Source organism: Roseateles sp. SL47 (genome assembly GCF_026625885.1).
GTDB lineage: Bacteria > Pseudomonadota > Gammaproteobacteria > Burkholderiales > Burkholderiaceae_C > Roseateles.
Genome location: NZ_CP113068.1, coordinates 1481554 through 1539224 on the forward strand (window position 1 = coordinate 1481554; position 57671 = coordinate 1539224).

The 57671-nt window shown below is 64.9% G+C and carries 44 protein-coding genes and 1 riboswitch (2 of these 45 only partly in view); of the genes, 29 read left to right on the forward strand and 15 right to left on the reverse strand.

Annotated features, from left to right (window positions below; genetic code table 11):
• From OU995_RS06505 to OU995_RS06545, 9 genes are all read left to right on the forward strand, one after another.
• Nucleotides 1-164, forward strand: the final stretch of a protein-coding gene (locus OU995_RS06505) for a TonB-dependent receptor (RefSeq protein WP_267834726.1). 2626 nt of this gene lie to the left of the window's left edge; only the last 164 of its 2790 coding nucleotides appear in the window; the start codon falls outside the window, past its left edge; it ends in the stop codon at nt 162-164.
• Between the two features lie 501 nt (nt 165-665).
• Nucleotides 666-3425 carry a TonB-dependent receptor gene (locus tag OU995_RS06510; RefSeq protein WP_267834727.1) on the forward strand — a complete coding sequence of 920 codons (2760 nt, stop codon included), beginning with the start codon at nt 666-668 and terminating at the stop codon, nt 3423-3425.
• A 682-nt stretch (nt 3426-4107) separates the two neighbouring features.
• Complete coding sequence (locus OU995_RS06515; protein WP_267834728.1) at nt 4108-6723, forward strand: TonB-dependent receptor; 2616 nt, start codon at nt 4108-4110, stop codon at nt 6721-6723.
• A 501-nt stretch (nt 6724-7224) separates the two neighbouring features.
• Nucleotides 7225-9840, forward strand: coding sequence for a TonB-dependent receptor (locus OU995_RS06520; RefSeq protein ID WP_267834729.1), 2616 nt, complete (start codon nt 7225-7227; stop codon nt 9838-9840).
• Between the two features lie 78 nt (nt 9841-9918).
• Nucleotides 9919-11145: an NAD(P)/FAD-dependent oxidoreductase gene (locus tag OU995_RS06525; protein WP_267834730.1), complete on the forward strand. Its 1227-nt coding sequence runs from the start codon at nt 9919-9921 to the stop codon at nt 11143-11145.
• A 52-nt stretch (nt 11146-11197) separates the two neighbouring features.
• The gene (locus OU995_RS06530) at nt 11198-11953 is read left to right on the forward strand and encodes a class II glutamine amidotransferase (RefSeq protein WP_267834731.1); all 756 of its coding nucleotides are present in this window, start codon (nt 11198-11200) and stop codon (nt 11951-11953) included.
• Nucleotides 11954-12039: 86 nt separating this feature from the next.
• Complete coding sequence (locus tag OU995_RS06535) at nt 12040-13185, forward strand: sensor histidine kinase (RefSeq protein ID WP_267834732.1); 1146 nt, start codon at nt 12040-12042, stop codon at nt 13183-13185.
• Entirely contained in the window at nt 13182-13973 is a 792-nt protein-coding gene (locus OU995_RS06540) for a LytR/AlgR family response regulator transcription factor (protein ID WP_267834733.1), read from the forward strand. Before OU995_RS06535 ends, OU995_RS06540 begins: the two co-directional genes overlap by 4 nt.
• Nucleotides 13974-14110: 137 nt before the next feature.
• Nucleotides 14111-15817 (forward strand): M14 family metallopeptidase, encoded by a 1707-nt coding sequence (locus OU995_RS06545; protein ID WP_267834734.1) that lies wholly within the window; start codon nt 14111-14113, stop codon nt 15815-15817.
• Nucleotides 15818-15832: 15 nt separating this feature from the next.
• Here the strand turns inward: OU995_RS06545 and ypfH are convergent, their stop codons facing one another.
• The 4 genes from ypfH to OU995_RS06565 form a co-directional block, all read right to left on the reverse strand.
• On the reverse strand, nt 15833-16537 hold the full coding sequence (ypfH, locus tag OU995_RS06550) for an esterase (RefSeq protein ID WP_267834735.1): 705 nt from the start codon (nt 16535-16537) through the stop codon (nt 15833-15835).
• A 79-nt stretch (nt 16538-16616) separates the two neighbouring features.
• Nucleotides 16617-16991 carry a thioredoxin family protein gene (locus OU995_RS06555; protein ID WP_267834736.1) on the reverse strand — a complete coding sequence of 125 codons (375 nt, stop codon included), beginning with the start codon at nt 16989-16991 and terminating at the stop codon, nt 16617-16619.
• A 22-nt stretch (nt 16992-17013) separates the two neighbouring features.
• The gene (locus OU995_RS06560; protein WP_267834737.1) at nt 17014-19233 is read right to left on the reverse strand and encodes a sensor histidine kinase; all 2220 of its coding nucleotides are present in this window, start codon (nt 19231-19233) and stop codon (nt 17014-17016) included.
• 118 nt (nt 19234-19351) lie between these two features.
• Nucleotides 19352-20062: a response regulator transcription factor gene (locus OU995_RS06565; protein ID WP_267834738.1), complete on the reverse strand. Its 711-nt coding sequence runs from the start codon at nt 20060-20062 to the stop codon at nt 19352-19354.
• A gap of 161 nt (nt 20063-20223) precedes the next feature.
• Between OU995_RS06565 and OU995_RS06570 the strand changes: the two genes are divergently transcribed.
• The 4 genes from OU995_RS06570 (at nt 20224) to OU995_RS06585 (ending at nt 25129) form a co-directional block, all read left to right on the forward strand.
• Entirely contained in the window at nt 20224-21606 is a 1383-nt protein-coding gene (locus OU995_RS06570) for an SPFH domain-containing protein (RefSeq protein ID WP_267834739.1), read from the forward strand.
• Nucleotides 21607-21609: 3 nt separating this feature from the next.
• The gene (locus OU995_RS06575) at nt 21610-23148 is read left to right on the forward strand and encodes a hypothetical protein (RefSeq protein ID WP_267834740.1); all 1539 of its coding nucleotides are present in this window, start codon (nt 21610-21612) and stop codon (nt 23146-23148) included.
• A 761-nt stretch (nt 23149-23909) separates the two neighbouring features.
• Nucleotides 23910-24278, forward strand: coding sequence for a hypothetical protein (locus tag OU995_RS06580; protein WP_267834741.1), 369 nt, complete (start codon nt 23910-23912; stop codon nt 24276-24278).
• Between the two features lie 224 nt (nt 24279-24502).
• A complete protein-coding gene (locus OU995_RS06585; protein WP_267834742.1) occupies nt 24503-25129 on the forward strand; it encodes a hypothetical protein in 627 nt (208 codons plus the stop codon).
• Nucleotides 25130-25425: 296 nt separating this feature from the next.
• On the opposite strand, the gene OU995_RS06590 is transcribed toward OU995_RS06585, so the two are convergent.
• Nucleotides 25426-26601, reverse strand: coding sequence for an acetylornithine transaminase (locus OU995_RS06590; protein WP_267834743.1), 1176 nt, complete (start codon nt 26599-26601; stop codon nt 25426-25428).
• Nucleotides 26598-27200 carry a DJ-1/PfpI family protein gene (locus OU995_RS06595; RefSeq protein WP_267834744.1) on the reverse strand — a complete coding sequence of 201 codons (603 nt, stop codon included), beginning with the start codon at nt 27198-27200 and terminating at the stop codon, nt 26598-26600. Before OU995_RS06595 ends, OU995_RS06590 begins: the two co-directional genes overlap by 4 nt.
• Before the next feature lie 129 nt (nt 27201-27329).
• Here OU995_RS06595 and OU995_RS06600 point away from each other — a divergent pair, with 129 nt between their 5' ends.
• On the forward strand, nt 27330-28358 hold the full coding sequence (locus tag OU995_RS06600) for a GlxA family transcriptional regulator (RefSeq protein ID WP_267834745.1): 1029 nt from the start codon (nt 27330-27332) through the stop codon (nt 28356-28358).
• Nucleotides 28359-28450: 92 nt separating this feature from the next.
• On the opposite strand, the gene OU995_RS06605 is transcribed toward OU995_RS06600, so the two are convergent.
• The 4 genes from OU995_RS06605 to OU995_RS06620 form a co-directional block, all read right to left on the reverse strand.
• Nucleotides 28451-28750 (reverse strand): hypothetical protein, encoded by a 300-nt coding sequence (locus OU995_RS06605; protein ID WP_267834746.1) that lies wholly within the window; start codon nt 28748-28750, stop codon nt 28451-28453.
• Nucleotides 28751-28942: 192 nt separating this feature from the next.
• Entirely contained in the window at nt 28943-30352 is a 1410-nt protein-coding gene (locus OU995_RS06610; RefSeq protein ID WP_267834747.1) for an IS1182 family transposase, read from the reverse strand.
• 255 nt (nt 30353-30607) lie between these two features.
• Nucleotides 30608-31636 carry a methionine synthase gene (locus OU995_RS06615; protein ID WP_267834748.1) on the reverse strand — a complete coding sequence of 343 codons (1029 nt, stop codon included), beginning with the start codon at nt 31634-31636 and terminating at the stop codon, nt 30608-30610.
• A gap of 42 nt (nt 31637-31678) precedes the next feature.
• Nucleotides 31679-32671 (reverse strand): DUF1852 domain-containing protein, encoded by a 993-nt coding sequence (locus OU995_RS06620; protein WP_267834749.1) that lies wholly within the window; start codon nt 32669-32671, stop codon nt 31679-31681.
• 98 nt (nt 32672-32769) lie between these two features.
• Here OU995_RS06620 and OU995_RS06625 point away from each other — a divergent pair, with 98 nt between their 5' ends.
• Both OU995_RS06625 and OU995_RS06630 read left to right on the forward strand, forming a co-directional pair.
• Entirely contained in the window at nt 32770-33756 is a 987-nt protein-coding gene (locus tag OU995_RS06625) for a LysR family transcriptional regulator (RefSeq protein ID WP_267834750.1), read from the forward strand.
• A gap of 196 nt (nt 33757-33952) precedes the next feature.
• Nucleotides 33953-34477 (forward strand): Rossmann fold nucleotide-binding protein, encoded by a 525-nt coding sequence (locus OU995_RS06630; protein WP_267834751.1) that lies wholly within the window; start codon nt 33953-33955, stop codon nt 34475-34477.
• A gap of 67 nt (nt 34478-34544) precedes the next feature.
• Here the strand turns inward: OU995_RS06630 and OU995_RS06635 are convergent, their stop codons facing one another.
• Nucleotides 34545-37802: a PAS domain S-box protein gene (locus tag OU995_RS06635; protein WP_267834752.1), complete on the reverse strand. Its 3258-nt coding sequence runs from the start codon at nt 37800-37802 to the stop codon at nt 34545-34547.
• Between the two features lie 132 nt (nt 37803-37934).
• Nucleotides 37935-38786 carry an orotidine-5'-phosphate decarboxylase gene (pyrF, locus tag OU995_RS06640; RefSeq protein WP_267834753.1) on the reverse strand — a complete coding sequence of 284 codons (852 nt, stop codon included), beginning with the start codon at nt 38784-38786 and terminating at the stop codon, nt 37935-37937.
• Nucleotides 38787-38897: 111 nt separating this feature from the next.
• Here pyrF and OU995_RS06645 point away from each other — a divergent pair, with 111 nt between their 5' ends.
• The 4 genes from OU995_RS06645 to OU995_RS06660 all read left to right on the forward strand — a co-directional run bounded on the left by OU995_RS06645 (nt 38898) and on the right by OU995_RS06660 (nt 42570).
• Nucleotides 38898-39665 (forward strand): GNAT family N-acetyltransferase, encoded by a 768-nt coding sequence (locus OU995_RS06645; protein WP_267834754.1) that lies wholly within the window; start codon nt 38898-38900, stop codon nt 39663-39665.
• Nucleotides 39666-39725: 60 nt separating this feature from the next.
• A complete protein-coding gene (locus OU995_RS06650; RefSeq protein ID WP_267834755.1) occupies nt 39726-40421 on the forward strand; it encodes a response regulator transcription factor in 696 nt (231 codons plus the stop codon).
• Entirely contained in the window at nt 40421-41740 is a 1320-nt protein-coding gene (locus OU995_RS06655; RefSeq protein ID WP_267834756.1) for an ATP-binding protein, read from the forward strand. Before OU995_RS06650 ends, OU995_RS06655 begins: the two co-directional genes overlap by 1 nt.
• A gap of 263 nt (nt 41741-42003) precedes the next feature.
• On the forward strand, nt 42004-42570 hold the full coding sequence (locus tag OU995_RS06660; protein WP_267834757.1) for an outer membrane beta-barrel protein: 567 nt from the start codon (nt 42004-42006) through the stop codon (nt 42568-42570).
• Nucleotides 42571-42760: 190 nt separating this feature from the next.
• Here the strand turns inward: OU995_RS06660 and purB are convergent, their stop codons facing one another.
• Nucleotides 42761-44128: an adenylosuccinate lyase gene (purB, locus tag OU995_RS06665; RefSeq protein WP_267834758.1), complete on the reverse strand. Its 1368-nt coding sequence runs from the start codon at nt 44126-44128 to the stop codon at nt 42761-42763.
• Nucleotides 44129-44339: 211 nt separating this feature from the next.
• Here purB and OU995_RS06670 point away from each other — a divergent pair, with 211 nt between their 5' ends.
• Both OU995_RS06670 and OU995_RS06675 read left to right on the forward strand, forming a co-directional pair.
• Complete coding sequence (locus OU995_RS06670) at nt 44340-47276, forward strand: polysaccharide deacetylase family protein (RefSeq protein ID WP_267834759.1); 2937 nt, start codon at nt 44340-44342, stop codon at nt 47274-47276.
• A 152-nt stretch (nt 47277-47428) separates the two neighbouring features.
• The gene (locus OU995_RS06675; RefSeq protein ID WP_267834760.1) at nt 47429-47944 is read left to right on the forward strand and encodes a GNAT family N-acetyltransferase; all 516 of its coding nucleotides are present in this window, start codon (nt 47429-47431) and stop codon (nt 47942-47944) included.
• Between the two features lie 105 nt (nt 47945-48049).
• Here OU995_RS06675 and OU995_RS06680 read toward each other — a convergent pair whose 3' ends face one another.
• Nucleotides 48050-48670, reverse strand: a complete 621-nt coding sequence (locus OU995_RS06680; RefSeq protein WP_267836195.1) for a glutathione S-transferase family protein — start codon at nt 48668-48670, stop codon at nt 48050-48052.
• A gap of 242 nt (nt 48671-48912) precedes the next feature.
• Here OU995_RS06680 and OU995_RS06685 point away from each other — a divergent pair, with 242 nt between their 5' ends.
• From OU995_RS06685 to metW, 4 genes are all read left to right on the forward strand, one after another.
• On the forward strand, nt 48913-49545 hold the full coding sequence (locus OU995_RS06685; protein ID WP_267834761.1) for a glutathione S-transferase family protein: 633 nt from the start codon (nt 48913-48915) through the stop codon (nt 49543-49545).
• Between the two features lie 394 nt (nt 49546-49939).
• Nucleotides 49940-51817, forward strand: a complete 1878-nt coding sequence (sppA, locus tag OU995_RS06690; RefSeq protein WP_267834762.1) for a signal peptide peptidase SppA — start codon at nt 49940-49942, stop codon at nt 51815-51817.
• A gap of 304 nt (nt 51818-52121) precedes the next feature.
• A riboswitch (SAM riboswitch) is annotated at nt 52122-52191 on the forward strand.
• 65 nt (nt 52192-52256) lie between these two features.
• Nucleotides 52257-53399 (forward strand): homoserine O-succinyltransferase MetX, encoded by a 1143-nt coding sequence (gene metX / locus OU995_RS06695; RefSeq protein ID WP_267834763.1) that lies wholly within the window; start codon nt 52257-52259, stop codon nt 53397-53399.
• Nucleotides 53396-53980, forward strand: coding sequence for a methionine biosynthesis protein MetW (gene metW, locus OU995_RS06700; protein WP_267834764.1), 585 nt, complete (start codon nt 53396-53398; stop codon nt 53978-53980). Before metX ends, metW begins: the two co-directional genes overlap by 4 nt.
• Nucleotides 53981-54049: 69 nt before the next feature.
• On the opposite strand, the gene OU995_RS06705 is transcribed toward metW, so the two are convergent.
• Entirely contained in the window at nt 54050-55030 is a 981-nt protein-coding gene (locus OU995_RS06705) for a succinylglutamate desuccinylase/aspartoacylase domain-containing protein (protein WP_267834765.1), read from the reverse strand.
• A gap of 91 nt (nt 55031-55121) precedes the next feature.
• Here OU995_RS06705 and OU995_RS06710 point away from each other — a divergent pair, with 91 nt between their 5' ends.
• From OU995_RS06710 to OU995_RS06720, 3 genes are all read left to right on the forward strand, one after another.
• Nucleotides 55122-55979 carry an alpha/beta hydrolase gene (locus OU995_RS06710; RefSeq protein WP_267834766.1) on the forward strand — a complete coding sequence of 286 codons (858 nt, stop codon included), beginning with the start codon at nt 55122-55124 and terminating at the stop codon, nt 55977-55979.
• Between the two features lie 49 nt (nt 55980-56028).
• Complete coding sequence (locus tag OU995_RS06715; protein WP_267834767.1) at nt 56029-57504, forward strand: M20 family metallopeptidase; 1476 nt, start codon at nt 56029-56031, stop codon at nt 57502-57504.
• Between the two features lie 71 nt (nt 57505-57575).
• A protein-coding gene (locus tag OU995_RS06720; RefSeq protein WP_267834768.1) for a LysR family transcriptional regulator crosses the window boundary here: on the forward strand, nt 57576-57671 show its 5' end (the start). 906 nt of this gene lie beyond the right edge of the window; only the first 96 of its 1002 coding nucleotides appear in the window; the start codon lies at nt 57576-57578; its stop codon lies off the right edge, out of view.

The window sequence follows — 57671 nt, forward strand, 5'->3', positions numbered from 1 at the left end:
GCTGGAGCAAGGCCCTGGAACTGCGCCTGGGCATCACCAACCTGACCAACGAAGCGCCCCCGCTGACCCTGCGCAACTCGTCCGGTCACCAGGTCGGTTACGACCCGCGTTACGCCAGCCCGCTGGGCCGTACCGTCTACGTGAACGGCAGCTACAACTTCTGATGAGCTGAGACGGTGGGCTGCCGCCGGGCCTCGCCCGGTTGGCATTCAACCCCCCTCAACGCGGCACCGGTGTCCCCGGTGCCGCGTTTTTTTTCGCCCTGTGTTCGCTGAGGCCTGACACAGCGCCCCCCGTTGCAGGGGTGAACCCTGATCGCGAATCGACCAGTTGTTACCGCCCTGCAACACAACGCTCATGAACGTGTCGCATTCGTCGCCAAAAGGCAACGCGCTGAAAAGACCCGTCCCGCTCGCTGGGGCTGTTTGGAGAGTGAGCCAGGGCGTCGTGCTCAGCGGCGCCCCAGACGGGTGCGCATCTCTGTAATTCGCCCATTTGAACGCGAGGTGAAGGCCAGTGAATTGTTGAGCGCACACAAACGCTGGCCAGCGCACATCAACATTTGTGGAGGTGAAGCCTTGTCAAGTGGTGTTGCTGCGAGTCCGTCCTTGCTGTCGAGGTTGACACACTCGTGCGGTCTACGGCCCAACTCTCTCAGGAAGCATATGAAAACTTCATCCAAGCTCGGGTTGACGCTGACCGCGTTGGCAGCGAGCCTTTACGGTTCGCAAGTGCTCGCCCAGACCCAGGGCGACACGCAAACCGCGGCACCGGGCACCACTCAGCTCCAGCGTGTCGAGGTCACCGGTTCCAACATCAAGCGCATCGATGCCGAAACCGTTTCGCCGGTCCAGGTGATCACGCGTGACCAGATCGAGCGCAGCGGGCAGGCCACGGTGGCCGAAGTGCTGCGCAACCTGCCGTCCAACTCCGGCAGCTTTGGTGAAAGCTTCAGCAACAGCTTCGCGCCCGGTGCCGCTGGCATTTCCCTGCGTGGCCTGGGCCAAAAGACCACCCTGGTGCTGCTGAACGGCCGCCGGGTGGCCGGCTATGGTTTTGCCCAGAACCTGCAGGACACCTTCGTGGACCTGAACTCCATCCCCAGCAGCGCCGTCGAGCGGGTGGACGTGCTGCTGGACGGCGCCTCGGCCATTTATGGTTCCGACGCCATTGCCGGGGTGGTCAACATCATCCTGCGCAAGGACTTCAAGGGCTTCGACCTGACCGCTTCCAGCGGCTACTTTGAAGGCAAGAACGACTATCGCCTGACCGGTGCCGGCGGCTTCGGGGATCTGGCCGCCGACGGCTACAACGTCTTCGTGGCGCTGGATTACTACAAGCGCGACCTGCTGCTGCAAAAGGACACTGAATATCTGAAGTCGCGCGACTTCCGCAAGTATGCGGGCGGCCGCAACTTCCAGGCGCTGACCACCGGCGGCACCTGGCGCCAGCTGACGGCCACCAACGGCCTGACCCAGAACTACCGCGCGATCACCGACTGCACCGGCACCGTCATGACGGGGCCGCAAGCCCGTCAGGCCGGTCTGATCAACGTCACCCTGGCCACCGCCGCCGCGCAGTCCGTCGCCACCAACTCGTTCTGCACACGCGATTACAACGACCAGTTCACCGCCATGCCGGGCACGGAGCGTTATGGCCTGATCTCGCGGGGCACCAAGCAGCTGTCGCCGGATGCCACCGCCTATTTCGAGGTGGGCCTGAGCCGGGTGGACACCTTCCAGACCTTCCAGGCGCCGTTCTTCTCCGGCACCACCGGTCTGACCCCTGGCGCCAACAATTCGCTGACGCCCTACACCTACAACATCAACTTCGCCCCGGGCGTGGCGGGCAACCCGTTCGCGACCAATGCCCGCTACACCGGCGTGATGAACGACCTGGGCACCCGGGACGCCGACATCCGTTCCGACTCCACTCGCCTGCTGGGCGGTGCCAGCTACACCGTGGGCAAGTGGGACTTCGACAGCGCTGTGGGCTTTTCGCGGACCAAGACGGATCAGACCAACTACAACCTGATGCCGCTGGAAGGAACCGCCGCCGCCTTCAACATCAGCACCGCACCGCAGCCACCGATTCCGCTGTCTACCTCCAGCCAATACAACCTGGACCGCTGGACGACCAACAGCCAGGCCGTGCGCGACTCCATGCGCCTGACCAACAAGCGTCGTTCCACCTCGGACATGACCTTCGTCGACACCAAGGCCAACACCACCTTCGGCCAGCTGCCGGGGGGCGAAATCGGCCTGGCCGTGGGTGCCGAATATCGTCGTGAGAAGTTGAAGGACCAGCCCACCGACCTGGCCTCGTCCGGTGGCATTCTGGGTCAGGGCATTACCTCGACCAACGGCAGCCGCAACAATATGTCGGTGTTCTCCGAACTGTCGTTGCCGGTCCTGAAGTCGGTGGAGGCTCAGGCCGCCCTGCGGTATGACCACTACAGCGACTACGGCAGCTCCACCACGCCGAAGCTGGGCTTGAAGTTCAAGCCGATGGATGGCGTGCTGTTGCGCGGCAACTGGGGCAAGGGCTTCCGCGCCCCGACCCTGCCGGAAATTTCGCCGTCGGTGGCCACCTTCTTCCAGGGCGTGACCGACCCGGAGGACGGACAGGCACGCACGGTGTCGGGCCTGTTTGCCGGCAACCCGAACCTGAAGGCCGAGAAATCGACCAGCCGGACCTTTGGTGTGGTGTTCGAGCCCAACAAGAATTTCAACTTGGGCATCGACATGTACTACATCAACTGGCGCAATGTGGTGTCGTCCAAGTCCTTCCAGGACATTCTGGATGAGTCCTGCCCGGATGGCGGCCCGGGCTGCCCGGCCTCTTCGACCATCATTCGTGACCCGGACACCAACGTCGTCACGACGATTCTGTCCAACTACGAGAACCTGGCTCAGCGCACCACCAACGGCTGGGACATCGACGGCACCTGGCGAATTCCGACCAGCATCGGCAAGTTCACGCTGCGTGGCAACGTGAACTACATCGATTCCTTCAAGGAAGACGGTGAAGAGTATGTGGGGACTAACGGTGGCAGCAACACCATCCCGCGTATCCGCGGCAATGCGTCGGTGGACTACGACTCGGGCCCCTGGGCGCTGACGGCCACGGTGAACTACACCCACCACATCCGCCAACTGGCCGCACCCGACACCTACTTCCAGTCGTGGGAGTCGAACTACCAGAACGGTGTGCTGCCGCAGCGTGTGCGGTCGCAAACCACCCTGGATCTGTTCGGTCGCTACAACGTGAGCAAGCAGTTGCAGGCCAGCCTGGGTGTGTTGAACGTATTCGATCGTATGCCTCCGTACGATCCTGGCTTCAGCACCACCTCGCTGTATGACTTCAGCCTCTATGACGTGCGTGGCCGCCAATGGCGCCTGACCTTGCGCTACACGATGCAGTGATGCACCGGCGCTGAAGGGGCGATACGCCGCCGCCACTGCGGGGGTGTGAAGGCTCCGCAGCAACAAAAAAGCCTGTGAGGTGACTCGCAGGCTTTTTTATTGGATCGAGCGGATGTGCAAACCGGACCTATGTCTGACCCTACGCGGGGGTGAGTCATTTGTTTCCGCCACCAGTGCAGTTATTTCAGCGGTGTATATGAGGTGGCAATCATCGCGGTCCAGTCTGTTGAATATCAAATGTTCAGAGCGCTCACCGACGGTCTCCGCGCTCCTGGATGGATCGGTGAAATCACGGGTGTCAGACCGCATCTGGTTTGCGTTGTAATGTAAAAACGATGCGATAAATCATTGAATATCAACAGATTTCTGGCGTGTAGATATTTATTTATTAATTTGTTCAATCTGGACAAATAAAAACCTGCGAAGAAACTCAAGTAATGAGTTGGTAAAGGTTGAAACTGTCGCGACTTCACGACCAAATGAGTCAGAGAAAACCCTGGTTTGTGACGCTATAAAGTCAATTTGAATACCTTTCGGGCGACCGGCGCACAGGTGCCGCCCGAATATCCGAAAACTCTGCAAACTCCTCCTACGCCCCGCCTGCCCGCGGGGCCTTTTTATTTCGGTGGTCCGCCCGAACCCGCACGGCAACGGAGGACCCCACCCCTGTAGGAGTGTGTACATGCACAAACTGACTTCGGTGAGCCTGGCAGTGGCCACCATCTTGGCGGCAGCGTCTTACCCGGCGCTTGCCCAGGAAGCGGACCAAACCCTGGAACGCGTGGTTGTGACCGGCTCGGCCATCAAGCGCCTGGATGCGGAAACCTCGGTTCCCGTGACCACCTTCAAAATGAACGAGCTGCGTCAGCAGGGCCTCACCACGGTGGAGCAGATCCTCAGCACGCTCACTGCCAGCCAGTCCAGCATGGGCACCAGCCAGTCGGTGGGCTCGTCCACGGGCGGCGCTTCGTTTGCGGATATGCGCGGCATCGGTGCCAACAAGACGCTGGTGCTGCTGAACGGGCGTCGGATTGCCAACAACGCCTTCGACGGTTCCGCGCCGGACCTGAACATGATCCCGATCGCGGCCATTGAGCGGATCGAAGTGCTGCGTGACGGCGCCTCGTCGCTGTACGGCACCGACGCCATCGGCGGCGTGATCAACTTCATCACGAAGAAGGACTACACCGGCGGCACCATCAACGTCGGTTTCGACTCACCGCAGAAGTCGGGCGGCAAGTCCGGCAACGTGAACCTCGGTTATGGCTACGGCGACCTGGACAGGGACGGCTTCAACGTCTTCGGTTTCGTGGACTACCAGAAACAGGACAGCATCAGCGGCAGCCAGCGCGACTACAACACGCGCTATGCCGGTGGTCTGTCCACCAACACCGACCCGGCCAACTACTATCAGGGCTCGGGCGACAAGGTGTACAACCCGGCCGCCCCGGACTGCACCAATGGCACCAACCTGATCAAGGCGGGCACCTATTGCCGCATGACCACGTCGTCCTACGTGGACTACGTGCCCAAGAGCGAGCGTGCCTCAGGCATGCTCAAGGGCACGGTGAAGCTGAACAACGACCATCAGTTGGGCCTGGAATATTTCGTCACCCGCAGCGTGGTGCAGACCCAGATTGCCCCGGTGCCGTATGCCGGTCTGAGCATGACGTCGGACAGCCAGTACTGGCCGGACAACGCCGAGCTGGACAAGAGCCAGCCGATCACCGTGAAGTGGCGTGACACCGTCAGCGGCCCGCGCCAGGACAAGAACATCAACCAGCAGCAACGCTTCCTGGCCACCCTGGACGGTGCCATTGCGGGCTGGGACTACTCCACCGGCCTGAGCTACAACCAGAACCGGGTGACCGAAAAGCTCACCCACGGTTATGCCGACGGTGACAAGATTGCCTCCGGCGTGGCCGACGGCATCATCAACCCGTTCGGCGACCAGAGCGCCGAATCGATTGCCTACATCCAGAGCGCCGGCGTGGCCGGCACCCTGATGTATGGCAAGGGTGAGACCTACAACTTCGACGCACGCGCCAGCCGTGAACTGGGCGACTGGCTGGGCGCTGGCCGTCCGGCCGCCCTGGCCGTCGGCACCGAATTGCGCCATGAGAAGTTCTCTCAGAAGGCCAACACCGCCTTCGCCACCCTGGTGCAGGACTCCACCGGCGTGGACCCCAACACCAACAGCGTGGGCAGCCGCAGCGTGTATGCGGTGTACTCGGAGCTGAACCTGCCGATCACCAAGCAGCTCGACATCACCGGCGCCATTCGCTACGACAAATACAGCGACTTCGGCAGCACCACCAACCCCAAGCTGAGCTTCCGCTTCCAGCCGATCAAGGAAATCCTGTTCCGTGGGTCGGTCTCGACCGGTTTCCGTGCGCCTTCGCTGTATGAGCTGTACGCGACCAACACCTACACCAACTCCAGCACCGTGAGCGACCCGCTGCTGTGCCCGGGCGGTACGGGCGGCACCATCAACTGCAAGACGCAGTTCATCGTGCGCAACGGTGGCAACACCGAGCTGCAGCCCGAGAAGAGCAAGAGCCTGACGTTCGGGATGCAGTTCTCGCCCACGACGGACCTGGCCTTCGGCATCGACCTCTGGTGGATCGGCATCAAGAACCAGATCGGCACGGTGGGTGACGCCTCGCTGTTTGACAGCGACAACTACGCACTGTTCAGCCAGTACTACCACCGCAATTCGTCGGGCCAGCTCTCCCAGAGCGGCAATGACTGCCCCGGCAGCGATTGCGGTTATGTGGACGTGCGTCAGCAGAACCTGGGGGGCACCAACACCGCCGGCTTCGACCTGAACGGCAACTACCGCTTGCGTACGGCGGTGGGCAACTTCACCTTCGGCCTGAACAGCACCTACGTCAGCAAGTACAACTACCAGGAATACAAGGACGGTCCCTGGGTGCATGGGGTGGGTGTGTATGCCGGCAGCGGCCCGATCTTCCGCTGGCAGCACACGCTGACGGCGGTGTGGGCCTACAACACGACCTACTCGCTGGGTCTGACCGGCCACTACAAGTCGTCGTACAAGGATGACCCGTCCACCGAAGAAGGCGCCGCCAACACCGTGGCCTCCTACACAACCTTCGATCTCTTCGGCAACTACAAGGCCTCCAAGCAGTTGTCGCTGACGGCGGGTGTGCGCAATCTGTTCGACCGGGATCCGCCCCTGTCCTACCAGCAGGCGGTCTTCCAGGCCGGCTACGACCCGCGTTACACCGATCCGACCGGCCGCACCTTCTACGTGCGCGGCTCGTACGACTTCTGATCGTTAACGTTACCGTTTCATCGGTTCTCACCCCCCAGGGGCCTCTTCGGAGGCCCCTTTTTTACGCCTGAACGGAAGAGCAAGCGGCGTCGACGGCCATGACGTCAACGTCGGCATCAATGCAGCTTCTGCATCCGGGACCGACTCGCCACTAGGAAAACTCGGGGTGTACGGCGTATTGCTATCGAAAATTCAAACCGTTTGGGCGTAAGGCGCATGAATAGCCGACTTGCATGAGGCGGTAAAGCCAAGGTAAAGCGTCAGAGATGTTGCGCTGTTGCGACCGCATGCACACATTTGGATCAGTGTTTACCCGGAATTTCATGTCCGTTTGACGTCAGAACGCACCCAATCGCGCGACATCCGCACTCAAACCCGAAACCTTTCTGAAAAGCCTGCAAACTTCAGACACACCCCGGCTGCCCCCGGGGTTCGCTTTTTGGTACGTGGTACTGGCAGATGCACAGGAACCATGCGGGGTTGTAATTTTTGGAGTTGTAGATGCACAAGCTGAGTGCGGTGAGCCTGGCAGTAGCCACCATTGTTGCGGCTGCGTCCTTCCCGGCGCTGGCCCAGGAAACCGAACAGACCACGCTTGAACGCGTGGTCGTGACAGGTTCCGCCATCAAGCGCCTGGACGCTGAGAGCTCGGTCCCGGTGACCACTTTCAAGATGAACGAGATCCGTGAGGCCGGCCTCACGACCGTTGAACAGATCCTGAGCACCCTGACGGCCAGCCAGTCCTCGCTGGGCACCAGTCAGTCCGTGGGCTCGTCCACCGGTGGCGCCTCCTTTGCCGACATGCGCGGCGTGGGTGCCAACAAGACCCTGGTGCTGCTGAACGGCCGTCGCATCGCCAACAACGCCTTCGACGGCTCGGCACCGGATCTGAACATGATCCCGCTGGCTGCCATCGAACGCATCGAAGTGCTGCGTGACGGCGCTTCGTCGCTGTACGGCACCGACGCCATCGGCGGCGTGATCAACTTCATCACGAAGAAGGACTACGCTGGCGGCACCCTGAACATCGGCTACGACTCTCCCCAGCATTCGGGTGGCAAGTCGGCCAACTTCAACGTCGGCTACGGCTACGGCGACCTGGACAAGCAAGGCTTCAACGTCTTCGGCTTCGTGGACTTCCAGAAGCAGGACAACATCGCCGGCAGCCAGCGTCCGTTCAACACGCGCTACGCGGGCGGCATCTCCACCAACACCGACCCCGCCAACTACTACCAGGGCGACGGCGATGTGGTGTACAACCCCGCCGCTCCTGACTGCACCAACGGCACCAACCTGGTCAAGGCCGGCACCTTCTGCCGCATGACCACGTCGTCGTACGTGGATTACGTGCCCAAGAGCGAGCGCGCCTCCGGCATGCTCAAGGGCACGCTGAAGCTGAACAGCGACCACCAGCTGGGCGCTGAATACTTCATCACCCGCAGCGTCGTGCAGACGACCATTGCGCCGGTGCCGTACGGCTCCCTGAGCATGCAGCCGGGCAACGTGTTCTACCCGACCAATCCTGACCTCGACCCGACGCAGCCGCTGGTCGTGAAGTGGCGTGACACCGTCAGCGGCCCGCGTCAGGACAAGAACATCAACCAGCAGCAGCGCTACCTGCTGACGCTGGACGGCACCGTGTCCGGCTGGGATTACTCCACCGGCGTGAGCTACAACCAGAACCGCGTCACCGAGAAGCTGACCCATGGTTATGCCGACGGTTCCAAGATCGCTGCTGGCGTGGACGATGGCATCATCAACCCGTTTGGCGACCAGTCCGATGCTGCCATCCAGTACGTCCGCGATGCGGCCGCCCTGGGCACGCTGATGTACGGCAAGGGTGAGACCTACAACTTCGATGCGCACGCCAGCCGTGAGCTGGGCGACTGGCTGAATGCCGGCCGCGCGGCCGCCATCGCCATCGGCACCGAGTACCGTCAGGAGAAGTTCTCCCAGAAGGCCAACACGGACTACGCCACCCTGGTGTTTGACTCGACCGGCGTGGACCCCAACACCAGCTCGGTCGGCAAGCGCAAGGTCTATGCCGTGTATTCCGAGCTGAATGTGCCCCTGCACAAGATGCTGGATGTCACCGCCGCCGTCCGCTACGACAAGTACAACGACTTCGGCAACACGACCAACCCCAAGGTCAGCTTCCGCTTCCAGCCGAACAAGGAAATCCTGATCCGCGGCTCGCTGTCGACCGGTTTCCGCGCGCCGTCGCTGTATGAGCTGCACGCCGCCAACACCTTCACCAACACCAGTACGGTGAGTGACCCTGTGTTGTGCCCGGCCGGCGCCACCAACATCAACTGCGAGACCCAGTTCACCGCCATGAACGGTGGCAATGCCGAACTCAAGCCTGAAAAGAGCAAGAGCGGCACCCTGGGCTTCCAGTTCGCACCGACCTCGGACCTGTCCTTCGGTGTGGATCTGTGGTGGATCCGTATCAAGAACCTGATCGGCGTGATCGGCGATGCCTCCCTGTACGCGCCGGAAAACTACGCCCAATTCAGCCAGTACTTCCACCGCAATGCGGCGGGTCAGCTGTCGCAGGCCACCAACCAGTGCCCGGGCGTGAGCTGCGGCTATGTCGACACCCGTCAGCAAAACCTGGGTGGCAACAACACCAATGGTTTCGACCTGAACGGCAACTATCGCCTCCGGACTGCCTACGGCAATGTCACCTTCGGTGTGAACAGCACCTACGTGACCAAGTACGAGTACCAGGAGTTCCAGGACGGCCCCTGGGTGCAGAACGTTGGCAAGTACAGCGGTGCAGGCCCGGTCTTCCGTTGGCAGCACAACGTCAACGCCATCTGGAGCTATGCCAACAAGTACACCGTGGGCCTGACCGGTCACTACAAGTCGTCCTACAAGGATGACCCGAGCATCGCCGCTGGCAAGACCAACACCGTCGCTTCGTACACGACTTGGGACCTGTTCGGTAGCTACAAGCCGATCAAGACCGTGTCGCTCACCGCAGGCGTGCGCAACCTGTTCGACCGCGATCCTCCGCTGTCGTACCAACAGGCCGTGTTCCAGGCGGGCTACGACCCGCGCTTCTCCGACCCGACCGGTCGCACGTTCTATCTGCGCGGTTCGTACGACTTCTGATCCCTCAGACGTTGAACGACCACAAGGGGCCCCTTCGGGGGCCCTTTTTTTTCGGCCCGCTCGGCGAGAATCACCCCCATGATCGACGCCCGTTCCGAACTCCCCACCCGCACCCAGGTGCTCATCATCGGCGCCGGCCCGGCAGGCGCCGCTGCCGCCCGCTGGCTGGCCCGCGCCGGCCTGGACGTGGTGATGGCCGACCAGCATCCGCTGGGTCGCGACAAGATCTGTGGCGACGGCCTGATTCCCGATGCCCACCAGGCCCTGGACCGACTGGGCCTGCTGGACCGCGTCATGGCCAAGGCCCAGCGCTCCAGCCATGTGCGCTGTGTCGGCCCGCGTGGCGGCAGCATCGACGTTCCGGGCCATCTGGCCGTGCTGCCCCGCAAGCAGCTGGATGAAATCCTCAACCTGGCCGCGCAGGAGTCGGGGGCCCGTTTCCTGTCACCCGCGCGCTTCGAAGCGCCGCTGGAAGATGCCCAGGGCCGGGTGCGCGGCGCCCGGCTGCTCATCAACGGCGCCCCGCATGACATCGAAGCGGACTGGGTGCTGCTGGCCACCGGGGCAGTGCCCAAGGCCCTGACGGCCGCCGGCATGTGCGAGCGCCACACTCCCAGTGGCGTGGCCCTGCGCGGGTATGTGCATGCGCCGTCGCTGGTCAACGAGATCAAGGCACTGGAGGTGGTCTGGTGCAAGCCGGTGCAGCCCGGGTATGGGTGGATCTTCCCGGCGCCGGACGGCCACTTCAACATCGGCGTCGGCGTCACCGACAGCCACCGCGACATGGCCGGCAAGGGCCAGAAGAAGGACGTCAACCTGCGGGCCATCTTTGATGCCTTCATTGCCTACCACCCCATCGCCAAGCGGCTGATGGCCGAGGGCCAGCTGGTGGGTGATCTCAAGGGCGCGCCGCTGCGTTGCACGCTCAGGGGGGCCCGCTGGACCCGTCCGGGCCTGCTGGTGGTGGGCGAGGCGGCCGGTTCCACCTACTCCTTCACTGGCGAAGGCATCGGCAAGGCCATGGAAACCGGCCTGCTGGCGGCCGAGGCCATCCTGGCCCATCGCTTGGAAGATGCCGCCGTCCGCGCCACGTATGAAGAGGGCCTGCGGGCCCTGCAGCCCAAATACGACCTCTATGAGCGCGGCAACCGGGTCAATGCCTTCCCCTGGCTGGCCGACCTGCTCATCTGGCGTGCCCAGAAGAGCCCGCGCCTGCGGCACCGCATGAGCGGTGTGCTGAACGAAACCAGCAATCCAGGCAATCTGGTGAGCCTGAAGGGCCTCACCCGGCTGTTCTTTGAATAAGCAATGTGTCTCGTCCCGGCCCGGGCCGGGCGTCTGATTCCGGAGTTCCGCGATGTGCCAGCTGATGGGCATGAATGCCCGCCGACCCACCGATGTGATGTTCAGCTTTGCCGGCCTGGCCACGCGGGCCGACGAGCACAAGGACGGCTTCGGCATTGCCTTCTTCGAGGGCTGCGGCCTGCGTCATTTTGTGGACCATCACAGCGCCCGCGTCTCGCCGCTGGCGGAGCTGGTGAAGCACTATCCCATCCAGAGCGATGTGGTCATTGCCCACATCCGCAAAGCCACGCAGGGCGTGGTGTCGCTGGAGAACACCCACCCGTTCATGCGCGAGCTGTGGGGTCGTTATTGGGTGTTTGCCCACAACGGCGATCTCAAGTCCTTTCAGCCCCGGCTGCATGCCGCCTTCCGGCCGGTCGGGCAGACCGACAGCGAACGCGCCTTCTGCTGGCTGATGCAGGAGCTGGCCAAGGCCCATGCGGACATGCCGGCCATCGACGAGCTCAACCACACGCTGCGTGAGCTGCTGCCCCAGCTCAACCGGCACGGCACCTTCAACATGCTGCTGTCCAATGGTCAGGCCCTGTGGGCCCATGGCTCCACCCGGCTGCATTACCTGCTGCGTCGCCCGCCCTTCGGGTCGGTGACGCTGCAGGATGAGGATCTGAGCATCGATCTGGCGGCCAAGACCACCGACAACGACCGCATTGCCATCGTCGCCACGGAACCCTTGACCCGTGATGAGCCCTGGTGTGCGATTGCCCCGGGGGAGCTGAAGGTCTTCCAGGGCGGCGAAGCCATCTGCTGAACATCGGTATCCGCCGCTCGTCCCGTCCAGCCGCCATTCGCCGCTGGCCGGGTGCACGCGGGACCGGCCTGCATAGACTGCGGGCCATGCACAACAGCCTGCCCACCATGCCTGACGTTCCGCGCATTGATTGGTCACAGTGGATCTTCCCCGGTCCCCGGCGGGTGTTTTCCGCTGCCGAGCTGGCCCGGGCCGCAGGCGGTGGATGGTCCGCCTGCATTGATCTTTATGTCTACAGCAACGTCCTGGTGCTGGTGCTGCTGTTCTACAAGTTCCTGCCACCAGCGCTGATCACCGTGGTGGGCATCGCTGGTGTGGTGGCGGCCTTCTTCGGGCTGTGGGTGGCCCGCTGGTTATGGCGCAATCCCAGCCGCACCCGCTTTAACGTCGCCTCGCTCGGGGCGGGTGTGGTGACCGCGCTGGTGCCGCTGGCGGTCGTCCGGGCCGGGCATCGGGATCTCATGCATGACACGATGCCGCTGCTGGCCGGCGGCCTGGCGTTGATGCTGTCGTCCTGGTGGTTTCTGACGCTGTATCGCTCCCAGCAACTGGAGAGCCGCCTGCGCGAAATCGAAGAGCAGCGGGAACGCGTGGCCCTGGCCCAGCGGCTGGCGGCGGCTCAGATCCAACCGCATTTCCTGTTCAACACCCTGGCGTCGCTGCAGCATTGGGTCGACACGCAGGATGCGCGGGGCGGCCCGCTGCTGCGTTCGCTCACCCGCTACCTGCGGGCCACGCTGCCCATGTTTGAACACGAGCGGCTGCCGGTGGCGCAAGAGCTGCAGATCGTGCGCAGCTATCTGGACATCATGCAGGCGCGGCTCGGCACACGGCTCACCTGGTCGGTCGAGGACGACGGCGTGCCGGAATCGGTCCTGAGCCAGACCCTTCTGCCGCCCGGCACTTTGCTGACGCTGGCGGAAAACGCCATCACCCACGGCATCGAACCGAGCCTGCGGGGCGGCCATGTGGCCGTGCGGATTCATCTGGCGCAGGAGGGGCACTGGCTGCGGCTGGAGGTGCAGGACAACGGCCCGGGCCCCTCGGAGGGCGCCTGTGATGGCGTCGGCCTGAGCAACACCCGGGAGCGGCTGGCCGTGCAGTCCGAGGGGGCCGCGCAAATGGGCTTGGAAGCGGCCCGGCCGGGGTGCCTGGCCTGGATCGAATGGCCGCTGGGGAGCTCCTCCTTGTCCACCGCGCCCTCGACCGACCCGGAGGCGTCCCAGCCATGAGCATCACCACCTTGATTGCGGATGACGAGGAGGGCCCACGCGAACAGTTGCGTGCCGCGCTCTCGCGTCTGGCCCCGGAGCTGAAGGTCGTCGCGCAAAGCCCCAATGGTGTGGATGCCTGGGATGACTGCCTGGTGCTGGAGCCGCAGCTGTGTTTCCTGGACATCCGCATGCCGGGCCTGTCCGGTCTGGAAGTGGCGCAGCGCCTGGCTCAACTGGCCGAGCCGCCGCAGGTGGTGTTTGTCACCGCTTACGGGGACCACGCCTTGTCCGCCTTCGATGCGGGCGCCGTGGACTACCTGCTCAAGCCGGTGGAGGACCATCGCCTGGAGCAATGCCTGCAGCGCTTGCAGGCTCGGTGGATGGCCGCGCGGGACCCGGCCACCAGCCTGCCCGGCGTTGCTGCCGGCCTGGCCCCAGGCACGCTGGAGCTGCTGCGCCAGTTGCTGCCCGTGCAGCGTCCGGTGATGCGGCCCATCCAGGCCAGCCAGGGCCGCGAGGTGCACTTGATCGCACCGGAGGATGTGCTGTTCTTTCAGAGTGACAGCCGCTACACCCGGGTCGTGCACCGCGAGGGAGAGGCCTGGATCCGCACGGCGCTCAAGGAGCTGCTGGCGGATCTGGACCCGCATCTGTTCTGGCAAGTGCACCGGTCGGTGGTGGTCAACAGCCGCTTCATTGCCAGCGCCACCCGCCTGGACGAAAACACCATGCAGCTCAGTCTCAAGGGCAGTGCGGAGAAGCTGCCGGTATCGCGCCAGTTCCAGGGGCTGTTCAAGGGGCAATAGCGCAGTGGGGCGCGAATCAGCCAACCCGGGCGCAAGCCGCACGCCATGCAGGTCAAGCCGCCGAGTCCTAGCGTTTAGACCGACTGCAGCTCGTGCCCACCGTCGGCACAATCATCCGGTCACTTTGATTGACAGGGATGTCCATGACCGCACTGCCCACGCCCCGCTTCGATGAGTTTCCCCGTTACGAGGCGCTGACGGAGCTGCTGATGGCCTATGTGGAGGCCTGTCCCAATCTGGTGTCGGTGCGCTCCATCGGCAAGAGCCACGAGGGGCGCGACATCTGGGCCGTCATCGTGACCAACACCGCCACAGGTGCGGACGTGGACAAGCCCGCCTTCTGGATGGATGGCAACATCCACGCGTCCGAGCTGGCTGCCTGCACCACCTGTCTCTATTACCTGCACCACGTGGTGAGCCGGTACGGTGAGGATGCACAGGTGACGCGGCTGCTGGACACCCGCACCCTCTACCTCGTGCCACGGCTCAATCCGGACGGGGCCGAGCTGGCGCTGGCGGACCGGCCGCGCCACATTCGTTCGTCCACCCGGCCTTATCCCTACGATGAAGAGCCGGTGGATGGTCTCACCATCGAGGACATCGATGGCGATGGCCGCATCCTGACCATGCGGGTGCGAGATCCCCATGGTGGCTTCAAGAAGCATCCGGACGAGCCGCGTTTGATGGTGCCGCGCGAGCCCGGGGAGTTCGGCGGCGAGTATTACCGGCTCATGCCGGAAGGCGTGCTGCTCAACCACGACGGGCTCACCATCAAGGTCAACAAGGACGTGGAGGGCCTGGACCTCAACCGCAACTTCCCCGCCGGCTGGCGGCAGGAGTTCGAGCAGCCGGGCGCCGGCCCCTATCCGGCCAGTGAGCCCGAAGTGCGGGCCATGGTGGACTTCCTGGTCAGCCATCCCAACATTGGCGCGGCCATCAGCTTCCACACCTACAGCGGCGTCATCCTGCGCCCTTGCGGCACTCGCTCGGACGACGACATGCCGCCCGAAGACCTCTGGACCTTCCAGCGCTTCTCCGCCCTGGGTGAGAAACACACCGGCTATCCGGTGGTGAGCATCTGGCATGAGTTCAAGTACCACCCCAAGGAGGTCGTCACCGGTACGCAGGACTGGGTGTATGAGCACCTGGGTGCGTTGTTCTGGGTGGTGGAGCTGTGGTCGCCCAACAAGGAGGCCGGTGTGACCGGCTACAAGTGGATCGACTGGTTCCGCGACCATCCGGTGGAGGACGACCTGAAGCTGCTGAAGTGGAGTGATGAGGCCTGCGGCGGCCAGGCCCATGTGGACTGGAAGCCCTTCCTGCACCCGCAGCTGGGCGCGATCGAGATTGGCGGCTGGGACAAGATGAACTACTGGCGCAACCCGCCGCCGCATCTGCGCGAACGCGAGGCGGCGCGCTTCCCGGCCTGGATGACGCAGATCGCCTTGAGCCTGCCCCGGCTGGAGCTGCTGCGCACGGAGGTGCGGGCCCTGGGCCAGGACACCTGGCGAGTGCGGCTGGCGGTGGCCAACAGCGGCTGGCTGCCCGCCTATGTCACCAAGCAGGCGTTGGCCCGCAAGCAGGTGCGTGGCGTGATCTTCGAGATCCATCTCCCGCAGGATCCGGACATCAGCCTTGTCACTGGCAAGCCGCGCATGGAGGGGCCGCATCTGGAAGGGCATGCGCCCCGCCAGTCGCAACTGTCCTTCCTGCCGGAGGACGACATCACGGGCGACCGCGCCGTGGGCGAATGGGTGGTGCGTGCGCCGCAGGGCACGCGGCTGCATCTGTCCGCCACGGCGGACCGCGCAGGCACGGTGAGGACCGACGTGACGCTGGATTGAACGCGACGCTGTGGATCAGTGCCGCGGTTCGGTCTTGTCCTGCTCGGCGGCCGTCAGCACGGCTTCTCGCCACAGGCGAGCGGGGATGAAGGTGCGAAGCTGTTCCATGGCCCGTTCAATGAGCTTGGGATGCAGTTCGTGGCCCACATGCGGCAGCACGTCCGCCGTGATGTCGGCACCCAGGGACACCAGTTCCTGGGCGGCGCTCAGCAGGGGCGCGTAGGGCAGTTCGGTGTCGTCCTTGCCGTGCAGCAGGTGGATGCAGACTTCCTGCGGTGCATGTTGCGGCCAGTAGGCATAACTGCCGGCAAAGGCCAGCACACGGCCGGCCAGGGCTTCTTCCTGCTGGAGGGCTTCGAGCGCCAGCATGGCGCCTTGCGAAAAACCGCCCAGCGCCACACGGTCCCAGGTGAGACCGAACTGGTCCGCCCACTGCCGCACCAGCGCCACCAGCGACGGCACGGCAGCGGAGAGCTGCAAGGCTTGCAGCGTTTCGTCCCCGTGCTCCGAGAACCACTGGAAGCCCGCACCACCGCCGGGGATGCCGTCAAAAGGCTCGAAGCCATCTGGCATCACCAGTGCGGCGCGCGGATATTGGCGGTGCAGGGCCTCGGCCAGCGGGCGCATCTGTTCGCCATTGGCGCCAGCGCCGTGCAGCAGCACAAATAGCAGTTCGGGAGGGCCGTCCTGGGGCACCAGGACATGGGCAGTCTGAGTCATGGCGCAATTGTCGCGCGATCGATCGGTTCGCGCTGCGGCGCTGGTGCTTGCCCACATCCTTGGCGGGGGGCTGAATGCCTCAGAGGGGCGAGGGGCCGGTGTTGCTGGAGGAGGTTTGCGCAGCATCAATCAACTGCAGCGCCTCACGAATGTCGTCCTCCCGCGTCGGACGGACCAGACGTTCCACCTCACGGCCGTCCTTCATGAAGATCAGCGTCGGCCACAGCCTGACCTTGAACGAACGGCCCAGCGCCTGACCCTTGCCGTCCTCCACCTTGATGTGACGGACCTTGGGATGGTCGCCCTCGAAGGCGGCTTCCAGCAGCGGCTGAACCCCGATGCAGTGCGGGCACCACGGGGCGCCAAACTCCAGTAGCAAGGGGCCTTCCTGAGACAGGCTGTCCACCGCTTCACGCAGCGGTTCGGTGAGAGCGTAGTGAGGATTCATCGGCATTTGGCGTCTCCTTGACGATGTGTCAGCCCGGCGCAGCGACCGTCCGCAGGCCCAGCTCGAACACCACGCCATCTGGCAGATTGCGCGCCAGGATGGTGCCATCCATCTTGGCCAGATAGGTCTTGGCGACAAACAGCCCCTGGCCCCGGCGTTCCCCGTTGGCCTGGGGTTCGACATCCGACACGCCGTATTCAAAGATCTTGTCCAGCAGCGCCGGATCGATCTGCGGCCCCTGATTCCGAATGGACAACACCACAGTGCCGGCTTCGCCCGCCTGTAGATGGAGGGCAATGGATGTGCCGTCCACCCGATACCGCTGAGCATTGCGCAAGATGTGCGTCACCGCATCCTCCAGCGCATAGGCCTCCGCCCCGACCCATAACGGGCCCGGCAGATCGGTCTCGAATTGCACGTCGTTGATACCGGCGTAATGCGCATTGGCAGCCACCTCGGCGCAGAAGGCCACCAGGTCCAGGGCGTCCGTGTGCAGGTCGGCACTGGCCAGGGCCTCGCTCGGTGGCGCACTCCCATACAGCACCTTCACCGCCTGCTGCATGCGCTGCACATATCGATGGCTGGGATCGTCCGGCGCGCCATGCAGCAGCATCAGCGACTGCAGCGGCGACATGATCTCGTGGCCGACCGCATGCCACATGTCGCGTTCCCGCTCGGCCCGCAGTTGCTCGCGGCGCAGGCCGTCCTTCACGCGCTGCAGCAGGTCGGCCAGGCTGCCGGCCAGGATGCCCAGTTCGTCACTGCCACGCAGGTCCGCCACATCCAGCTCGCCGATGCGCTGCTCAGCCCGTGCGTCCTGCATGTTGTAGCTGACAGCCGCCGCACGCCGAGTGAGCACGGCGATGCGCCGGATCAGGCCCAGTTCCACCAGCAGCCAGGCCATGGCAATCGCCGCCAGCATCGCCGCAGCCAGCCAGGCCAGAGGGCGTGCTTCCAAGGCGAGCTGACGGTCCAGGCTGCGCAGGTCGCCGCGAAGGGTCAGCTGATAGCGCCCGCTCGGTGTGGTGACCTCATCAGTGGCGCGCAGCCAGCGTCCGCTGTCCGCGTCCACACCCTCCACCGGCAGGCGGCGGATCAGGTGGATCAGCCAGGGCACCGCCGCTTCGGGCAAGTCCGGGCCACGCCGCTCGGCGAGGGTCTGGGGCACCTTCAGCGTGGCGGTGGGCAGGCGATCGATGCGCAGCGTTTCGCCCGGCTGGAGGCCGGCACCCAGCCGGTCCAGGGAGAGGGCCAGCGAGCCGCCAGGCCTGGCGCTGTCGAACAGCACAGGCGAGGGCAGGCCCGCGTCGCCGGCCGGTCCCAGCCATTCCACCCGCACTCGTGTGCGCGCCAGGTCAGCCGGTGGCCACACGGGCTGAGCATGCTGGAACAACGATTCCCGCCAGGCATCCACCGGCAACCGGATGGCGTAGAAGGCGCGGCGCGGGCAATCGGCGCTGGGTTGTTGCTGGGGCTGCGTGCGTGGTGCCAGGACCTGCTGGGCTTGCGGCTCCGAGGCGGACCGCTCCACCGGTGCCGATTCGCTGCAGGCCCCTTCACGCCACAACCAGCCGCGGAATTCCCGCACCGGGCGCGACTGCCGCTCCAGCATCGGGCCGGTTTCCACAAAACCCGCCAGACGCCCGCGCTGGCTGCCATTGCCGCTCACGGCCGTTGATTCATAAGGGGCGATCCAGGTCTGGGAACTGCCCGGCACCACCAGTGTGACCCGGGCACGGTGCACCTGCTGAATGTCCAGCGCGCCACGTTCCCGGCCCTGAAGGGGCGGCAGGTCCAGCCCGCCGACGATGTAGACGAAGCTGCCGGCAAAGGCATTGGAGCCGATGGCCACGCACAGGCTGGCCCCGTCCGGCCAGCGCAGGCCGCAACCTGCCATTTCCACCGCGCGCTGGGCCTTGTTCTGGTCGTCGAAATCGATCGCTGCAAAAGGCAGCATCACCGGCGCCTGGCCCGCAGTGTCGCCGGGACCCATCTCCGGATTGAGCAGCGCCAACTGGCCGCTGGGATGCCGCAGTTGCAACACGATCTCCGACAGCGATTGCCGGAACCCCTGCGCATAACGCTGGTAGCTGCGCTGTTTCTGGTCCGTGAGCACCGTCAGCACCAGGCCCACCGTGGCCACCGCGAGCAGCACAAAGGCCAGGTGCACCACCAGCCGGCGCCGGAAAGCCGCCAGGCCGAGGCGCGGGACGGCCAGCGCCGGGAGTTCGACCGGCCCCAGCTTCATGACGGCATCCCGGCCTGGAAAGCCTTGCTCATGGCGCCATCACCCGCTGCGTGCGCATCCGCTGCGAGCACACCCGCTGCATGCACACCCGCAGCGCAAGCACCTCCAGTGCCACCCCTCATCGCGGCCCCGCCCAGCGGAAGCCCCGCATCGGCACGTTCTCGATGGCGTCGAAGCTGGGGTCCACTTCCCGCAGGGCCTCTCTCAGCGTGGACACATGCTTGCGCACGTTGTCCCGGGTGCGGCCGCTCTTCACCACGTCATACAGCTCTTCATAAGACACCACCTGGGGTGCCCGCTGATGCAGCGTGGCCAGGATGCGCTGCGCCGTGAGCGGCAGGTTGATGCGCTGGCCGCGCCACAACGGGCTGCGCTGCCACAACGGATCCAATTGCAGCGCTTCCGGCGCGTGGGTCACCGGCTCGCTGCCCTGACGGGCCCGCGCCGCACGCAGGATGTCCAGAAAGGTGTCGGTGAACTCGGCCTCGTCGAAGCTGGTCTTTTGCAGATAGTCCCAGGCGTCCAGCGCTTTCATGATGCCCCGGTAGATGGCCGCCGGCATGGCCGACACCACCAGCACCGGTGTGCCCGCGTTGAGCTTGTTGATGGCATTAATCAGCGCGACCCCGGCATGCCGTTCACGGCCCAGCTCGATGTCCAGCACCACCATGTCGTAAGCCTCCCGCGCCAGTGCGGCCTCGGCAGTGTCACGGTCGAACCATTGGTCGACCTGGAGTTCGGGTCGGGCGGCCCGGATCCAGCCGGTCAGTTGCTCGCTGGTGGGGCGGTCGTCTTCAATCACCGCCACCCGGTTCTTGGGATGTGCCATGGGTCGGATTATCGGGAGGTGGACGCCCCGGGGGCGTGAAGGTTTCTTCCGGGGTGTGAACACATGTGCCGGTGGTCGCATTGAGCCTTCCGGGCGTTCTCCGGACCATGACGGACATCAACCACAGCCCTCCGATGTGAGGGCGGAACCGGAGGACCGTCATGACCCAGACCCCGATGCCCGACTCGCCAGAATCCCCTGAATCTCGCAACGCAGCGCACGCTTCCCCGTCGCCCAAGCCGTCCCAGGCCGCTTCCAAGCGCCTCCAGCGTCTCGGCCAGGCAGTGGCCCGGGTGTTCTCCCAGGCCGGCGGCCGGGCGGCGACCCGTCTGCCCACCGGCGACGGCCTGCGCCGCACCGGCCGCGGGGTGGTGCGTTGCCTGCCCTGGATGGTGGGCATCACCGCTGTCGCTGGCGCGATTGGACTGCTGATGGCGCACCCTCCGGCCCATGAGGTGCCACGTGGTGATGTCAGCGTGCGTCAGAACCTGCTGACCGGTGGTGTGCTGGAGGCTCGCAGTGGCACGGTGCTGGTGGTGCCAGGCCTGCACACCGTGCGGGACCTGCCGCTGCGGGACCGCAGCTTCCATCCCACCCGCTTTGCCCGGGCCAACGGCGAAGCGCCTTTGCAATCGCTGGAAGGGCTGTCGCTGGGCCTGGACCTGACCGTGCGCTGGGCGGTGGATACCAGCCGCCTGGCCACGCTGGCCGCCAGTCTGCCCGACGACATTGAAGGCGAGGTGATTGCACCGGCCCTGCAGGGCATCCTTTACCGCCAGATTGCCACCCACACGGTGCGCGAGATTTTCTCCACCCAGCGCGGCCCGATCCAGCAGGCGCTGGAGACTGAATTGCGCCGCAAGCTGGCGGTGGACGGCATCGTGCTGCGTGGTGTGGACATCGGCAATGTGGATCTGCCGCAGGAATACCGTGCGGGCCTGGAAACCCTGCTGTCCGAAGGTCTGGCCAGCGAAAAGATGCGCTACACGCTGGAGTTGCAGGAAAAGAAGGTGCGCCAGACCGAGCTGGAAGCGGCGGCGGACAAGGTGCGCCGGGAGACTGCGGCCGAGGCGGCCGCGCGTGAGCAGGTGATTGCCGCCCGCAGCCAGGAAGAGGCCATGAAGCACGTGCTGCCCTTCAAGCAACGTCAGGTGGAGCAACGCCAGCTGGAGGCCGAAGCCGACCGGGTGGCCCGCATCCGGACGGCGGAAGGTGCTGCACAAGCCCGCAGCATCGAAGCGGAAGGCGAAGCCAAGGCCCGCGAAAAGCTGGCAGATGCGGAGGCCTATCGCCAGACCCGCATCGGCAAGGTGGCGGTGGACCAGATGGCGGCCGAAGGTGCGCTGTTGAGCCGCCATCCGCTGCTGATCCAGAAGGCGATGGCGGACAAGCTCTCCGACAAGGTGCAGGTGATCATCGCGCCGCCGCCGTCGGACGGTGGCTTCATCGGCAAGACGCTGCTGGGCACGCGGGACGGCCAGGCCCCTGTGGCCGGCGGCAACGACACCGGTACGACGGGGACCGCTCATCAGGAGCAGGAGTAAGCCATGCGTTCGATGCTGGGGACGGCTGCTACAGCGGTGGTGGCGGCGGTGGTGCTGATCGTGATCACGCCCGCAGAAGCGGCCACCGCGCTGGTGGTGCAGGACAACGTCGCCCTGCGCGCGGCGGCCAAGGACTCGGCACCGGTGCAGGCGCAATTGGCGCGTGGGGAGGCCTTGGAGATCCGTGGTGAGCGTTTTGACCACTTCCAGGTCTACGACTACCGCCGCGAGCGTGGCGGCTTTGTGCGCAAGAGCCAGGTCATGACGCTGGAGGGAGGGGCTGGGGAACCGTCGGCATTGCTGGCCACGCTGCGGCTGGTGCGGCAGCAGCCGGGCGCGGAGTCGCTGGGGCTGGGCCTGGCCGCCGCCTATGTGCAGGCCGCCACCGCCGAGCAGATGAATGGCGCGGCGGGCGTGGAGGTTCTGGATGCGATGGGCAGCCTCTCCGAACGACTGGCCGATCGTGCGTCCCGCAACCAGCCGCGCGCGGATGGGACGCCGTCACCGGCGGATGTGCAGGTGGCGGCGCAGCTGGACGTTGCCGCGCGTTATGGCATCCGATTCCGGACGCTGGAGCGGGAGTCGGGCACGGTGCAGCTCTGTTATGACGGGGAAGCCTTTCGGCGTGTGCTGGTGATGCCGGCGGCGAGTGCTGAGCAGCAGGCCCGGGCGGCCTTGTCGCTGACCCGTGCCGACTGCCTGGCGCCGGCCACCACCCCCGCGCAGCGTGAACCGCTGGAGCAGTGGCGGGCGGATGTGCTGGACAAGGTGGACATCCAGGCGCTGCCCACCTACTGGCGCAACCGGGTGCTGATGCGGCAAGTGGCGGTGTGGAGCAGTCTGGCGGATGTGAAGGCGCGGCGGGATGCGATGGCGGTGGCTGCGACGGTCGCCCCCTCGCAGCAGGCCGCCCAGCAAGCAGCTGCCAAGGCATTGAGCGCGTTTGCCAGCATCAGTCCGACGGACCTGGCCGACGATGATCAGTCCACCTATAACGACGCCGTGATGCGCGGTAACGCGGCCCGCTGGCTGGCCACGATGGCGGCGTCGTCCGAGCAGATGTTGGCGGGCTTGCGCCTGACGGTTCAGCCGGGTGAGCCCGGTGAGACCTGCGTGACACTCAGCGCGGCAACGTCGAAAGACAAGCTGCTGCGGCATTGCGGCTGGGGCCTGGTGTCGGCCTCCTCAGCGCGGGTCAATCGGGAAGGGACGGCGGTGGCACTTGCTTCTGTGCCGACCGATGGCTGGCGCGAACTCTGGCTGCTGCGCAAGACCGCGCAGGGGTGGCGGCTGACCGTGCTACCCCCGGCGGCCGCACAGCCGGGCATTGGATATGCGGAGCTGGCGGGCTTCGTGCCTGGCGGCAAGGAAATGCTGGTGGCGCGGGAGTCTCGTGCGGAAGGGCGTTACCGCCGCAGCTATGAGTTGGTGGACCTGGACTCCCTGGAAACCCGGCGTCAGGCGGGGGATGCCTCAATGCTGGGGGCTTTCCAGCGCTGGCAGGCGGCGGACTGGAAGGCCGGGACTTTGAGTCTGCGATGAGGGGGTTCAGACGGTGATTGGGCTTGCCGCAGGCCCGGCTCCGTCCACATGCCGGTGCCGGTGCGGTCAGACCTCGAAGGGGGCCGAGAACTGCCGTTCCTGTATCGAGGTGTCAGTACGAGTTTGTCCGATTCACGGTGCCGGTGACTACCGAGAGCCGCGTGACCACAGCATGTGGCTGGTTTGGAAGCTGTTGATGGATCGCTATCGCTGGGGAGCTGTTGGCTGTCAGGCTAGGCTGGAAGCGGTGCTACGCAGCACTCCATTTGAGTGTTGGTCCCAAGGCAACTTCCGCCAATCTTGCAGCTTCGTCCAGGCTCGGAGCAGAGGGGCCGTCGGCCCAGGTGCCGTCACTACCTGGGACTTGGTAGAGCACGTAGTAGGTGTTCTCGGGGTGGTCTTCCGAAAGCTCGGCCGGGTCTTCGTAGTCACCAGTGCCGTAGCGGACCAAACTACAAACGATTCGGACGCGCAGCGGAATCTCATCGGCATACAGCCATGTTCCGATTCGGGATGCCGGTAGGTTGTCGAGCGGGTGCATATCAGACGAAAAGGAAGCGGTTCTCGATTTGGTCTACGCGGCAGGGGTGGCATCATGAGCCCTCCCTGGCGGTCACCGAACCCTCACCGAAGGTTTGTAAACGGGTGCCGCTTTTGCCGGAAATTTAGTTTTGTATAAAAGTACAGATTCCACGCACCCAGGCACCGACTTGTCTCCGAGCGAATCGCTCGTCCGAGTCCATTCCACAGGAGGACTCGGGTTGGCCGGGCTCTTTGGCGGCCCTCTGGCGATTTCTTATCTGATCTACCGCGACCTGATCGCGCTTGGACGCAAGGACCTCGTCCCCAAGGCGGCAGCTTGGTTCGCCCCCTGCCTGCTGCTGTGGATCTACTGCATACTGAGCTTTCCGCCTGATCCGATTTCGCAGTGGATTCCTTACCTGCCTCAGACGATTCTCTGGTGGGTCATTGCGTGCCGTGTGCTCGGCGGAACACTGGCGAAGTTCGCTGCCAACGGCGGCTCATTTAAGTCTCGCTGGCAAGCGCTTCGCTTTGGCTTTTTCGTCTTCCTTGGGCTGAAGATTGCCTTCTTCGCCGTCGGATTGTTCCAGGAGTTGTCGGTCAGATGAAGCACCTGGCTAAACCGGCGCTGCAGCGGACGGCTACGGAGCCTGCTGATCTTGGACGTTGAACGGCGGCCCTCAGGCGTCGACTTCAACGAAGCCACAGACCGCCACCGCTGCACAGCCATGACCCACTTCCGGTTGACTCCAGAAATGCACCAACGGCCGCCTTGAGGCGGTACGGCGTCAGGCAGATAATCCAACGCACTCCGCACCGTGCCGACGACTAGGTGAAAAACAAGGTTGCCGTTTTCATGCATGACTTTCTGCGCGAAAGGAGCGCCCACCCCTTCCATCGAGATGGCAGCACTTTGCAGGCTCCGCACTGGCAGCGGGTGGTCGTCGGCGTTTGGTTGATGGCAGCGATGGCGTTTGCGCAGGCAGCTACCTCCAAGCAGCAGGACGACGCGCTCTTCGTGACCTCTCCTCGGGAGGAAGCGCGCTCACGGGAGACAGCCGCGAGATTGTTCAAGTTTGCGGCACAGCAGTTCAGTCGCTATGCGGACGTAATGCCGCTCAAGGTGACAGTGCAGGAAGAGTCGTGGGATGACGGTCGGCCACCCAGCTTCATCCATCAGGGTAAATTCGCCACGTTCGAGGCTGGCTACTATCTCGTCGCCGGTGAAGAGCGAGTGCTGCAGTGGCTGGTCACACGCTCAGCCTCATTCAAGCTGCCTTCCGGAATCAGGATGGGGCAGTCCCAGCGCCAGGTGCTGAAAGCGCTCGGCCCCCCTACCGCGATGAGCAAGAATTCCCTTCTGTTCGAAATCGGAGGAGAGGCGATCCATGAAGTCTTCTTCAACTTCAGTCACGACCGCCTTGTAGAAGTGAGCTGGGCCTACGGAGTGGCTGACTGAGCGACCTATGGGCGCGCTCATCCTTCAAGACGCTCACCCCCCGACACCGTACACGGAACGACTGCCTCCGGAGTTCAGATTCAACGAGCCGAAGGATTGCAGTCGCCCAGAAGATGGCGGTCGCGAGCGTCCGCTTGCCTAGAAATTCCACCACCAGCGGGAGCCGACGAAGGTATGACGAATCAGGCTCACATCAACGCGGCATCGGCGGTCCGGCAACTCCAAGGGCCTGCCACCATGGGGACCTCAGGACCAGAAGATTTCGCGTCATTGGTCGATTTGCTGATAGCCCTTTTTCAGGGCGCCGCAAAAAGCTGATCCAGCATGCCGAGCGCCTCGTCAATTTCGTTCTCCGTGATCGTCAAGGCCGGCATGAAACGAAGCAGATTGGGACGCGGTGCATTCAGAAGCAGTCCGACAGGCTCCAGAGCCCGCGCGGCTGACACGACTTGTTCCGCCCGATGAGTAGGCAGAGCCAGCGCACGCAGCAGCCCGACGCCCCGCTCGCCCAGAAGGCCGTGATCCGAGGAAATCTTCTGCAGTCCGGCTGCAAGATACTGACCGCGGTGACGCACAGTCTCGAGAAAGCCCTCGTCGCACACTTCGTTCAGCACAGCCAGGCCTACGGCCGCAGTCAACGGGTTCCCGCAATAGGTGCCGCCTTGATCACCGGGATCGAAGCAATTGAAGCGCTCCTTGCAGAGCAGGGCGGAAAGAGGGATGCCACCACCGATGCCTTTCGCCAGTGTCATCAGATCGGGCTCCACGCCATAGTGCTCATAGGCGAATGCTCGACCGCAGCGCCCGATCCCGGTTTGCACCTCATCCGCGATGAGCAGCCACTGTCGCTCGGTGCACAGCGCTCGGAGTTCGCGGACGAAGCCGGGATCTGCCGGGATCACGCCGGCCTCGCCTTGAACAAGCTCGACCATCACCGCCACCGTTTCCGGTGTAGCGACCCGTTCGACGGAGTTCAGGTCGTTCAGCCTGGCCTTTGGAAAGCCATTCGGCATGGGGGCGAAGATGCGATCCCATCCTGGCTTTCCCGAGGCGCTCATCATGGCGAGGGAGCGACCATGGAAACTGTTTTCGAAACTGATGATCTCGTAGGCACCTCCCCGTTCCTTCTGGCCCCAACGGCGGGCCAGCTTGACCGCCGCCTCGTTGGCCTCGGCGCCAGTGCTCGCGAAGAATACGCGATCAAAGCAGCTCAGTTCGACCAGCCGTTTTGCCAATTCCAGCATTGGCCGGTTGTAGAACGCTGGGCTGGGGTTCAACAGTTGGGTTGACTGATTGGCAAGCACTTGAGCCACCACCGCTGGGCTATGTCCGAGGCTGTTCACGGCCCAACCCTGTACGAGATCCAGATAGCGCTTGCCTTCTTCGTCGACTAGCCATGATCCCTTCCCCTGAGAGAAGACGATGTCTGGGCGGCTGGTGATGCTGATGAGCGCCTGATCGAGATCGCTCATGCCGCCTCCGTCCACTCAAAGTCCATTTGGCGAGCGGTGCGCAGGGCCAACTCCCTGCTGTGAAGCCGCTCGACGAGGTGGAGGCTCATGTCGATACCTGCGGAAATTCCTGCCGAGGTGACGATGGAACCCTGGTCGATCCAGCGTGGGCCATGGGTCACATGCAGGCCGGGCCGCAGCGTCCGCAATTCGTTGATGTCCTCCCAATGTGTGGTCACCTCAAGACCATCCAGGACACCGGCGTTGGCCAGCAGCAGGGCGCCTGTGCACACCGAAGCAAGGATTTGCGCAGTGCAAGACTGGGAGGCGATCCAGCGCATCAAGTCGTCTTGACCGAGCTCATCATTGACCACGCCGCCAGGCACGACGGTGCAGTCCAGGTGGGGGTGGTCGCCAAGCAGGCAGTCTGGCAGGAGTCGTAGGCCGGCCCGGGCGCATACAGACCCAGCCTTGCGGGCCAGTGTGATGACCTCGAAGAGAGGGGGCGTGTCCGCTGGTTGACTCCGTGCATGCACGCGCGACGCGGTCGTGAACACCTCATACGGGCCTGCCATGTCCAACAATTCCACGTTGTCGAATATCAAGATTCCCACCTGCATCTAAGTGCCCTCCAGGCCGAGCGGTTCAAACGATGGTCCGCAGTGTCTGCAGGTTTTGGGATGACTGCCATGACACAGTTCCCACCTTTTCTGCCAAAAGTTGTTGGAGCAGGAGTGTCAGAATTGGCCATGAGTTGCCGCATCGTTTTTGTTTTATTCCCGGGCTTCCAGCAGCTGGATCTCGCCGGTCCTATGGCAGTTTTCGAAGTGGCGGAACTGCAGCAGCCAGGGCGCTACACATGGCGTTTGGCCGCTAGCGCCGCGGGTCAGGTACGGAGCTCTGCGGGCGTCCCCTGGCCCGTTCAGGCGCTGCCTCGAAGCTGTAGCGACGCTGACCTGGTGATGGTGATTGGAGGCGATGGCGTCGACGCCGCATGCCGTGATCCGAGTTTGGTCCGTTGGCTCTATCGGGCCAGCCAAAGCGGCGCCCGCATCGCGAGCATTTGCAGCGGCAGCTTGATCCTGGCCGCCGCTGGCTTGCTTGACGACCGCACCGCCACAACGCACTGGTCTCGAAGTCGGCAGTTCGCCACAGACTTTCCTGCGGTTCGCCTGCAGCCGGATCGAATTTTTGTGCGAGAGCCGGCGGTCAGAGGACGTTCGCAACGGCGTCCCGAGCTGTGGACCAGCGCGGGAATGACCGCAGGAATTGACCTGTGTTTGGCGCTGGTTGCGCACGATTGTGGTGAGGAGGTGGCCCGCGAAGCGGCTCGACAATTGGTGGTGGAGCGTCGACGCCCCGGCGGGCAATCTCAATTCTCGCCTTTGCTTGATCTGCAGCGTCCCGAGGGGCGGTTCGGCGACCTGATGAACTACATCAGAAACCATCTCGCAGTCGATCACCGTGTCGAAGCCCTGGCGGCGCGCGTCTGCATGAGTCCGCGACACTTCGCACGTTCCTTTCTCGCGGAGACTGGTGCTACGCCCGCTCATGTCGTCGAACGGCTGCGTGTCGACGCGGCTCGGTCAGCGCTCGAGGGCGGGATGCCATCCGTTCAGAGAATTGCGGAGACTTGCGGCTTTGGCAATGCAGAGCGCATGCGGAGATCGTTCCAGCGCCTGCTCGGCCGCCCTCCTGCAGCTTTTCGGAAGGTCACCCGCGAGCCGCGAAAGTACCGCCGCGATGAGATTGCGAGCGACGGGGCGGGATTATGCTGATGGGCGCTGTCTTTCCGGTGGCCGCCACCGGACAAGGACTCTGTCTGGTGGTCGGTTCGCAGCCAGGCTGCGGCTCCAGGCTGATAGCGGTCCTAGAGGACTTCCAGCACAAGGCCGCTGCCGATATCACGTCCCTCCCAGACGGAGAACGACGCGCCGAGAGGGAAATGCTGTCGGGCATCTTCGGCAAGAAACTGAACCTCGATGACCTGCGACATCGTCGCGTCGAGTCCAGCATCAGGCAAAGCGAGGCGGCAGGACCAGTGCGCTCCCTCAATGCCGAACACAGTTCTGAATTCGCCGCCACGAAGCGGCGTAGACCTGCCTCCTTTCGAGGCGGCGAGCAGGTCAATGCGGACGCGGAGGTCAGGGTGAAAGTGCTCGATGGGCATGGCCGAGATGGTACGTCGGCTTCCGCTGGAGGCTGTGTGATAACGCTGCGGCGGCTTCATTGATCGTCAACTGAGGCGCCGTGTGTCCAGTTGGGCGGGCGCAATCACATTTTGGGGGTTCCTAATGCAGTCGGAGCGCAAGAGACCGTTTGAAGGCGCGTGTAAGACGCGCAGCGGCAATGGAGAAGGGCCTCACGCCCCGAGCAGTCTCATTGCCCTTCTGGCTTTTGCAAAGCCCAGGATGCCCAGCACGCGCTTGAAGTTGTAGGCCAGCACGCTCAAGCTCATCTCGGTGCCGACGTTCTCGATGCCGCGCATCAGGAAGTGGGTCCAGCCCATCCAATGCTTGAGGGTGCCGAACACATGCTCAATGGTGCGTTTGCGTACCGTCATGGCCTCCGGCATGCGGTCCAGTCGCTGCTGCACCCGTTCAGCGACCTCTTCATGCTCCCAACGCCTGATGCGGCGGTACTCGCTGGTCGTGCACTGCGCTTTCATGGGGCACGATGGGCAGGCGCTGGACCAGTAAATGCGGATCGGCAGGCCATCCTCTTCTCGACTGAAGCGGTGTATCGCTCGCTGCCCTGCTGGGCATTGGTACTGGTCTTCCCGAGCGATGTAGAGGAAGTCTGTCTTGTCGAATCGTCCTTCTGCCCTTGCGTTGGACGTCATCGGCTTGGGGACCACCGCGGCGACGCCTGCGTCTTCGCAGTCCTTGAGGACTTGACTGCTGTAGTACCCGCGATCGGCGATGGCTGTCAGTCGACGCTTGCCCATAGCTTCTCGCGCGGCTACGGCGATAGCGCAGAGCTGGGCTCGATCGCTGCCGGTGTTGGTCACTTCATGCGCAACGATCAGGTGACTCTTGGTGTCGACAGCCGTCTGCACGTTGTAGCCCACCATCGCCGTGCCCTTGGCGCTGTACGTGGTCATCGCGCGCGCATCGGGATCGGTCTGTGAGAGCTGTTGATCGGGTAGCGCCTGAAGCTGTGCCTTAACGGCTTGAAGCTCTTGCATGCGCTGCCGCATCTTCTGGATCTTGCCTTGCAGGCGCGCTGTCTCGGCCTGCATCTCCATCGGCTGCGTCCGGTCGGCCGTCTCCAACGCATCGAGGTATCGCTGGATGCTCTCTTCCAGTTCACGTTCGCGACGCTCGATCTTGCCTGGCGTGTAGTTGCGCTCGCGGTTATTGACCGCCTTGAACTTGCTGCCGTCGACGGCCACGGCAGCCTCGGTGAATAGCTTCAGTTCCCGGCACAGCATCACAAAGCGGCGACAGACGTTGCGAATGCCTTTGCCGTTGTCGCGGCGGAAGTCAGCGATGGTCTTGAAGTCGGGAGCCAGCCTGCCCGTCAGCCACATCAGCTCCACATTACGCTGGCATTCGCGCTCAAGGCGCCGGCTGGACTGGATGCGATTGAGATAGCCGTACAAATACAGCTTCAGGAGCACCGACGGGTGATATGAGGGGCGGCCTGTCGCAGCAGGACTCGCTCCATCGAAGCCCAGCGCTTCGAGATCCAACTCGTCGATGAAGACGTCCAGGCACTCCGGCAGCAGCGTGACCTGGTGCCGATCTTCTCCCTCGATGAATCGCTTCATGTCCCAGCCCGAGAGTGGTGTCACCACAATCTAGGCAGCCGCGCGTGCGTTCCAAGGAGGGTTTTCACACAGCCTCGCTGCGAAGCAGTCCTTTGCAGGGTGCTGCTCGTTAAAAGCTGATCTCGGTCGTTCGACGATGGTGCGCCCCGTGACCGCTGTTGCCTGAAGCGGTTGAAGTCCCTGGAACGCCTTGGCCGGCGGCTTCGCCCCCGGAACCGGCCGTTGGTCCCAGCGTTCGCATTCGGACTGCTCAGTTCACTTCGAGAGCTCGTTGCGGACGATGGCCGCCCCGGCGCTCAAGGCTTCCAGCTTGGCCCGCGCCAGCGTGCGCGAGAGTGGCGCCATGCCGCAGTTGGTGCAAGGGCACAGCTTGTCGGCATCAACGAACTGCAGCGCCTTGCGCAGCGTGGCGGCCACTTCCTCCGGCGTCTCGACCGTTTCGCTCGCCACGTCGATGGCGCCGACCATGACCTGCTTGCCGCGCAGCAGTTCGATCAGCTCCATGGGCACGCGGGAGTTCTGGCATTCCAGCGACACCATGCCGATGCGGGAGGCCTGCAGCATGGGGAAAATGCGCTCGTACTGCCGCCACTCCGATCCCAGCGTCTTCTTCCAGTCCGTGTTGGCCTTGATGCCGTAGCCGTAGCAGATGTGCACGGCGGTTTCGCACTGCAGCCCTTCAATGGCGCGCTCCAGCGTAGCGATGCCCCAATCGTTGACCTCGTCGAAGAACACGTTGAAGGCCGGTTCGTCGAATTGGATGATGTCAACGCCAGCCGCCTCGAGTTCTCGGGCTTCCTGGTTGAGGATCTTGGCAAATTCCCAGGCCAGCTTCTCGCGGCTCTTGTAGTGCGCGTCGTAGAGCGTGTCGACCATCGTCATGGGGCCGGGCAGCGCCCATTTGATGGGCTGCCGGGTCTGCTGACGCAAGAACTGGGCATCCTCGACGAAGACGGGCTTCGATCGAGACACCGCGCCCACCACCGTCGGCACGCTCGCTTCGTAGCGATCACGGATCCTGACGGTCTCGCGCTTCTCGAAGTCGACGCCGTCGAGGTGCTCGATAAAGGTCGTGACAAAGTGCTGGCGCGACTGTTCGCCGTCGCTGAGGATATCGATGCCTGCGGATTGCTGCTCCTGCAGCGACAGGCGCAACGCATCACGCTGGCCATCGGCCAGTTCATCGCCTTGCAACTTCCAGGGGGACCAGAGCTTCTCGGGCTCGGCGAGCCAGGTGGGCTTGGGCAGGCTGCCGACGGTCGAGGTTGGCAAGAGTTTTTTCATCGTCTTCAACGCGTTTGTGTTTCTGATGGACGGATGAGTCAGTCAGTGCACCTGGTCAACCGCCAGTTGCTCCAACACCGCCCGGTAGGGCTTGATGAAATGCTCTTCGGCAAACTTGCCCTGCTCCACCGCCAGGCGGCTGCGCTCCTCACGGTCGTAAACGATCTGAGTGACCGAATGGTCGGGGTTTCTCAGGTTGGGCCGGTAGCAGGCGCCTGCGACGGAATTGGCGTTGTAAATCTCGGGCCGATAGATCTTCTGAAACGTCTCCATCGTGCTGATGGTGCTGATGAGCTCAAGGTTGGTGTAGTCGTTGAGCAGATCGCCGACAAAGTAGAACGCCAGGGGTGCCACGCTGTTGGGTGGCATGAAGAAGCGGACCTGCAAGCCCATCTTCTCGAAGTAGCGCTCGGTCAGGGATGACTCGTTGGCCAGGTATTCAAGGCCCAGCACGGGATGCTGGTTGCCCGCCCTGTGGTAGGTCTTGGAGTCAGAGACGCTTAGGCAGATGACCGGCGGCTTGGTGAAACTCTGCTTGTAGGCATCCGAACGGACGAAGTGCTGGAAGAGCTTGCCATGCAGGTCGCCAAAGTCGTCGGGAATGCTGAACGTCGCCTGGTTCTTGTTGTGTTGCAGCAGCAGGACACTGAAGTCGTAGTCCCGCACATAGGAGGAGAAGTTGTTTCCGACGATGCCCTCGGTGCGCTTGCCGGTCCGCTTGTCGATGATGTGGGTCTTCAGAATTTCAATCGCGGGGACCGAGTCACCCTCGTTGTTGGCACCGATCTTCATTTCAACGGAAATGATTTCGAGATCAACGGCGTAGCGATCGCCTTGAGGGTTGTCCCAGTACGCCAAGGCATTGAACCGGTTGTTGATCATCTGCAGGGCATGGCGGAGATTCTCCTGGCGCCTCTGCCCGCGGGCCAGGTTGGCGAAATTGGTGGTGATGCGGCTGGTTGCCGACGGGCGGTAGTGCTCGTCGAAGCAAATGCGCTTGATGGCGAATGCAAGCGGTGGGTTCGTGGTGGACATGGCGTGATGGCTTCCGAGGACCGGTCAATGACGGCATCCTAAGCAGCCCAATCCATGACGTAAAATGGCTTTTTCTCAGTATTCCATCGATATCATTCATGATTGAACGCTCGCACCTCGCCGTGATCCAGGCGGTGGAGCGCCACGGCACGCTGACCGCCGCTGCCGATGTGCTCTGCGTCACCCAGTCCGCGCTGAGCCATGCGATGAAGAAGCTCGAAGACAACCTGGGCACGCAGATCTGGCTGCGCGAAGGGCGGACCTTGCGGCTGTCGCAGGCCGGCGAATACCTGCTGGCGGTGGCCAACAGGATCCTGCCGCAGCTGGAGCTGGCCGAGGCGCGTGTGCGCCAGTTCGCGGCGGGCGAGCGCGGAACACTGCGGATCGGCATGGAGTGCCATCCTTGCTACCAGTGGCTGCTGAAGATCGTCTCCCCCTACCTCGCCGGCTGGCCCGACGTCGATGTGGACGTGAAGCAGAAGTTCCAGTTCGGCGGCATTGGCGCGCTGTTCGGCTACGAGATCGACCTGCTGGTGACGCCGGACCCGCTGTTCAAGCCAGGCCTGCACTTCGAGCCGGTGTTCGATTACGAGCAGGTGCTGGTGGTGAACAGCCAGCATGCCCTGGCCGACGCCGCCTATGCCCAGCCACAGCATCTAACCACCGAAACGCTGATCACCTACCCGGTGGACATCGAGCGGCTCGACATCTACACCGAGTTTCTGATGCCCGCCGGCATCTCACCGCGCCGCCACAAGTGCATCGAGACCACGGACATCATGCTGCAGATGGTCGCCAGCGGCCGTGGCGTGGCGGCCCTGCCGCGCTGGCTCGTCGAGGAATATGCCGAACGACTGGACGTCGTGCCGGTGCAGCTGGGCAAGAAGGGTGTTGCCAAGCAGATCCACCTGGGCGCCCGCGACAGCGAACTGCACATCGACTACCTGAAGGCCTTCATCGAACTGGCGCGCAACGGTATCGCCGCCGAGAACAACGCATCAACGCCGCCATCGAAGGCAAGTACGCCGCCGAAGTCTCGTGACGAGCGGGCAGTGAATCGGCGCAAAGCAGCCCCTCGTGGCTGACCGCAATCGACCCTGAGCTGTCCTACGCTCCCGCGCTCTCGGTATCCGAGAGCGGCCTTGCAGGTCAGAGCCGCTGCGAGGCAGCGGTCACGCTTGGCGTCCTCTCCACTGTCAGTCTATGCTGCACCTCTCGAGGCAGGCGCCATTCCGGCGGCAGGCTCTCCCCACAACCTCCAGGCCACACCCAGCTCCACCCATGCTCCCCTCGCACCGCAAACCCCAAGTCTGCGTACTCGGCAGCGCCGAGCCCGGTTCGCCCGCTTACGACCTCGCGGGCCAAGCCGGCGAAGCACTTGCCAAGCTCGGTATCACCCTGGTGAGCGGCTGCGGGAGCCCAGCCACCAGGGTCGCTGCGGAGCGTGCCATCCAGGCCAATGGCCTGGTGCTTAGCATCGTGCCACCGGATCAGATGCCGCCGCCCGACTGGCCGGCCACGGTCGTTGTTCCTTGCGGCATGGGAGATGCGCGCAATCTCTTGATGGCGCTTGCTGGTGACGCCTGTATCGTGATCGGCGGTCGGGCCGGCACCAAGTCCGAGGTTCACTTGGCCTGGTTGCACAAGCGCCCGCTACTTCCGCTGGTGGGTCATGGCGGCTGGTCCGATGAACTGCCTGCGAACCCGCCAGATGAGCGGGAAAACTCCAGAATCCTTCCCTGGAGTTCCGTCGCTGATCTGAAAGCCGCCCTGCAAACTTTGGGGTTGGTCCCAGGGGCGGACTGAGCCTTCCACTCGCCCATCCACTCGCCCATCCACTCGCCTTTACCCTCGCCCTTCCGTCGAAGGGCGCTCAATGCGCCGTCAGCTTCACCAGCACCTGCCGCAAGCGCTGCGCATCAATGGGCTTGGTGAGGAACTCGTTCATTCCGGCGGCCAGGGCTTCATCCCGCTCCTGGGTCAGCGCGGCCGCCGTCAACGCGATGATCGGCAATTGCTTCGCGGTAAAGCGATCCCGCAATTGCCGGGTGGCTTCATGGCCGCTCATCACCGGCATCTGCACATCCATCAGCACTGCATCAAACGGCTTGCCCATGCTGGCCGCCGCATGCGCCGCTTCCACCGCCTGGCGGCCATCACTGGCCTGCGAGACTTCGGCGCCCCACTGCTCCAGCAAGGCCACCGCAATCATCATGTTGACCGGGTTGTCTTCCACCATCAGGATGCGCCGCCCCTTCAACGCCCGCTCCTGGCTGGCCTCCCGGTTCTGAAGCCCCACCGGTGCCGGCGCCGGTGCTGCCGGTAGCGGCAGTTCCGCCCAGAAGGTGGCGCCCTGGCCGACATGGCTTTCCACCCCCACGGAGCCACCCATCAGCACCGCCAACTCCCGGCAGATCGACAGGCCCAGACCCGTGCCGCCGTAACGCCGCGTGGTGGATTCGTCAGCCTGCGTAAACGGCTGGAACAGACGCTCCTGCATGGAGGCGTCAATGCCTGGCCCCGTGTCGCTCACCTCGATGCGAATCCGCTGCTCATCCAGGCTTCGCACACGCACCCTGACGCTGCCCTGGTCGGTGAACTTCAGCGCATTGGTAAGGTAGTTGCCAAGGATCTGGCGGGTCCGCACAGGGTCGCCAAACACCCACGCGGGCACCGCTTCGTCCACCGACACACTGAAGGCCAAGCCGCGCGCCTGCGCCAGCGTCAGGTAGCCCATGCGCATGGTGGACAGCATGTCCCGCAGTGCAAATGGAACCGTCTCCAGCGTCAGTCGCCCGGCTTCGATCTTGGAAATGTCCAGGATGTCCGACATCAGCCCGGACAGACTCTCCGCGCTGTCCAGCATCTGGTCGAGGTAGTGGCTGCGGGTGTCCTGGTTCAGGTCGGACTGCTGCAACAGCCGCGCCAGCCCCACCAGGCCGTTCAGCGGTGTGCGGATCTCATGGCTGATGTTGGCCAGGAAGGCACTCTTGGCCCGGCTGGCTGCCTGCGCTTCATCCTTGGCCTGAGCCAGGGCCGCTTCCACGCGGCGACGCTCGGTCACGTCTTCCATGATCCAGATGGTGCCGCCGCGGCTCGGATGGCTGGGGTCCACCGCCCGCGCCAGGATCCGGCACAGGAAGCGGCTGCCATCGCGGCGACGCATCAGCCGCTCCACTTCCACCTGCTCCCCCGCCGCCAGGCGAGGCGCCAACTCACGGACAAAGGCTTCGCCATCCTCCGCACTCGGCCAGACCACGCTGTCCGGCTGGCCCACCAGCGTGTCGGCCGGCCAGCCGAACATGTCTTCCACCAACCGGTTGGCCTGCACAAAACAATGCTCACGGGTCAGCGCAATGCCGATGGACGCATTCTCCAGAATGGCCGCATGGACCAGCCGCGTGCGCTCCGATTCCGACACATCCCGCGAGCTCACAACAAAGTAGGACACGCCGTCCATCACAAACGGCGCGGCCGACATCAGCATCGGCACCACCTGACCGCTGCGGGTGACGAAGCTGGCGGGCATATCGCTCACCCGGCCATGCAACTCCAGCATCTCCACCAGCCGGGCGCGGTCCAGCGGGTCCTGCCAGATGCCGACCTCTTCAGTGCTGCGCCCCAGTACCTCATCGCTGGTGTAGCCGGTCAGCCGCTCGAAGGTCTTGTTGACCATCACATAGCGACCGGTGGCCGATTCCGTCAGCGTCACCACGTCAGGGCTGGTGGCAAACAGATGCGACAGCAGCGCCTCCGACCGCCGCAGGGCTTCCTGGGCGCGGGAGGCTTCTGTCTGATCGATGAAAAAGGAGAGGGTGGCCGGACCCGTGGCTGCATCCACCCGCACGCTGGTGGCCTGCACCAGACGGCGCCGTCGCGACAAGGTGCGCAGCCGGAATTCCATCATCGGCAGCATGGCCCCGACCGGCATCGTCTCGATCTTGGTGGCACGCTGACGACCGCGTTCTTCATCGCCCGGTTCGTAATGCGAGAACAGGTCCTGCCCGATCATGCTGGAACGCTGGGTGTAGCCGAACATCGCCATGGCCGCCGGGTTTGCGTCCAGCACGCGGCCCCAGCGGTGCAGCACCAGCGGGGAGGGGGAACGACGGAAGAGTTCGCGGTAGCGGGTTTCGGTGGCGAGCATGGCCTGCTCGGTCTGCACCTCATCGGTCACATCGCGGCCCACACCCCAATAGCCGCGGAAGTTGCCCTTCGCATCAAAGCGGGGTTCGCCGCTCACTGACACATAACGCAGCGTGCCGTCCTCGGCAGTGCGGCGCATCACCAGTGCCCGGAAGGGGCGATGCGATTCCAGGTCCGCCCGGTGGGCATCCATGTCCTCGTCGGACAGGCCCAGGGTGTCGATCTCCCACGGCGTGCGGGCCAGGCGTTTACCCAGCGACAGGCCGGAACTGCCCGGCTGATGTTCGGCCAGATGGGTGAAGCGGAACTGGCGGTCCATCTCCCAATACCAATCGGCCGCCATGTTGAGCAAATGGCGGAAGCGGGCATGGCGCTCATTGACCTCCAGCAGCGCTCGGCGGATGAGCTTGGAGGTGCCCAATCCCACCACCAGGCCGGTCAGCAGCAGGATGCCCTGCGTCAGCAGCCGCGTTTCCAGGCTGGCGATGGGCGGAGTCGCCAGCAGCCACCCACTGAGCTCGGCGGTGGCGAGACCGCCCAGAATGGAGACGGCGAGGCCGAAGATGGTGAACCCCGCGCCCAGGCCCACCGTGGCCGTGGCCAAGGCCACCATCAGGCCCATGACCCCCAACGACGGCGCCGCCAGCCCTTGATGGCGCGACACCGCCACCGACAAGGCCAGTGTCAGCGCCAGCGACAGCATGGTCAGCATGGCGCCCTGGACGCGCAGCGTGGGCAGCCGCCACAGCAGCAACAGCCCGGTGAAGGTGGTGAAGAAGGCGACCGAAGGCGGCAGCACGCCGGACCAGGGTTCGATCGACTGAATGCTGAAGGCCAGCAGCAGCCCGGCCATGGCCGACAGCAGCACCCCCGCGGCAATGAACAGCCGCGCGGCGCGCCATTGCAGCCCTGGGGGCAGGCGATCGCTTTGCGACAACTCCTGCCCGACCAGGCTGCTCAGATCATCCTGAGAATCCTTGCTCACACTCGAAGCCCAACGTTGTAGGTCCGGACTTGTGACGCCCGGTAACGAAGTCTCGGCGAGCGGCGGTGAAACTGGATCGGGGCAGCACCCCGAAAACCACGCTCAGATGTGCGTGGCGAGGATTTCTGCCAATTAGTTGGCGCCCGGTTTCGCGCCGGAGACGGGGCGGAGCGCCTCCCGCGTGGCCTGGGCCGCACGGCGGGCAGCGGCGGCGAAGTCTTCGCCGGAGGAGGCATACAACACGGCGCGTGATGAATTCACGATCACCGTGCCCCCTCCTTGGGCGCCGCGCCAGCCGGCGGCCACCGTGGCCTGGGCGTCGCCCCCCTGGGCGCCAACGCCGGGCACCAGCAGCGGCAGCGTGGGCGCCAACTCACGCACGCGTTCGATTTCCTGCGGGTAGGTGGCGCCGACCACCAGGCCCAACTGCCCGTTGAGGTTCCACTCGCCCTGGGCCAGGCGGGCCAGGTGTTCAAACAGGCGCGGTTGGCCCGGTTGGTCCGCCAGGCGCTGCATCTGCCAGTCGTCTCCGCCCGGGTTGGAGGTGCGGCACAGCAGGAAAGCGCCCTTGTCCGGGTAGCGCAGATAGGGTTCGATGCTGTCGCGGCCCATGAAGGGGGACAAGGTCACCGCATCGGCCTGGTAACGCTCGAAGGCTTCACGCGCATATTGCTCGGCTGTGGCGCCGATGTCGCCACGCTTGGCATCCAGGATGACCGGCACGTGCGGTGCCGTGCGCTTGATGTGGGCCATCAGCTGTTCCAGCTGGTCCTCGGCGCGATGGGCGGCGAAGTAGGCGATCTGCGGCTTGAAGGCGCTCACCAGGTCTTTGGTGGCGTCCACGATGGCGGCGCAGAAGTCGTAGATGCGGCCGGCATCGCCCTTCCAGTGCGTCGGAAACTTGGCTGGATCGGGGTCCAGCCCGACACACAGCAGCGAATCGTTCAGGCGCTCAGCCGCGCGCAGTTGTTCCAGGAAGTTCATGGGCGATATTGTGCCTCTGCGGCGGCCGATCCAGGGCTGCGGCATGCGCGGCGGTGCCGGGTCGGGGCGCTTTTCGGGGATGATGGGGGCTCATCCACCAGGGGAGGCTGCATGGAGGTGTTGAGGACGGCGCGCTTGCGCCTGCGATGGTTCGAGGAAGCGGATGCCCCGCACATGCGGGAGTTGCTGAACGAGCCGGCCTGGATCCAGAACATTTATGACTCCGAAGTCCGCACCGACGAGCAGGCCCTGGAATGGCTCAAGGCACGCTTGATGGCTCGCTATTGGACCCTCGGTTATGGCTTCTGGGCCGTGGACCGGCTGGAAGACGGCCAGTTTCTGGGCCTGTGCGGCGTGATCAAGCGCGACGGGCTGGACCATCCCGACATCGGTTATGGCTTCCTGTCCCGCCACTGGGGCCAGGGTTATGCACGCGAAGCCGCAGCAGCCACCTTCCGCTACTGCCGGGACGTGCTGGGCATGCACCAGATCCTGGGCACCACCGGCCCGGAGAATCTCGCCTCCGGCCGGGTGCTGCTCGCCATCGGCCTGGAAGACCAGGGGGTGCAGCAGACCCAGGCGCATGAGGGCCTGTCGCGGGTGTTCCTCTGGACCAACAGCCGCCCTCGCAACGACCAGGAAGACATCGCCGCCCTGCGCCAGCGTTGGCGCGCTGCGCTGACCACCGAGGACGGCCTGCCCACCTTGAGCGCCTGCGTCACACCGGAGGTGGTGGCGCGGTGGATGGCCGGCCGGGAGGACTTCTCCCCCCAGGCCTACCATGCGCTGGCGCGGCAGCATGCCGGAGAGGCCGAGGACACCGGGCTGCGCGCCGTGCCCACGCCCTTGGGATGGCGGCTGGATCTCCCGTTGGAGTGAGGTGCCAGGGGCAAGCCATGGCGAGGGCAAGAATTTGCCACCTCGCCTATGCTTGCGGCCATGGATGCTGTAGCCCGAATTTTGCTGATTGAGGATGATGAACGACTGGCCCAACTGGTGGCCGACGCGCTGCGCAAGGCCGGTTATGCGGTCGCGATCAGCGGCGATGGCGTGGCCGGGGAGGCGCTGGCCCGGCAGGAAATGTTTGACCTGGTCCTGCTGGACGGCCATCTGCCCGGCAAGGACGGTTTTGATGTGCTGCGGGATCTGCGCCGTGATTTCACCGGCCGCATCGTGATGCTGACCGCCCGCGACGACGACATCGACCAGGTGCTTGGGCTGGAGGGCGGCGCGGACGACTACATCACCAAGCCGGTGGCGCCGCGTGTGCTGTTGGCGCGCATCAAGGCCCTGCTGCGCCGCGATGTGGTCCCTGCGGCCCAGCCGGTCGGTGAAGCGCTGCATTTCGGTCCGTTGACGCTGCTGCCGCAATCCCGCGAACTGCGGCTGAACGGAGAGCCGGTCCCCCTGACCACGGCGGAATACGAGCTGCTGCACTTCCTGGCGCAACGCGCCGGCCAGGTGGTGAGTCGGGATGACATCATGCAAAACCTGCGGGGCCTGGAATTTGACGGGCTGGATCGCGCCATCGACGCGCGCATCTCGCGCCTGCGCAAGAAGATCGGTGACGACGCACATTCGCCCTCACGCATCAAGACGGTCCGCGGGCAGGGTTATCTGTTCGCCATCGATTGATGGCCGCGCTGTCACTACGGACCTCGCTGCTGAGGATTGCGCTGGGTCTGGGGCTCGCCGTGCTGGCGCTGGCCTTGCTGGTGGAGGGCCTGGTGCTGGTGGGGGCCTCCGAAGTCACCGACAACTACGTGCGCAGCTTCATGCGCGGCACGGTGGACCTGCTGGTGCGAGACCTGGCACCGCTGGATCCGTCCGCCCGGCGTGAACGTGTGAAGGCGCTGGACGCGCAGTTCGACTACCCGGTGCGGCTGATTCCGGTGGAAGTGGCCCGGCTGTCCGCGGATCAGCGGGCACGCGTGGCGCGCGGGGAGGTCATCGTCACCGGTTTCAATCGTCGCATCTACGCAGCCCTTCCCGGCGAGCCGGATCAATTGCTGCTGCTGGGGCCGCTGGATTCCCGGCGGGGCGGAGAGCTGCCCAAGGAGCTGGCGTCCCAACTGGCGGTGGCGGTGGTGCTGGCCCTGGCCGTCGCCGTGCTGGCCTGGTGGCAGCTGCGGCCCTTGTGGCGCGATCTGCGTGGCCTGCAGCGGGCCGCTGAACGCTTGAGCGCAGGTCGGCTGGACACGGAACTGCCGGTGCTGCAGAGCCGGCTGTTTGCGCCGGTGGTGGTGGCCAGCCGGGCGATGCTGGAGCGTCTGGCGACGGCCCTGGCGACTCAACGCGAAATGACGGGGGCGATCTCGCATGAACTGCGCACGCCGTTGGCGCGCTTGCGCTTCGCGATCGATGCGCTGGTGGATGAGGACGACCGATCGGCGCGCGAGCAGGCAGTACAAGCCTGTGAACGCGACATCGATGAGCTGGATGGGCTGATCGACGTCAGCCTGACGGCCGCCCGCATGGACATGGGCGCGATGCAGCCCGAGCTGATTCGCGGGGACCTGGGGGAGCTGCTGACGCAGGAGGCCCGGTCGCTGGAGCCACTGATGGACGGCAAGCTGCTGGAGCTGGATGTACGCCTGGAGGCGCCGGTGTCCTTCGATCCCCGCCTGGTGCCCTATGCGTTGCGCAACGGCCTGCGCAACGCCGCGCGGCATGCGCGCTCGCGGGTGCATCTCTCCGCCTGGGTGGAGGCTGGCCAGTTGTGGATGGCCATTGATGATGATGGCGAGGGCGTGCCGCCCGCGCTGCGCGAAGCCGCCTTCGAGCCGTTCAAGCGCCTGGAGAAGAACCCGCGCACGGGCACCCGGGGGTTTGGCCTGGGCTTGTCCATCGTGCGGCATGTGGCCCAGGCCCACGGCGGCCAGGCCCGGCTCGGGGAAGCGCCCCGGCTGGGCGGCGCGCGGCTGCTGCTGCATTGGCCGGTCGGCGGCCCTTGACAGTCGGCCGGCGCGAAGGCCTCACCGCCGGTGCCAGGTCTTTCGTCAAGCATTGCAAAGCGCGCTGGCGCACGCTGTCATCAACCGTCACAAAGCCCCTCAAGAGGCGCCACAGACAGGGAAGACCCTGACTCCCAGAATGAGCCCATGTCGAAAGCGAACTCCACCAGGTCTCCGGTGGCGCAAGACGACAGGAAACCCCGGCGTCCCAACGCGGATCACATCGATCAGCAGCAGACGCATAGCTCTGAAGGAGAGTCCAGATGAACCGCAACAACAACACTGTCGTTTCGAATGGCAAGAAGGCCGGCCTGCTGGCTACCGCTGCAGTGGCACTGACCCTGGGCTCGGGCCTGGCCATGGCGGCTGACACCCCTTATTACATCGGTGGTGACGTCGGCAAGGCCAGCCAGCGTGTCGACGGCAACGCCCAGAAGCGTTCCAGCGACAGCTACAGCATCTTTGGTGGCTACAAGCTGAATGAGAACTTCGCTGTGGAAGCGGCCTATACCGACCTCGGCAAGATCGACTTCGGCGGCGTGAGCACCAAGAACAAGGTCTACTCGCTGGACGGTATTGCCCGCGCACCGCTGGGCAACAACTTCGGCCTGTACGGCAAGGTGGGTGTCGCTTACGCGCAGCGTGACTACTCGGCCGGCCTGGGCGACGATCACAAGACCGGCCTGAAGCTGGGTGTGGGCGTGGACTACGCGCTGACGAAGAATGTCTCGCTGCGTGCCGAAGCCACCCGCTTCAACAACATGCCGGATGCCAACGGGTTCAACAAGAAGGTGGACCGCCTGGGAATGGGTCTGGCCTACCAGTTCTGATGAACCTGCAGTGATCAAGCAGTTCTGATGCTCTGACCAGGCATCAGCGCCGTCCGGACACGCTCCTGAGCGACGTTCCTCTCCCTCCCCCAATGCCGGACGGTGATGGGCGGTGCCTTCCCAGGCACCGCCCTTTTTTGATTGGAGCGCGGAAAACCGCCGCAGCGGCTTCCGTGTGGTCAGCGAATCTTCAAATACGACGTGCCAGCGTCTCGGCCTTGCCCGTGTAGGTGGCCGGGCTCATGGCCAGCAGACGCTGCTTTTCCGCTTCCGGCAGTTCCAGGCCCTGCACGAATTCGCGGATGGCTTCGGCCGTGATGGCCTTGCCGCGCGTAAGTTCCTTCAGGCGTTCATACGGGTTGGGCAGCGCGTAGCGGCGCATCACCGTCTGGATGGGCTCGGCCAGCACTTCCCAGGCGGCATCCAGGTCGGCTTCCAGCGCGGCCGGGTTCAGTTCCAGCTTGTCCAGACCCTTGCTGAGCGAGTCATAACCCAGCAGGGCATACCCCAGCGCCACGCCCATGTTGCGCAGCACGGTGGAGTCGGTCAGGTCGCGCTGCCAGCGGCTGATCGGCAGCTTCTGGCTCAGGTGCGTCAGCACCGCATTGGCCAGGCCGAAATTACCCTCGGCATTTTCGAAGTCGATCGGGTTGACCTTGTGCGGCATGGTGGACGAACCGATTTCGCCGGCCTTGGTCCGCTGCTTGAAGTAGCCCAGCGACACATAACCCCACACGTCGCGAGACCAGTCGATCAGGATGGTGTTGGCCCGGGTGACCGCGTCGAACAGCTCGGCCATGTAGTCGTGCGGCTCGATCTGGATCGTGTAGGCATTGAAGCTCAGGCCCAGTTGCTGCTCGATGACACGCTGGCTGAAGGCTTCCCAATCGGTGTCGGGATACGCCGACAGATGGGCGTTGTAGTTGCCGACGGCGCCATTCATCTTGGCCAGCAGCTTCACCTCGGCGATGACGGTGCGGGTGCGACGCAGGCGTGCCACCACGTTGGCGATTTCCTTGCCGACGGTCGTGGGGCTGGCGGTCTGGCCATGGGTGCGGCTGAGCATCGGCGCGGCCGCCATGGCCTGGGCCATTTCGGTGAGCTTGCTGATGACGCGGTCCAGCGCCGGCAGGATCACCTGCTCGCGGGCGGCCTTCAGCATCAGGCCGTGGCTGGTGTTGTTGATGTCTTCGCTGGTGCAGGCAAAGTGCACGAACTCGCCAGCGGCTTGCAGTTCGTCCTTGCCAGCGAACTGCTGCTTGATCCAGTACTCGACCGCCTTCACGTCATGGTTGGTGGTCTTTTCGATGTCCTTGATCGCCTGCGCATCGGTGTCGCTGAACTGGCTCACCAGACCGCGCAGGAAGCTGCGCGAGGCGTCGGACAGCGGCTTGAACTCGGCCAGGCCCGCATCGGACAAAGCGATGAACCACTCGATTTCCACCTGCACCCGGCGGTGCATCAGCCCGAATTCGGACAGCAGCGGGCGGAGCGACCCCATGCGCGAGGCGTAGCGGCCATCCAGGGGCGACAAGGCGGTAAGGGCGGAGAGATTCATGGCAGTTGGGCTCGGGGCCGCGGCTGGGGCAAACCCGTAGATTCTACAGAGGCGGCTCGCGGCCTTGTCCTGTGGTTTCTGGCACGTTCCTGGTGCGCCCGCGCGGGCCGGGGGCGAGTGAGCCGCGACAATAGCCTCGCAGTCCAGACAATCTTGCATGAGGGATGGGATGAGGTTGAACCCGAGGTCCGGCGCTGCGCCGGCAGTGAACGTGAAGACATCCGAACCGAGCGGCCCCCACACCAAGCTGCGGGGCATGCCGCTCTGGATGCGCGGCGCCCAGGGCTGCGTGGTGGTCCTGGCCACCGCTGCCTTGCTGACGGCCTGCCAGAAGCCCGCCGACTCCGCCGCCGCCAGCCCGGCGCCCGCCGTGGCCGCCTCCGCCAGCCCGACGGCCAGCGCGACGCTGCTCAGCCAGTCGGACCAGCTGCTGGCCCGTTACCGGCAGATGATCGTGCTGATGGATGGCGAGGCCAGTCTCAAGGCGTCGGAACGGGAGGCCGTCCATGCGGTGGGCCTGCTGCTGTTCCATGACATGCAGGACAGCCTTCAGGCGCTTGTGGCCACCGCGACCGCTCAAGGCCAGGACCCGGCGGGCCTGGCGGCGCTGGGCCAATTGCTCGACCGTATCGAGACGGAACCCACCTGGTTCGATGCCGACCGGCTGGCATTCAAGGAATTCCTGACCCAGTTGGAACAGGGTTTTTCCACATCCCAAAGCATCACTGGCCTGAAACTTGCCAAGCGCGCCCATGAAGATCTGGCGGTGCTGGCCGAGGTGGAGCAGGCCTACGAACAGGAGCTGCGCGACACCTTCGGCCGCTTTGCCCAGCGTGGGATCACGCTCAAGCGGGAGAAGTGGACCGACTATGTGACCAAGCTCAAGACGGTCTACACCCGTGACGGCATCCTGAAGGACTACGCCACCATCCTGCCGGCGCTGCAGGCGCGTCCGTCGGATTCACCCGCCAGTGGCAGCGCGTTCACGGAGGCGGCTGCTGCCAGCGCTGCGGGCACCGGTGGCGCCACCCGGGGGGCGACCAAGGAAGAGCGCGAGCTGTTTGGCCGGCAACTGCCGCCCAAGACGGTGCTGTTGACCTTCGATGACGGCCCCCATCCGCGCTACACCGACGAAATCCTGGAGATCCTCAAGCGCTACCAGGCCCCGGCCGTGTTCTTCGAACTGGGCCGCAACCTCGGCACGGTGGACGCCAAGGGCCAGATCAAGCCCGGTCCCGGTGTGCAGGTCGCAAAGCGCGTGCTGGCGGCCGGGCATCCGATTGCCAATCACAGCTTCACCCATGGTGTGATGTCCAAGTTCCAGCTGGAGCAGGTCAAGCAGGAGGCCAGCCAGACGGAAGCCCTGCTGGATGCAGCCGGGCGCGCCGGTCAGCCCTTGTTTCGATTTCCCTATGGCGCGCGCAATGACACCGCGCTGGGTGTGATCGAGGGGCTGAAGCTCCGGTCGATGATGTGGAACGTGGACTCGCTGGACTGGTCCGACCCCATCCCCAAATCCATTGCGGCGCGGGTGATGAACGAGCTGTCCAAGCAGCAGCGCGGCATTGTGCTGTTCCACGACATCCATGCCCGCACCGTTGAGGCCTTGCCGCTGGTGCTGGATCAGCTCAAGGCCGAGGGCTATCGCTTTGCCACATGGAAAGATGGCCGCATCGAACCGCTGGCGGCCACCACCGAACCTCAGGCGCCGGATCTGACCGGGGCCAATCTTTATCGCGACAGTTATGCCCTGGTGATCGGCATCGACCAATACCAGCGCTGGCCGCGCCTGCAGCACGCGGTGCGCGATGCCCAGGCGTTGCGCGACACGCTGCAGACGCAGTTCGGCTTTCGTGCGGACAACATCACCACCCTCACGGACGGCGATGCCACGCGGGCCAACATCCTGCGCGCCCTCAACGGACTGGCCCGTGACAAGGCCGGCCAGCCGCGCTTGAAGCGGGACGACCGGGTGTTTGTTTTCTTTGCCGGCCACGGCAGCACACGCCGCCTGCCGAGCGGCCGCGATGTGGGCTACATCATTCCGGTGGATGCCGGCACGGATGACCTCCAGACCGATGCGATCGCCATGCCGCAGCTGCAGGAGCTGAGCGAAGCGCTGCCCGCCAAGCATGCATTCTTTGTGATTGATGCCTGCTATTCTGGCCTGGGCCTGACGCGGGGCGGGGCCCCCGCGAGCAACAACTTCGTGCGGGACAACGCCCGTCGGCTGGGCCGCCAGATGATGACGGCCGGCGGGGCGGATCAGCAGGTGGCAGACGACGGCCCGGGCGGGCATTCGGTCTTCACCTGGACCTTGCTGCAGGCCTTGTCCGGCAAGGCGGATCTCAATGGAGATGGGCTGATCACGGCCACCGAACTGGCCGCTTATGTGGCGCCGGCGGTGTCGGCCATTGCGCATCAGACACCGGCCTTCGGCAGCCTGCCGGGCTCTGAAGGCGGTGAGTTCATCTTCGAACTGGCCTCTGCGCCGGAGCAGGCCCTGAGCACCACCAGCGCACAGCTGGATGTGCAGGCCAGTGCGCTGGCCAAGCGTGCGGATGAAGCCCGCAATGCGCAGTTGCAGCCCTTGGCCGCGGCCAGCGCGGTGGCGGGAGGAACGGGCACGACGTCCGGTCCCACCGGACCCGCCGGACCGATGGCGACCGCCAGTGCGGCCGCGGTGCAGGTGACGGTGAAGGGCCTGGACGGCAAGGACACGGCGATTGCGACCAGCGCCACTGCTGCGCCGATGAGCGCGCGTGTGGCGGCGCAACGTGCCAACGACCGTGGCCTGCAGCTCTACAAGGAGCGCCGATACGAAGAGGCGGAAGCGGCCTTCACCGAGGCGCTGAAGCTGCAGCCGAAATTCGCGCTGGCGGCCAACAACCTTGGGTTCATCTACTTCAAGCGCAATAAGCCGGTGGAAGCGGCACGTTGGTATCGCAAGGCCATCGAGATGGATGGCAGCCGTGCGCTGGCGCATCTGAACCTGGGGGATGCCTTGCTGCTGGCGGGAGAGGACAAGGACGCGCAAGCGGCCTATGCCAGCTTCATCGAGTTGTCGCCCACGCATCCTCGGGTGGCGGAGCTCAAGGCCTGGCTGGCTCAGCCCGATGCCGCCCATCGGCCGCAGCCGCCGCGCTGAGGGACCGGGATGAAGCCCGCAGACCTGTGAAGTCCGGATGAAACGCCGTCGCTTCGTGCGACGGCGCCAGGGTTGTCCCGGATGTGAGGGACGTCTGCCTGCTGCTTAATCCGCTCTTCCCTGTTTCAAACGCTGGTTTTCACGTCCGTTCCATGGCCTCCCTGGCTTCCGATGGCGTCGCACCGCGCCTGACACGAGTGCATCAGATCGAGCCCCTCGCCTGGGCCCCCTTGCTTGCCGCCAGTGAGGCGGAAGGCTGGCGCATGCTCAGCCGGTTGATGGACGAATGGCGCAGCGGTGCCAATCGCTACGACCAGCCCGGCGAGTCGCTATGGGCCTGGCTGGACGCACGAGGTTTTGTCATCGCCGTCGGCGGCCTGAATGTGGAACCCGCCCCGGGCCGGCCAGGCACCGGCCGCATGCGCCGCTTTTATGTGCATCCGGGCTGGCGCGGCCATGGTCTGGCACGGCGGCTGGTGGCCGCGGTGCTGGCCAGTGCCCAGGGACATTTCAGCCGTCTGCATGTGAATTGCGAAAGTTCGCAGTCGGCAGCGTTCTGGTCCCGCTGCGGATTTACCGCCATTGCTGCTGATTCGGCATCGATGAGCCGACCGTCGCTCTACACCCACGTTCGGCTGCTGCCGCAGTTGCAGCCGCAGATGCGCTGAAGTCCGGCAGATCACCGGGGCCGGCGTCGCCTGCGCCCCGGCCCGTTGTTCAAGGCCCGTGTCTCACCGCCAGCCGGACCGGTCCGTCTGTCCAGGTGCATGGGCTCAGGGCCAGTGTTTCGCAAACACCGCCGCCACCTCCGGCAGGGCCTCGATGCGCTTGAGCAATGCGAAGAACGCGGGCCGGTGCTGCTCCAGATGGGGCCGCGTGCCGGACCACTTCGACACGATCACCGCCATGGCGTCCAGGGCCCCTGGGCGTTCGCCGCTGAGCCAGGGCCTCCCTGGGAACTGGTCGGCGAACATCTCCCAGTGCAAATGCAGCCGTTGCATCGCCCCCTGCTTGATGGCCTCACGGGCTGCCGGCGCCTCGCTGGTGGTGAAGCGTTCCGGGAAATCGATGATGGTGATCTGGCTGTAGCAGTTGGCAGCGATGAACACCAGCCCGCGCAGGATTTGATCCCGCTGGTCGTCGTCCTGGCTCAGCAGTCCGGACGCCGGGAACCGCAGCCCCAGATGCATCAGGATGGCCGCGCTTTCAGTGAGCACCTGGCCGGACGGCGTCTGCAGCGTGGGAATCTGCATCAGCGGATTCACCTGCTTTAATTGTTCGCGCGCTGACTCCGGTTCCCAGGACGAGGCATGCACCAGCCGGCAGTGCTGGCCGCACCATGCCATCGCGATCTCGACGATGGCCGACCCTGATCCTTTCGTGCCATAGAGCACATATGCCGGCGCAGAAGCGCCTGGGGCCGGGGCGGAGGCAGAGGGCGGGGGGCTTGCAGCGGGCGTGTTCATGCGCCGAGTTTAGGCAGCTCCCGCGGCTGGCGCAGGAGTGTGCGTCCCCCCGGATGGAGCGACAAGCCACCTAAATGGGTGAATGACAGACGTTGTTTCAAGGCCTCAGTCCCGAGGGGCGACTCGCTAGAATCGGTCCAGGCATCCCGAGGTTGTTGGTCCGGATACGAATGAAACTCATCGGTTCACTCACCAGTCCCTATGTCCGCAAGGTCCGCATCGTCATGGCGGAAAAGAAGCTCGACTATCAATTCGAGCTGGAGGATGTCTGGGGCAGCGACAACATCCTCAAGATCAACCCGCTGGGCAAGGTGCCCTGTCTGGTCATGGAAGGTCAGGACTCGATCACCGGCGCGGTGTTCGACTCGCGTGTGATCGTGGAATATGTGGACACGCTGTCCCCCGTGGGCAAGCTGATTCCCGAGCGTGGGCGCGAGCGCTGCGAGGTGCGCACGTGGGAAGCGCTGGCGGACGGCCTGCTGGACGCCTGTCTGGCTGCCCGCATGGAAGAAACCTGGAGCGGCCGTACCGATGCCGAGCGCAGCGCTGCCTGGGTGCAGCGGCAAATGTCCAAGGTGTATGCGTCGTTGCAGGCCATGGCGCACGGCTTGGGCGAAAAGAACTGGTGCTCCGGCAACCATTTCACCCTGGCGGACATTTCGCTGGGCTGTGCCCTCGGTTACCTGGATTTCCGCTTTCCCGCCATCGACTGGCGGTCCAGCCATCCCAACCTGGCGCGCCACTTCGACAAGCTGATGACCCGCAGCAGCTTCCAGGACTCGACGCCGCCAGCAGCGGCCTGAGTCGCTGCTGTCCGGTGCGCCCATGGCGCCAATCGCGCTCATGGCGCTCATTCCGCTCATCGCGCCTTGAGTGCGGTGAGCACCGTGAGCACCGTGAGTGCCTTGCGCCCTTCCTCAGCACGCCCCGTTCGAGCACTCTGGTCGCGCCGCGCACAATCGCGCACCCCTCGTACGCTGCCTCTTTTCGCACCCATCCGAACCCATCCACCCCCCCCCCGTTCGCCCCGTGCGCCCCGTGCGCCGCTCCCGGCGCTTGGCGCCCGGCACACCGAGCGGCAGTGGCCCTGGTGTCGACCATGACCAGTGGCAGCAGCCAAGAGCTTGATGCATTCTGGGTTCACAATCAACGCATTGCGCCCACTCACCAGGCGCCTGACCTTCCAGGGAGGATTGAATGGGATTGAAAGCCGTGTTTTCACCGGTGGGCCGCTTCTTTCGCGGCGTCTGGTGGTTGGTGGACGGGACGCGCCGAGTGGTGCTCAACCTGTTGTTTCTGATTCTGATCATTGCGCTGCTGTGGTCCATCTTCTCTCGCGGCAAGGGTTTGCAGTCCCAGACCACGCTGGTGCTGGACATCCAGGGCGATGTGGTGGAGCAGTTCTCCGGCTCGGCGCGCGACCAGGCCATGGCCCAGCTCAAGGGTGAGAGCCGCTCGCAGACCCGTTTGCGTGACCTGCTTGCGGTGCTGGATGCCGCCGCCAAGGACGACAAGATCGTGCAGGTCTTTCTGGACCTGGACCACATGGGCAGCGCCTCGCCGGCCACCTTGCATGAATTGCAGGCGGCGCTGACCCGCTTCAAGGAAAGCAAGAAGCCGGTGGTGGCTTTTGCCAACAACTACGACCAGCGCAGCTACTACCTCGCGGCTCAGGCCAACGAGGTGTATGTGCACCCGATGGGTAACGTGCAGATCGAGGGGTATGGGCGCTACCGCAACTACTACAAGGACGCGCTGGACCGCCTGGGGATCTCCGCCAATGTGATGCGGGTCGGCACGTACAAGAATTTCGCCGAACCTTATTTCGCCAACGCACCGTCGCAAGCCTCCATCGAGGCGGAGAGCTATCTCTACGATGAACTGTGGGCGCGTTACCAGCTGGAGGTCGAAAAGGCCCGCAAGCTGGAAAAGGGATCGATTGCCAAAGCCATCGAGGAACTGCCGCAGCGCCTGGCGGCCGTGGGCGGTGACAGCGGCAAGCTGGCGCTGCAGGAAAAGCTGGTGGATGGTCTGAAGACCCGTGACCAGGTGGACCTGTTGCTGGAACAGCGCGGGGCCAAGGACGACAAGCAACTGCGCGCCATTCCGATGGGGGCTTATGTGGCCCAGTTGACGCCGAAGCTGCCAAAACCGGAAGGCCAGGTCGGCATCATCGTGGCCGAGGGCGAGATCGTGGATGGTCAGGCCTCCCCCGGCCGGATTGGTGGGGAGTCCACCTCGGCGCTGATTCGTCAGGCGCGTCAGGACGACAAGATCAAGGCTGTGGTGCTGCGTGTGAACTCGCCGGGTGGCAGCGCATTTGCGTCGGAACTGGTGCGCCGCGAGCTGGAGCTGACACGCGCGGTCGGCAAGCCGGTGGTGGTGTCGATGGGCGGTGTGGCCGCTTCGGGCGGCTACTGGATCTCCATGTCGTCGGACGAAGTGATTGCGGACCCGTCCACCATCACCGGTTCGATCGGTGTGGTGAGTATGCTGCCCACTGGCGAGAAGCTGATGGACAAGCTGTCCATCCACACCGGGGGCTACACCACGACCTGGTTGGCCAACGGCTATGACCCGCGTCGCCCGCTGGATCCCCGCATGGCGGCGGTGGTGCAGTCGTCCATCGAGCACACCTATGCGGAATTCACCGGCCGTGCGGCCACTGCTCGCAAGAAGACGGCGGCGCAGATTGATGCGGTGGGTCAAGGCCGGGTGTGGACGGGTTCGCAGGCCCTGGAGCGAGGGCTGGTGGACAAGATGGGTCTGCTGGGTGATGCGATCGCCAGTGCGGCCAAGCGTGCCAACCTGGGCGATGACCCGACGGTGACGTATGTGGAAACGGAACGTGGCCGTCTGGAGCGTCTGATTTCCGGGCTGACCGATGCGGCCATGCCGTCGGTGCGGAGCGAGGTGCTGAAGGCGCTGGGCGGTATCCCGCAACTGCCGGCGCCGCTGCAGGAGGCGCAGACCGACATGACCTGGCTGGCTGAACAAGCCCAGCCCAGCACCAAGGCCGGTGCCACCCGCGCACCGGTGAAGGCGATCGCTCATTGCTTGTGTGGGGGGTTTTAGGGGCCCCCGGTTTCCTGCGCCTAAGGCGCAGGAAACACGCCCCCCGAGGGGGCTAGGGGCCGCCTTGGGGCGGCCCGGCGCCGGCCCCCCGCGCTGACGGATAGCCCCGCTGGGACGGCGCTGCGCGCGTCCGGCGCGACTGAGTGCCACCAGGAGCGGTGAAGAGGGGCTGGGGATCAGGTGTGGTCGCCTTGGGACGGCCCGGCGGCGGCCCCCTCGCTGACGGATAGCCCCGCTGGGACGGCGCTGTGCGCGTCCGGCGCGACTGAGTGCCACCAGGAGCGGTGAAGGGGCGGTGGGGGTATACTGGTTTTGCGCCGATTTGTCCGGCTTGCGGGCGCACAAAAAATACAGCTAAAGGGGGACATCCGAACTGCGTCTAGCCCGGTGTTCCGCTTCAAGCAGCGGCGCCGGGTTTTTTCGTTGGACGAGGTGTTTTATGGGTTCAGTCGGTGACGTCACACCGCAGCGACTCCTGTTTGACCAGCCCCTGCCCCTGCGCAGTGGCGCCAGCATCGCTGACTACGAGCTGATGGTCGAAACCTATGGCAAGCTCAACCAGGACCGGTCCAACGCCGTGCTGGTGTGCCACGCGCTGAATGCCAGCCACCATGTCGCGGGCACCTACGCCGGCATGGACAAGAGCGAAGGCTGGTGGGACAACCTCGTCGGGCCCGGCAAACCGCTGGATACCGACAAGTTTTTTGTCATCGGCATCAATAACCTCGGCTCCTGCTTCGGGTCCACCGGCCCGATGCACCTGAATCCCGCCACGGGTCGCGTCTACGGCGCCGATTTCCCGGTCGTCACCGTGCATGACTGGGTCGATGCCCAGGCCCGCGTGCTGGACCGCTTCGGCATCCAGCAGCTCGCGGCCGTGCTCGGCGGCTCCCTGGGCGGCATGCAGGCGCTGGACTGGTCGCTGCGGTATCCCCAACGCATGCGCCACTGCATCGCCGTGGCCACCGCCCCCAGCCTTTCCGCCCAGAACATCGCCTTCAACGAAGTGGCCCGCCGCGCCATCATCACCGACCCGGAATTCCACGACGGCTTCTTCTACGAGCACAGCGTGGTGCCCCGTCGCGGCCTGCGGGTGGCCCGGATGATCGGCCACATCACCTACCTCAGCGACGATGTGATGGAGCAGAAATTCGGCCGCCAGATGCGCGCCGCCGAGTTGGGCTACTCCACCCACGACATCGAATTCCAGATCGAAAGCTACCTGCGCTACCAGGGCGATAAGTTCAGCGAGTATTTCGATGCCAATACCTATCTGCTGATCACCCGCGCACTGGATTACTTCGATCCCGCCCGTGCCCACGGGGGCGACCTGAGCCGCACCTTCGCCAGCGCCTTGTGCAACTATCTGGTGGTGAGCTTCACCACCGACTGGCGCTTCTCACCCGCGCGCTCGCGCGAGATCGTCAAGGCGCTGCTGGACAACCGCCGCGACGTCTCCTACGCCGAGATCGACGCGCCGCACGGCCACGATGCGTTCCTGCTGGATGACCCGCGCTATCACGGCGTGCTGAAAGCCTATTTCGACCGTATTGCCAACGAGCTCCAGGGAGGCCGGGCATGAGCGACCGCGCTGTGATGCAGATGATCGCGGACCTGGTGCCGGCCGGCTCTCGTGTGCTGGACCTGGGCTGCGGCACCGGCGAGCTGCTGGCCCATCTGCAGTCCACCAAGGGCTGTACCGGTTATGGGGTGGAGCTGAACGACAGCAATGTGCTGGCCTGCGCCCAGCGTGGCGTCAATGTGATCCAGCTCAACCTGGAAGAAGGCCTGGCCATCTTCGAGGACCAGAGCTTCGATGTGGTGCTGCAGCTGGAAACCCTCCAGAACCTGCGCAATACCGAGGCCATGCTGCGGGAGACCGCTCGGGTGGGCCGCATCGGCATCGTCAGCTTCCCCAACTTTGCCCATTGGCCCAACCGGCTGCAGGTGCTCACCGGGCGCATGCCAGTGACGCGCGTCCTGCCTTACCAGTGGTACGACACGCCCAACATCCGCGTGGGCACCTATGCCGACTTCGAAGTGCTGGCACGCAAGTGCGGGCTGCGGGTGCTGGACAGCTTCGGCGTGCAGTCCGGCCGTGCGGTCCGCACGCTGCCGAACCTGCGGGCCAGCATGGCCGTGTTCAAGTTCGATCGGCAGTGAAGGGCCGGCCAAGGGCTGGCGCAGGACCGGGTTCCGCAGGGCCGCCGTGAGTCCCATCACAGGCCGTGGTCAGTCTTCGTATCGGCCGAGTCGCACCATGGTCTGGCCGCCCCGGCCAGGCCGCATCATCGGCATGATCAGTACGCAGTCGTCGTGCGGTGTACGCCACTGCTGACCGTCGTCTTCCGCGAGCAGGGTGCCGGCCCTCGGAATCTCCAGCAGATGGTGCACCGGCTGGGTGAAACGGAAAGCCGCCGTGCGAGCCGTGATGCCCTGGCCCACCCGCACCAGCCGCTGCCGCTGCGGCGGCGCGCAGCGCAGGTGCTGTGTCGCCCAGGCCCCCTCCACCAGACCGGCGTGGCGCAGGAAACGCAGGCAAACGTCCAGGGCCATGTCGGCGGAGGTCGTCTCCCAATGGGCACCGCATTCCACCAGCACCGCCTGGCGGGGGCTGAGAGGGTCCGCGAACCCACCGCGGTCGATCAGGCGCAGCCCGGCGGCATGGCCGGTGTCCACCAGCAGCGTGGCCGGCTGCCCCAGCGCCCGGGCCAGCGGCACGCTTTTATCGGTCATGCCGCAGATGGTCAGGGCAGGGGCGCCGGGCTCCTGCATCGAATGCAGGTCCAGGAGCAGGTCGGCGCCGTCGATGAAGGGGCGCAGTTCACGGGCCCGGCGCAATTCCACCGAGGTCCGGGGACCCAGCAGCACGCTGTCATCCCAGACGCGGTTCATGTCTTCATCCACATACCGCGATACAAACGGCTGGGCCGCGTCGAACTGCTGGAAGGCCTGCACATTCGCAAAGGCCATCACCAGCTGCCCCCGCAGCGGCCGGACGTCGTGGCGCAGCAGCCAGTCCAGCGCCAGGGCGCCACACAGCTCATTGCCATGGGTCAGGGCCTGCAGCATCACCGTGGGCCCGGGCTGGCCGGAATCGCGCAAGTGGACGTGGTCCACCCCCGTGCCTCCGTCCCGCCATCGGCGCAGGTCCGGGGGTACCAGCGCCACCGGAGGCGGTTCACCCTCTGCGGCCAGGGCAGGATGCAGCAATTGCCCATCCGGGGAATCACTGGGCGAAACAGCAGCAACAGAACGGTCAGGAGGTGACGGACCCATGGCGAGGGATCCTACACTTCCACCTATGAGAACACTGACCGGCCATGACGGCCTGCCCCTGCATTGGCGTGAATGGGGCGCAGACCCCGCCCAACGTTCGCAGGGCACCCTTCTGATCGTTCACGGCCTCGGCGAGCACATCGGCCGTTATGACCACGTCGCCCGGCGCCTCAATGCCTGGGGTTGGCAGGTGGTGGGATATGACCAGCGCGGTCACGGCGCATCCGGCGGTGCGCGTGGAGACATTCCCGAATCCGACAGCCTGCAGCGAGACCTGTCCTGCGCGATTGATGCCGTGCGCAGCGATGCCCGCATGAACCAGGGCCCGCTGGTACTGCTGGGCCACAGCATGGGCGGGGCCGTGGCGGCCAGTTTCGTGGCCGGCGCCCTGGTGCCGACCGAATGGTCCCGGCTGGTGGATGGCCTGGTGCTCAGTTCCCCGGCGCTGGATGTGGGCATGTCCCTGGTGCAGCGCGGCCTGCTGGCCACCACGCTGCCGCTGGTGCCGCATGTGGCAGTGGGCAACGGGCTGAACCCGGCCTGGATATCCCGGGACCCGGCGGTGGTGGCGGCCTACAAGGACGACCCGCTGGTGCATAACCGCATCACGCCCATGCTGGCCAGGATGTTGGCGGACACCGGCCCGGCGCTGATGCCGCATGCCGCCCGCTGGCCGGTGCCCACCCTGCTGATGTGGGCCGGTGCGGACCGCTGTGTGGCCCCGTCCGGCAGTGCGAACTTCGCCGCTGCCGCCCGCAAGACCGGGGACGGGTCCGGCGTCGAAGCCGAACTGTTCGAGGGCCTGTTCCATGAAATCTTCAACGAGCCCGAGCAGGACCAGGTCTTTGCCCGCCTGAACTCCTGGCTGGCCGCCCGCTTCTAAAATCGACACCCTCACCAAGGCGGCCGCACCGGCCGCGCAGGAGCCTCTCATGAACGCACGTGATCCGTCGTTGCCGCTGCAAGCCGATGAAGTGAGCGCCCTGGGCGCCTTTGCCGAACAGGTCTGGGACGAGGAAATCGTTCCCGCCCTGACCGACTACATCGCCATCCCGGCCAAAAGCCCGATGTTCGATGCCAACTGGGAGGCCAACGGCTACATCGATCGCGTCGTGCGGGATGCCGCCACCTGGGTGGAAAGCAAGAAGGTCCCCGGTCTGAAGCTGGAAGTGATCCGGCTGGCCGGCCGCACGCCGGTGATCTTCTTTGAACTGCCGGCCACCAAGTCGGGCAGCACCGACACCGTCTTGCTCTACGGCCACTTGGACAAACAGCCGGAATTCAACGGCTGGCGCAACGACCTGGGCCCCTGGACGCCCAAGTACGAGGACGGCAAGCTCTACGGCCGCGGCGGCGCTGACGATGGCTATGCCATCTACGCCTCGCTCACCGCGCTGATGGCGCTGGACCGCCAGGGCGTGCCCCGTCCCCGCTGCGTGGGCTTGATCGAAACCTGCGAGGAATCCGGGTCCTTCGACCTCCCCGCCTATGTGGATGTGCTCAAGGACCGCCTGGGCAATGTCTCCCTGGTGGTCTGCCTGGACTCCGGCGCGGGCGACTATGACCGCCTGTGGATGACCACCTCGCTGCGCGGCATGGTGTCCGGCGTGCTGAAGGTGGAAGTGCTGACCGAAGGCATCCACTCCGGCGATTCGTCCGGTGCCGTGCCGTCCTCGTTCCGCATCCTGCGGCATCTGCTGGACCGCCTGGAAGACTCCGGCACCGGTCGCCTGCTGCCGGAGAGTTTCCACTGCGAGATCCCTGGTGTGCGCCTGGAACAGGCCCGCGCCACCGCCGCCATCCTCAAGGAAGAGGTCTACAAGCGCATGCCGTGGGCTTGCGGTGCCGACGGTGGCCCGGTGCTGCCGGTGAGTGCCGACCCGGTGGAAGTGCTGCTGAACCGCACCTGGCGGCCGACGCTGTCGGTGGTGGGGGCGGAAGGCTTCCCCGAGCTGAAGAATGCCGGCAATGTGATGCGGCCCTACACCGCCTTCAAGCTGTCGCTGCGTCTGCCACCGCTGGTGGATGGCAATGAGGCGGCCCTGCGGCTGAAGACGCTGCTGGAGGACAACGCTCCCTACAACGCCAAGGTCAGCTTCGTGCCGGACGGCCGTGCCGGCGCGTATGGCGCCACCGGCTGGAACACGCCGGAACTGTCGCCCTGGCTCAGCCAGGTGCTGGAGGAGGCCAGCCAGGCCCACTTCCATGCGCCGGTGGGCTACATTGGTCAGGGTGGCACCATTCCGCTGATGGGCATGCTGCAGAAGAGCTTCCCGTCGGCACAGATGATGGTGTGCGGCGTGCTGGGCCCCAAGAGCAATGCACATGGCCCGAACGAGTTCCTGCACGTCCCCTATGGCAAGCGCCTGACCGCCGCAGTGGCCCAGGTGATCGCGGCCCACCCGTAAGGTCGTCGCCGGCCCGGCAGTGGGCCCGCACCGGCGGTCGGGGCGGCGCAGTGCATGGTGAGAGGAACGGCATGGACCAGGTCAGAGCCATGCGGGTGTTCACCCGCGTCATCGATGAGGGCAGCCTTGCCGGCGCCGCCCGTGCCCTGGACCTGGCCCCAGCCGTG

Bases quoted from the DNA above. Each gene is read 5' to 3' on its own strand.
- OU995_RS06535 (WP_267834732.1), top strand. From the start codon at position 12,040: ATGCACAACAGCCTGCCCACCATGCCTGACGTTCCGCGCATTGATTGG.
- OU995_RS06620 (WP_267834749.1), bottom strand. From the start codon at position 32,671: ATGTCCACCACGAACCCACCGCTTGCATTCGCCATCAAGCGCATTTGC.
- pyrF (WP_267834753.1), bottom strand. From the start codon at position 38,786: ATGAACTTCCTGGAACAACTGCGCGCGGCTGAGCGCCTGAACGATTCG.
- OU995_RS06560 (WP_267834737.1), bottom strand. From the start codon at position 19,233: ATGAAGCTGGGGCCGGTCGAACTCCCGGCGCTGGCCGTCCCGCGCCTC.
- OU995_RS06520 (WP_267834729.1), top strand. From the start codon at position 7,225: ATGCACAAGCTGAGTGCGGTGAGCCTGGCAGTAGCCACCATTGTTGCG.
- sppA (WP_267834762.1), top strand. From the start codon at position 49,940: ATGGGATTGAAAGCCGTGTTTTCACCGGTGGGCCGCTTCTTTCGCGGC.
- OU995_RS06565 (WP_267834738.1), bottom strand. From the start codon at position 20,062: ATGGCACATCCCAAGAACCGGGTGGCGGTGATTGAAGACGACCGCCCC.
- OU995_RS06590 (WP_267834743.1), bottom strand. From the start codon at position 26,601: ATGAGCGATCTCGATCAGGCGCTCATCAGCATCACCAGCCGCCCAGAC.
- OU995_RS06555 (WP_267834736.1), bottom strand. From the start codon at position 16,991: ATGCCGATGAATCCTCACTACGCTCTCACCGAACCGCTGCGTGAAGCG.
- OU995_RS06545 (WP_267834734.1), top strand. From the start codon at position 14,111: ATGTCCATGACCGCACTGCCCACGCCCCGCTTCGATGAGTTTCCCCGT.
- OU995_RS06605 (WP_267834746.1), bottom strand. From the start codon at position 28,750: ATGCCCATCGAGCACTTTCACCCTGACCTCCGCGTCCGCATTGACCTG.
- OU995_RS06645 (WP_267834754.1), top strand. From the start codon at position 38,898: ATGGAGGTGTTGAGGACGGCGCGCTTGCGCCTGCGATGGTTCGAGGAA.
- OU995_RS06510 (WP_267834727.1), top strand. From the start codon at position 666: ATGAAAACTTCATCCAAGCTCGGGTTGACGCTGACCGCGTTGGCAGCG.
- OU995_RS06615 (WP_267834748.1), bottom strand. From the start codon at position 31,636: ATGAAAAAACTCTTGCCAACCTCGACCGTCGGCAGCCTGCCCAAGCCC.
- OU995_RS06655 (WP_267834756.1), top strand. From the start codon at position 40,421: ATGGCCGCGCTGTCACTACGGACCTCGCTGCTGAGGATTGCGCTGGGT.
- metW (WP_267834764.1), top strand. From the start codon at position 53,396: ATGAGCGACCGCGCTGTGATGCAGATGATCGCGGACCTGGTGCCGGCC.
- OU995_RS06595 (WP_267834744.1), bottom strand. From the start codon at position 27,200: ATGCAGGTGGGAATCTTGATATTCGACAACGTGGAATTGTTGGACATG.
- OU995_RS06610 (WP_267834747.1), bottom strand. From the start codon at position 30,352: ATGAAGCGATTCATCGAGGGAGAAGATCGGCACCAGGTCACGCTGCTG.
- purB (WP_267834758.1), bottom strand. From the start codon at position 44,128: ATGAATCTCTCCGCCCTTACCGCCTTGTCGCCCCTGGATGGCCGCTAC.
- OU995_RS06675 (WP_267834760.1), top strand. From the start codon at position 47,429: ATGGCCTCCCTGGCTTCCGATGGCGTCGCACCGCGCCTGACACGAGTG.
- OU995_RS06600 (WP_267834745.1), top strand. From the start codon at position 27,330: ATGAGTTGCCGCATCGTTTTTGTTTTATTCCCGGGCTTCCAGCAGCTG.
- OU995_RS06715 (WP_267834767.1), top strand. From the start codon at position 56,029: ATGAACGCACGTGATCCGTCGTTGCCGCTGCAAGCCGATGAAGTGAGC.
- OU995_RS06710 (WP_267834766.1), top strand. From the start codon at position 55,122: ATGAGAACACTGACCGGCCATGACGGCCTGCCCCTGCATTGGCGTGAA.
- OU995_RS06630 (WP_267834751.1), top strand. From the start codon at position 33,953: ATGCTCCCCTCGCACCGCAAACCCCAAGTCTGCGTACTCGGCAGCGCC.
- OU995_RS06575 (WP_267834740.1), top strand. From the start codon at position 21,610: ATGCGTTCGATGCTGGGGACGGCTGCTACAGCGGTGGTGGCGGCGGTG.
- OU995_RS06530 (WP_267834731.1), top strand. From the start codon at position 11,198: ATGTGCCAGCTGATGGGCATGAATGCCCGCCGACCCACCGATGTGATG.
- OU995_RS06540 (WP_267834733.1), top strand. From the start codon at position 13,182: ATGAGCATCACCACCTTGATTGCGGATGACGAGGAGGGCCCACGCGAA.
- OU995_RS06515 (WP_267834728.1), top strand. From the start codon at position 4,108: ATGCACAAACTGACTTCGGTGAGCCTGGCAGTGGCCACCATCTTGGCG.
- OU995_RS06650 (WP_267834755.1), top strand. From the start codon at position 39,726: ATGGATGCTGTAGCCCGAATTTTGCTGATTGAGGATGATGAACGACTG.
- OU995_RS06685 (WP_267834761.1), top strand. From the start codon at position 48,913: ATGAAACTCATCGGTTCACTCACCAGTCCCTATGTCCGCAAGGTCCGC.
- ypfH (WP_267834735.1), bottom strand. From the start codon at position 16,537: ATGACTCAGACTGCCCATGTCCTGGTGCCCCAGGACGGCCCTCCCGAA.
- OU995_RS06625 (WP_267834750.1), top strand. From the start codon at position 32,770: ATGATTGAACGCTCGCACCTCGCCGTGATCCAGGCGGTGGAGCGCCAC.
- metX (WP_267834763.1), top strand. From the start codon at position 52,257: ATGGGTTCAGTCGGTGACGTCACACCGCAGCGACTCCTGTTTGACCAG.
- OU995_RS06525 (WP_267834730.1), top strand. From the start codon at position 9,919: ATGATCGACGCCCGTTCCGAACTCCCCACCCGCACCCAGGTGCTCATC.
- OU995_RS06660 (WP_267834757.1), top strand. From the start codon at position 42,004: ATGAACCGCAACAACAACACTGTCGTTTCGAATGGCAAGAAGGCCGGC.
- OU995_RS06570 (WP_267834739.1), top strand. From the start codon at position 20,224: ATGACCCAGACCCCGATGCCCGACTCGCCAGAATCCCCTGAATCTCGC.